The following is a 54,810-nucleotide window of genomic DNA, read 5'->3' on the forward strand; positions in this document are numbered from 1 at the left end:
GAGCCAGCCGCCGACCGGCCCCATCGCCTGGGCGAGACCCAGGATGGCCTGCGGGAAGTTCGTGAACCGCTTGCCGTACGGGTACACCACCATCGGGATCACCGCGATGGGCGCGAGCGCCAGGCACAGGGGGTTCAGCAGCGCGGCCGCGCCGAGGAACACCACGAGGGCGATCAGGGCGCCGGTCCAGGCGTGCCGCACGGACATCGCGCCGGTGACCAGTTCGCGGTGCGCGGTGCGCGGGTTACGGGCGTCGATCTCCCGGTCGATGATCCGGTTGACGGCCATGGCGAAGGTCCTGAGGCCCACCATGCAGACGGTGACCAGCAGCAGCCGCCCCCAGTGGATGTTCTTGTCCCACTGGAACATGGCGGTGAGCGCGGCGATGTAGGCGAAGGGCAGCGCGAACACGGAGTGCTCGATCATCACCAGACGCAGGAACGCCGGTACACCTCCGCGTGTGCGGAGAGGGTTCGCGCCGCCCTCTCCAAGAATGGCCTCGCCACTCACAGTCCGTACTCCTTCCAGCGCCGCGTCACCCGTTCGGCCGTATCCGGGTCGGACAGGACCATGTCCGGCCAGCCGCCGTCCCGCGTGTAGCCCTCCTCGGGCCACTTGCGGGTCGCGTCGATCCCCGCCTTGCCGCCCCAGAACTGCTGGTAGGAGGCGTGGTCGAGGTGGTCGACGGGGCCTTCGACGACGGTGAGGTCGCGGGCGTAGTCCGTGTTCCCGAGGGCCCGCCACGCAACCTCGTGCAGGTCGTGGACGTCGCAGTCGGCGTCGACGACCACGATCAGCTTCGTCAGGGACATCATGTGCGCCCCCCAGACGGCGTGCATCACCTTCTGGGCGTGCTTCGGGTACTTCTTGTCGATCGAGACGATCGCGCAGTTGTGGAAGCCGCCGGCCTCGGGCAGGTGGTAGTCCACGATGTCCGGCACGATGATCTTCAGCAGCGGCAGGAAGAAGCGTTCCGTGGCGCGGCCGAGCGGTCCGTCCTCGGTCGGCGGGCGGCCGACCACGATGGACTGGAGCAGCGGCCGCTTGCGCATGGTCACGCAGTCGATGGTCAGGGCCGGGAAGGGTTCCTGCGGCGTGTAGAAGCCGGTGTGGTCGCCGAAGGGCCCCTCGGGGAGCATCTCGCCGGGCTCCAGCCAGCCCTCCAGGACGACCTCGGCCTGCGCGGGCACCTGGAGGGGGACCGTCTTGCAGTCGACCATCTCGATCCGCTTGCCGGCGATGAACCCGGCGAACAGGTACTCGTCGATGTCCCCGGGCAGCGGGGCCGTGGAGGCGTACGTCACGGCGGGCGGGCAGCCGAAGGCGATCGCGACCGGCAGCCGCTCGCCGCGCCTGGCGGCGACCTGGTAGTGGTTGCGGCTGTCCTTGTGGATCTGCCAGTGCATGCCGATGGTGCGCCGGTCGTGCCGCTGGAGCCGGTACAGGCCCAGGTTGCGGATGCCGCTCTCCGGGTCCTTCGTGTGGGTGAGGCCCAGGTTGAAGAAGGAGCCGCCGTCCTTCGGCCAGGTGAACAGGGCGGGCAGCGCGTCCAGGTCGACGTCGTCGCCGCGCAGCACGACCTCCTGAACGGGCGCCTCCTTGACCTTGCGGGGCGGCACGTGCGCCATCGCGCCGAGCTTCCCGAACGCCTCGCGCACGCCCACGAACCCGTGCGGCAGTTCGGGCCGCAGCAGCCCGCCGATCTTCTCGGAGATCTCGCCGTACGACTTCAGGCCGAGCGACTTCAGCAGCCTGCGGTCGGTGCCGAAGACGTTCATCACGAGCGGCATGCCGGAGCCGCGCACGTTCTCGAAGAGGAGCGCGGGGCCGCCGGACTTCTGCACCCGGTCGACGATCTCCCCGACCTCCAGATACGGGTCGACCTCGGCCTTGATGCGCTTGAGGTCGCCCTCGCGCTCCAGCGCCCGCAGCAGGGAGCGAAGATCGTCGTAAGCCATGCGTACCAGTATCGGCCACGGGCCCCCACGGCCCGGCCACCGGGGGCCGCCGGTGGCCGTCAGGGGTTGCCCCGCGCCGTCCGCCGTCCCCGCGCCCCGGCCGGTAGCCTGTCCCCGTCACCGGGCCGTCTCATCCGTCGGGAGTGCGCGCGACCATGCTCAGGTATTTGCCGTTCCTGCTGGTCCTGGCGCTGTGGATCTACGCCTTCGTGGACTGCCTGAACACTCCGGAGGACGAAGTCCGCCATCTGCCGAAGGTGGTGTGGGTGATCGTCATCCTGCTCTTCGGCGAGGTGCTGGTGGGACCGGTCGCCTGGCTGCTCACCGGCCGGGTCCGGCGGACGGCAGCCGCCGGGGGTGCTGCGGCCGACGGCCACGCCGGTCCGGGGAGCGGCTGGGTCGCGCCGGACGACAACCCGGAGTTCCTCAAGTCGCTGGAGCGGGACGACCCGAAGACGGACTGAGCACCGGGCGGGTCCGTCGCGGGCTCAGTCCGTATCGCCCTGGAGCACCAGGGCCAGCAGCCCGGGGAACCGGGCCTCGAACTCGGCCCGCCGCAGCCGGTTGACCCGCTTGGGTCCCTCGTCGCGCTGCTCGACCAGGCCTGCCCCGCGCAGCACCGCGAAGTGGTGGCTGAGGGCCGCCTTGCCGACGGGCACGTCGAAGCTGCCGCAGCTGCGCGACCAGTCGGCGCTGTCGGCCAGGTCACGGACGAGGGCGAGCCGTACGGGGTCGGCGAGGGCGGCGAGGGCGGTCTGGACCGGCACGTCCTCGGGATGGGTGTGCTCCGGGGCGGAGCGGTGGCTGGGGGCCATGCCGTCCTCCTCGCTTCCTGGATGGCGGGTTCCTGGATGGCGGCTTGCTGGTCAACCGCCTGCTGGTCAACCGCTCGCTGGAATGCCACTTGCAGAGTGTTCGATGAAAACCATACACTCGCGAGTGTTCGCTTCTCGTTGAACACTAGCCGGAGGTACGGCATGCGCGCGGTCCAGTTCCAGGAGTACGGCGGTCCCGAGGTGCTGCGGGCGGTGACGGCCGAGGTGCCCGAGCCGGGCCCCGGCCAGGTCGCCGTCGACGTGGCCTACACCGGGGTCAACTTCGCCGACGTCAAGGCCCGCGCGGAGGGGTACCGGGTGGAGCGGCTGCCGTACGTCCCCGGCCTGGAGGTCTCCGGCCGGGTACGGGCGCTCGGCGCGGGCGTCACGGGGCTCACCGTCGGCCAGGAGGTGGCCGCCCTGACGCGGGGCGGCGCCTACGCGGAGGTGGTCCTCGCCGACGCCACGACCGTCTTCCCGGTCCCCGCCGGCGTGGACCTGCGCACGGCCGCCACGCTGCCGACGGTCCTGCCCACCGCCCACGCCCTGCTCCACTCCGTCGGCCGTCTCCGGGCCGGCGAGTCGGTCCTCGTGCACGGCGCGGCGGGCGGAGTCGGCACGGTCGCGGGCCAGTTGGCCCGCGCGGCGGGCGCCGGGGCGGTGTTCGGCGTGGTGTCCTCGGCGGCGAAGGCGGCCTACGCCAAGGAGTACGGCTACGACGACGTGTTCGTCGGCGCCTTCGAGGAACCGGTACGGCGGGCGACCGGCGGCCGGGGCGTCGACCTGGTCCTCGACCCCGTCGGCGGCGACACCCTGCGCGCGGGCCTGGCCTCGCTGGCGGCCTTCGGCCGGCTGGTGTCGTTCGGCAACGCCAGTTCCGCCGAGCCGTGGGCGGTGGGCCAGCCCGAGCTGTACCCACTCGACATCACGGTCTCCGGCTTCTCCATCCTCAACCTGGCCCAGACCGCGCCGGACGCCCTGCGCCGGCTCACCGAGGAGGCCTTCGCGAAGGCGGCCGACGGCACGGTGTCGCTGCCCGTGACCGCCGAGTTCCCCCTGGAGGAGGCCGCCGAGGCACACCGGCTGCTGGGCGGCCGGACCAGCACGGGCAAGCTGCTGCTGCGGGTCGGCGGCGAGTAGTCAGACCCTGCTCCAGCGCTGCGAGGCGGCGCCGGACGTGCAGGTCTGGGTGGAGACGCCGCCGCCGAAGTCCCCGCTGGAGGAGTGGGTGCGCGGGTACGTGGCGTCCGGCGAACTGGCCGCGCTGCCCCTGCCGTTGATCGAAGCGCTGGTCCTCGGGCCGGTCATCGCCGTGGCCCGGCGCTGGCTGTCGGCGGGGGACGCGGTGAACCTCGACGAGGTGGCGCTGGTCCTGCCGGACCGGATCTGGCGGGCTGTCGCCGCGCACCCGGACTGAGGGGCCCGCGCGCCAGCGCGACGGCACGGGCGACGGGGCGATGGCACGGGGCCAGGACGGTGGCCGGCGCGGCACGGGCGACGGCCGGGACGGTGGCCGGCGCGGCGCGGGGGCGGCAGAGTGGCGGCATGGATCCGCGACAGGCCCGCACATGGCTCGGTACCGCGCTAGCCGAGGCCCGCACCGGCCGCGCCGAGGGCGGCGTCCCGGTCGGCGCCGCGCTCTACGGCCCCGACGGCGCCCTGCTCGGCCGGGGCCGCAACCGCCGCGTGCAGGACGGGGACCCGTCGCTGCACGCGGAGACGGCCGCCTTCCGTGCGGCGGGACGGCAGCGGTCGTACCGCGGGACCACGATGGTCACGACCCTGTCCCCCTGCTGGTACTGCAGCGGGCTGGTCCGCCAGTTCGGCATCTCCCGGGTGGTCATCGGGGAGGCCACCACCTTCCACGGCGGGCACGACTGGCTGGCCCGGCACGGCGTGGAGATCGTCCTGCTGGACGACGGCGAGTGCGTCGAGCTGATGCGGGGCTTCGTCGCCGAGCACCCCGATCTGTGGCGGGAGGACATCGGCGAGTAGGGCCCGGTGGCGCCGGTCAGGTGAGCTGGCCCGGCAGGGGTTCTACGGGGCCTTCGGGCGCCGGCGGTGAGGTTCCGGACGCGGACGCCCCCAGAGTATCGAGCAGACGTTCGAATCTCGTCCGCCATCGCTCCTCCGCGCCGTCCTCGCCCCGGAACTCCTGGGTGAAGCGCAGCACGCACGCGGTGGCGCCGTCCCGTTCCAGGTGGAACCGGATCCGGCCGGCGCCGTCCACCGTGTACTCCGCGACCCGGTCGACGTCCCACGCGGTGACCCGGCCGGCGCCCAGCTCGCGGAGCCGGACCTCGCCGTCGAGCCGGGGTTCGAGAACGTCGACGGCGGTGCACCACCCGGAGAGCCCCTCCGCGGTGGCCACCGCCGGCCAGACGTCTTCCATGGACCTCGGGACCCGCACCAGGAAGTGGAGTATGTGCGCGTTCCCGTGGGTCCGGCTGGTGCCCTGTGCGATGGAACCGCTCATGACACCAGTGTCCCCGACGGGCGGCTCAGACGCCCGCGTACGAGTGCTTGCCGGTCACGAAGATGTTGACGCCGTAGTAGTTGAACAGCCAGCAGGCGAAGGCGAGCATCGCCAGGTAGGCGGCCTTGCGGCCCTTCCAGCCGGCCGTGGCGCGCGCGTGCAGGTAGCAGGCGTAGCCGATCCAGGTGATGAAGGACCAGGTCTCCTTGGGGTCCCAGTTCCAGTAGCGGCCCCAGGCGTCGCCCGCCCAGATCGCGCCCGCGATGATCGTGAACGTCCACAGCGGGAAGACGGCCGCGTTGACGCGGTACGCGAACTTGTCGAGCGACGCGGAGGCGGGCAGGCGCTCCAGGACCGAGGTGGCGAAGGCGCCGGGCTTGCCGCCGGTCTGCAGCTTGTTCTCGTACGAGTCCTTGAACAGGTACAGGATGGTGGCGACCGCGCCGACGTAGAACACGGCGCCGCAGAAGATCGCGGTCGAGACGTGGATGTAGAGCCAGTACGAGTGCAGGGCCGGGACCAGCTGGTCGCTCGCGGTGTACAGCACGGTGACGGCGAGGCCGAGGTCCAGCAGGACCGTGGTGACCAGGAACAGGCCGAGCCAGCGCACGTTCTTCCTCAGGGCCAGCAGCCCCAGGTAGACGGCGACGGCGACCGTGGAGAACGTGATGTTGAACTCGTACATGTTGCCCCACGGCGCCCGCTGCACGGAGGCCGCGCGGGCGACGACGCCCGACAGCTCCACGAGGAAGGCGAGCACGGTGAGGGAGATCGCGATCCGGCCGTACAGGTCGCCCTGCTCGTCGCCGCCGTGCGCGCCGGGGCCGTCCGGCACGTCCCGCGCGCCGGACTGGGACCGCACGACGACCTTCGGCCGCTCCAGTACGGCGGTCCCGCCGGCCTTCCGCGCGGTGACCGCGGGCCCGGCCGCCTTGCGCTCCTCCTCGCCGGCGGTCAGCGCGGCGGCCGTACGGCCCACCTTGCTGCGGCTGCCGAACAGCCACTCGGCGATGTAGGCGAAGAAGGCCAGCGTGTAGACGGCCATGGACGAGTAGATCAGCGTGTTGCTGATGCTCGCCAGGTGTTCGTTGGTGGCAACGGCGAGTGTCACCTCAGCACTCCTTCGGGTGAATATCCCGGCGACTGACGGTCGGGCGGTGAGGTCTGCGGGAAGCTTGCGTTCGTGTTACCGGGCTGGTTTCAACCCGGCTGGTGTTGATCGTGGAAGACCTGGAGGGCCAATGGTCCGCCGGGCGGCGAGAGCCAGGAATCTCCCTGAGTCCGCGAGGGAGAGGATTCAATGCTCAGCCCCTTCGGCAACAACTGCTGCGGCGTCGGTATCGGAGTCGGATACAGCATCCGGCTCCGCCTCCGGCTCATCGGGTGCCAGTTCCGGGTCGTACAGGGTGCCGGCGAGGTCGCCCAGTTCCTCGGGGACCTTCGCGGACTCGCTGCGGCCGAGGCCGGCCATCTCGACGACCGTGACGCCGTCGGCACCGCGCACGGCCCGCACCCAGACGCGGCGGCGCTGGATGAACAGCGACCCGGCGAGACCGAAGATCGCGGCCAGCGCGCCGCCGAGGGCCCAGCCGCTGCCGGGCTCCTGGACGATCTCGAACCCGGCCCACTCCTTGATCTCCTTGTCGAAGGTCAGGGAGCCGGCGCCGTTCGGGAGCTTCATGGTGTCGCCGGGCTGGAGCAGCTTCTTCAGCAGCTTGCCCTTGCTGTCCTTGAACTCCTTCATGTCCGTCTTGTCGAGCTGGTACACGCTCTGCGGGACACCGGCGTTCACGCTGCCCAGGTCACCGTGGTACGCGTTCACCGCGAGCAGCGGGTTCAGCAGCGAGGGGAACGCCGAGAGCATCGTGCCGCTCTTGGGGTCGAAGGTCGGCACGAAGAACGCCTGGAAGCCGAGCTGCTCCTTCTTCCCCTGCGGGTTGCGGTAGCCGTCCAGCACCTTGATGACGCCGTTGGAGGTGACGTTGCCGTCGAGCGGCAGCAGCGGTACGGCGTCGTGGTAGACGACCTTGCCCTTGCCGTCCCGGACGGTGATCACGGGCGCGTAGCCGTGGCTGACGAGGTAGACCTTGGAGTCGTCGATGTGCAGCGGCTGGTTGACCTTGACGGTCGTCGACTGCTCCTTGCCGTCCGCGCCCTTGCTGTAGGTGATCCTCGCCTCGTAGGTGCGCGGGGTGCCGCGGTTGGGGCCGGTCAGCTCGTAGGTGCCCTTGAAGTCCTTCAGGTCGAAGCTGAACGGCACCAGGTCGTCGCCCTTGAACAGGCTGCCGGAGCGGAAGTCGTCGTACATCGGGATCGCGTTGGCGAAGCCGTCGCCCTCGACGACCAGCTTGGTGCCGTCCGACTTGTACAGCTGGCCGGAGGCGAAGGCGACCAGCAGCACGATCAGCGCGATGTGGAAGATCAGGTTGCCCAGCTCACGCACGTAGCCCTTCTCGGCGGCCACCGCGTCGCCGGTGACGTGGGCCCGGAAGCGGCGCCGCTTGAGCAGGGCGAGCGCGGCCTCGCGCACCTGCTCGGGGTCGGCGGTGGTGCGCCAGGTGGTGTAGGCGGGCAGCCGGTTCAGCCGCTTGGGCGCGGCCGGCGGGCGACCGCGGAGCTGGCCGACGAACTGCCAGGTGCGCGGGATGATGCAGCCGATGAGGGAGACGAACAGCAGGATGTAGACGGCGGAGAACCACACCGAGCTGTAGACGTGGAACAGGCCGAGCTTGTCGTAGACCGGCGAGAGCGTCTTGTGCGCCTTGCGGAAGTCGTCGACCTTGTTGATGTCGGCGCCGGTCTGCGGGATCAGGGAGCCGGGGATCGCGCCGAGGGAGAGCAGCAGGAGCAGCAGCAGCGCGACCCGCATGGAGGTCAGCTGCCGCCAGAACCAGCGGGCCCAGCCGAGGACGCCAAGACCGACCGTGCCGGGGGCGTCCTCCCGCGGGGCGGTGGACAGCTGGGAGCCGGCCGCGCCGAGGTCCTCGCCGTCCTGGCCGGTGTCGGGGCCCTTGCCGGCGCCGGTGTCCGTGTCGGTGGTGCTCATCGTGTCAGATCCCCACAGTGAAGCCGTCGGACCACGTCTGCATCTCATGTACCAGGCGGTCCCAGGCCCCGGTCAGCAGCAGCACACCGGTCACGATCATCATCGTGCCGCCGATGCGCATCACCCAGACATAGTGGCGCTTGACCCAGGCGAAGGCGCCCAGGGCCTTGCGGAAGGCGACGGCCGCGAGCACGAACGGCAGGCCGAGCCCCAGGCAGTACGCGATCATCAGCACGGCGCCGCGCCCGGCGCTGGACTGGTTCATGGCCAGGAAGTTCACCGAGCCGAGGGTGGGGCCGATGCAGGGCGTCCAGCCGATGCCGAACAGGGCGCCCAGTATCGGCGCGCCGGCCAGGCCGGCGGCGGGCCGCTTGTGGAAGCGGAACTCGCGCTGGGTGAACCAGGGCATCAGGCCCATGAAGAAGACGCCCATGGCGATCATGAGCACGCCGAGCACCTTCGACAGGGTGTCCTTGTGCTCCTGGAGGTTCGCGCCGAAGTAGCCGAACAGGGCTCCGCCGGAGATGAACACGGCGCTGAAGCCCAGCACGAACAGGGCGGCACCGGTGACCATCCGGCCGCGCCGGGCCTCGCCCAGGTCGCTGCCGGCGACCCCGGTGACGTAGGAGAGGTAGCCGGGGACGAGGGGCAGGACGCAGGGGGAGAAGAAGGAGACGAGCCCGCCGAGCAGGGCGACCGGCAGGGCGATCAGCAGGGCGCCGTGCAGCACGGTCTCGTTCTGCGCGGCCACCGTCACGAGTGCGCTCACGTCACTTCTCCGCCAGGACCGGTTTGATCATCTCGGTCAGGGAGGTCTCGTCGAGCTGCTCCAGCGCCCGCGCGGCGACCTTCCCGTGCCGGTCGAGGATGAGGGTGGAGGGGATCAGCTGCGGGTTGAGCGTGCCCTTCCTGAACCGGAGCATCAGCTTGCCGGTCGGGTCGTACAGGCTCGGGTAGGTGATCCCGGCGTCCTTCTCGAAGGAGACGGCCGAGGTGACGTTGGTGTCGCGGGTGTTGACGCCGACGAACTGCACGCCCTTGTCCGCGTATTCCTTGGAGACCTTGGCGAAGTACTTGGCCTCGGCCCGGCAGGGGCCGCACCAGGAACCCCAGAAGTTGAGGACGACGACCTTGCCCCGGTAGTCGCCGACGGCGAGGGTCTTGCCGTCGATGGTCTTGCCGGACAGGTCCGGAGCCGCGCCCCGCTTGCCCTGCGGGACGGTGGAGACGCCGTGGTCGCCGGTGACGAAGTTGGTGTCGCCCCCGCCGCCCGAGATACCGCCCGAGCCGCACGCGGACAGGGTCAGGGCCGCGACGGCGGCCACGGCACCGATCAGGGAGGCACGGCTACGGGTACTCATGTGAAAAGTTTCGCATGCCTGTTCCGGGGATCTTTCGCGCCCCCCTGCCGGGAGGAAACCCGCATTTCAGGGCGTATTTACACCGGACATTTCAGGCGCCCGTCAGGAAGGACTTCCAGCCCCCGGCCGGCGCCTGGCCCACAGGCAGGGTACGCAGCTTGGCGAGGATCTCCGGCTTCTGCACGTCCATCCAGTCCACGAACTGCCGGAAGGAGACCAGCCGTACGTCCGCGCCCTTCCCCTTCTCGCGCGCGATGTGCTTGAAGGCCTCCTCGACGGAGTCCATGTAGATCCCGCCGTTCCACTGCTCGAAGTGGTTGCCGATGAAGAAGGGTGCCCGGTTTGTCGTATATGCACGCTCGAAGCCCGCGATGTACGACTGCGCCGACTGCTTGCGCCAGGCCGGGTAGTTGGCGGGCGGGGCCTTGGTCGAGTTGACCGACTGGTTGGCGAGCATGTTGTAGTCCATGGACAGCACCTCGAAGGAGTGTCCGGGGAAAGGAATCTGCTGCAACGGCAGGTTCCAGAGCCCCGTCTTCCTCGCCGGCCACACCTGGAGGCCGCCCGGCGAGGAGGCGTCGTAGCGCCAGCCCAGCTCACGCGCGGTGGGCAGCAGGTTGTCCTGGCCGAGCAGACAGGGCGTACGGCCGCCGACCAGCTCCTTGTCGTAGTCGAACGGCAGGGACGGCAGATCGGTCCAGCCGGTGTTGGTCCGCCACTGCTTGACGAAGCCCTTGGCCTGCTCGATCTCGCTCTTCCACTGCTGCGGGGTCCAGTTGCCGACGGTGCCGTGACCGGAGCAGAAGTGCCCGTTGAAGTGGGTGCCGATCTCGTGCCCCTCCAGCCAGGCCCGGTGCACGTTGGCCAGCGTGGCCTTGATGTGCGCGTCGGTGAGGTAGCCGATGTCGGAGGCACCGCGCGGGTTGTTCGGCGGGTTGTAGAGCCGCTTCTTCGACTCGGGCAGCAGATACAGCCCCGAGAGGAAGAAGGTCATGCTGGCCCCGTGCTGCTTGGCCAGGTCCAAAAAGCGCGGGAAGAGGCCGTTGCCGACCTCGCCGGCCCCGTCCCAGGAGAAGATCACGAACTGCGGCGGAGTCTGCCCCGGCTCCAGCGGCTCGGGCTTGGCCGGCTGGTGCGGCTGCTTGCCGGTGAAGGAGGTCGAGCCGTCGCCGATGGGCTTGGCGGGCCGCTCGCCGCCGTCCTTCCCGCCGCCCTTGCCGTCCGCTCCCCCGGAGCCGTGGCCGGAACCGGCGGCGCCCCCACCGCCGTCCGAAGAGGTGGACGACCCGCAGCCGGTGAGTGAGGCGGCGGCCGCCGCCCCCGCGCCGAGGGCGAGCGCGCCCCTGCGGGAGTAGGTCCGGGACGTTGTGCGCATGGAGATCCCCGATTCGTCACGCCTGCTTGGTGGTCACCCACTGAGAGGGCGTGACGATCGGGGAGGTTCCGCATACTTGTATGAATTTAGTGATGGATCCGGCGGATCCGGCGAAACTGATCCAACTGCTCCGGCTGCTCCAACTGCTCCGACTGCTCCGACTGATCTGACAGGTCCCAGAAGACCGTCAGGCCCCGAACGCCTTCCCCTGGGCCGTCCCCTTCCCCTTCTGCGGCTTGGCGCCGGCCCGGAGATGGACGGGTACGAGGTCGATGGCCGGCTCGGCGTAGCCGACGGAGACGATCCTGTCCCCCTGATATGTGAAAGTCGTCAGGGAGGCGAGCGTGCACTGCCGCTTGCGCGGGTCGTGCCACAGCCGCCGCTTCTCGACGTAGCTCCGCACGATCCAGATCGGCAGCTGGTGGCTGACCACCACCGCCTCGTGCCCGCGCGCCTTGTCCTTGGCCGCGTCCAGCGCGCCCATCATCCGCACGACCTGGTCGACGTACGGCTCGCCCCAGGACGGCTTGAACGGGTTGACCAGGTGCTTCCAGTTGTCCGGATTGCGCAGCGCGCCGTCGCCGACGCCGAAGGTCTTGCCCTGGAAGACGTTGTCGGCCTCGATGAGCCGCGCGTCGGTGTCCAGGTCCAGGCCGTGCGCCTTGGCGATCGGGGTGGCCGTCTCCTGCGCCCGCTCCAGCGGGGAGGCGACGACGTACGTCACGTCGCGCGGGGCGAGGTGCTCGGCGACCCGGTCGGCCATCTCCCGGCCCAGCTCGGACAGGTGGTAGCCGGGCAGCCGCCCGTACAGGATCCCGTCCGGGTTGGCGACCTCACCGTGCCGCATGAGATGGACGACGGTGACGTCCTTGCTGGTGTCCTTGTCGCTCACGCGGTGGCCTCCGCGGCCGCTCGGGCCGCCGCCGGGAGGGCGTCGGCGATGGTCTGGAGGGCCCGCTCGTCGTGGGCCGTGGACACGAACCAGGACTCGAAGGAGGACGGCGGCAGGTACACGCCGCCCGCCAGGAGGGCGTGGAAGAACGCGGTGAAGCGGAACGACTCCTGCTTCTTGGCGTCCTCGTAGGTGCGCACCTGCCGGTCGGTGAAGAAGACGGAGAACATGTTGGAGGCCGTCTGCAGCCGGTGCGCGACGCCCTCCTTGGTGAGCGCCTCGGTGACGAGGTCCTGGATCTGCGTCGAGACGGCGTTCACGGTGTCGTACGCGGCGTCGTCCAGCAGCCGCAGCTGGGCGAGGCCCGCAGCGGTGGCAACCGGGTTCCCGGAGAGGGTGCCGGCCTGGTAGACGGGCCCGGCGGGCGCGAGGTGCGCCATGACGTCGGCCCGCCCGCCGAACGCGGCCGCGGGGAATCCGCCGCCCATGACCTTGCCGAAGGTCATCAGGTCGGGCCGGACGCCGTCGATGCCGTACCACCCGGCGCGGCTGGTCCGGAAGCCGGTCATCACCTCGTCGGAGATGAACAGCGCGCCGTTCTTCTGGCAGGCGTCCTTCAGTCCCTGGTTGAACCCCGGGTCCGGCGGTACGACGCCCATGTTGCCCGGCGAGGCCTCGGTGATGACGCAGGCGATCTCACCGGGGTGCCGGTGGAAGGCCTCCTGGACCGCTTCGAGGTCGTTGTACGGCAGCACGATCGTGTCGCCGGCCTGCGCTCCGGTGACTCCGGGGGTGTCGGGCAGCGCGAACGTGGCCACCCCGGACCCGGCGGAGGCGAGCAGGCTGTCGACGTGCCCGTGGTAGCACCCGGCGAACTTGATCACCTTGGCGCGCCGGGTGAAGCCGCGGGCGAGCCGGATGGCGGACATCGTCGCCTCGGTGCCGCTGCTGACGAGCCGCACCTGCTCGACGGGCTCCACGCGCGCGACGATCTCCTCGGCGAGCGCGACCTCGCCCTCACCGGGCGTCCCGAAGGACGTGCCGCGGACGACGGCCTCCTGGACGGCGGCGATCACCTCGGGGTGCGCGTGCCCGAGGATCATCGGCCCCCAGGAGCACACCAGGTCGACGTACTCCCGGCCATCGGCGTCGGTGAGGTACGGGCCCGTGCCGGACACCATGAAGCGGGGGGTGCCGCCCACGGCGCGGAAGGCGCGCACCGGGGAGTTCACCCCGCCGGGCGTGACGGCGGCCGCACGGTCGAAGAGCGCCTGCGAGACGGGCGCGTCGTAGGGATAGGGCGTTTCGCTCATGGCACTCATGACGTGCGACTTCTCCGACTTCTCGGACTCCGGTTGCTCAGTGACCTCCTCAGGGTAGGCCGCGTGGCGGGGAACCGGCGTCCGGCCTCGGTGTCCCCGGGGCGGGGGCCCGCCATCTGCGAGACTGAGACCTGACACCGGCCCGCTGATACATACGGCCCTCCCGGCACGTACTGATCAGTGACCGGATCAGTGACCGGCCCGGCGGCCGGGCCCGTTGCCCGCACGGGGGGAGTGGATGTTTCACCGCACGTTTCGGCGGGCGGCCGTGGGGGAGGTCACTGACACGATGATCGGGTTGCGCGGCGGGGCCCGCGCGTCCTAGAAAAGCAGTCGGGTGGAGATATGCATCGCGGTGGCGGACTGGGCGAGGGGACCGATGACCTGGGTCCTCGACGTGCCCGGCGGGGAAGGCACCGGCGCGACGTGGAGGAATCGAGCGAGGCACGTCAGACTGGCCCACGTCAGACACAGGGTGGACCGAGCGAGCGGACCGACCGTCCGCGGCCGGCGAGCGGGAATGGTGGTCGGGTGGGGGTGACGTACAAATACTTCGGCGCTCCGGACGGTGCGACCGCGGCCCGCGTCCCCATCTCCATGCGACCCGAGGAACTCGGCGGCGACGAGCTGGGCATGAACGGCATGTTCACCAAGATCAAGCCGGAGACGATGGCCGCGATGGTCCTGACGGGCATCGAGGGCGTCCCCCTGCACAAGGTCCCACCCCTGGAACTGGTCGTCCTCCACCCCGACTACGCGGTGGTCAAACTCCCCATGACGGTCGTGGACCCTCTGCGCGGCATAGGCGAGGAAGCGGTGGGCGCGGCGGCCTTCATCTGGTCCACGGTCCCGGACCGCGGCGGCCCCCGCGACGCGTTCAACGTGTACCAGCTGCTGCACGAGTGGCAGGACTTCAGCCATCGGTTGCATGAGGCGGGGCATCAGCCTTATTGCCTTGTGTGGCCCTGAGCTGGGGTTTCAGGGGTTTCGGGCGGGGTTACTGACCCCGCCCTCGTCATGTGCGGAGAGAGGCCGTCAGGCGGCCAGGGCACATTGAGGGCACATGGGTTTCGTTGGGGGCACTGATGTGCCCTGAGTGCCGGGCCGGTCGTCCTCGTCTTCTACGTCGGCTTCTGCCTCGGCTTCTGTGAAGACGTCGTCGATCGCCTTGCGCGTCCGGGTCTCGCTGGACGGCAGCAGATGCGTGTACGTCCGCAGCGTGAAGCCCGGGTCCGAGTGGCCGAGGTACTCGGAGAGCGCCTTGATGCTCTCCCCCGCGTCCAGGAGGACGGAGGCGTACGCGTGCCGGAGGGCGTGCATGCCGTCTTCCGGAGCCGCCTGGAGGTAGCGCGCCCCACGCTCTCGGGGAGGGATCACGCCGGCGGCGGCCAGGGCTCGCTTCCAGTCGCCCATGTTGAAGACGCTGCGGTTGTAGGCCCGCCCCTTCTTGTCGACGAAGAGGAGGCGGAAGGTCTTCGGCTCGCCGTCCGGCTTGCCCCACGGCAGGGTGACCTCGACCGGCGGGAACTCCTTCATGTGCGCCTTGAGGGCTGCGGCGAGCTGAGCCGACAGGGGCACTGACCGGCAGGCCGCGTACGCGCAGATCGCCGAACCGGTCCTGGTCGGCCTCGCCAGCCGAGCACCCAGCCCGCAGACCAAACGCCGCTACGCCCACCACCTCCAGCAGGCAGTCCCCGAACACGCCGAGCACATCCTCAACGACCCCGCCTGGGACTCACTCACCACGGTGCTCGCCGAGGCAGAAGCAGCAGGACACAACGCAGCCACCGTGATCGACCAGGCCCTCGGCCAGCGCACCCTGGACGACGCCCACAGCCCCGCCCGCGCACTGACCTGGCGCATCCGCCGCCTCGGCGAACGCCACGCACCCAGTCCACGAGCCGAGGCAGCCCGGGCTACTCCCGTCCAGCCTGCGGCAACAGCTCCTCCCCCACAGCCCCAGTCGGCACGGCGGTGATGATTACGGCCGCGCGGACACCTTGGGAGTGAGCAGTTCCAGCGCCTCCTCCCAGCGGTAGCGGTCAGCCCCGCCGCCGGCCTTCGGCCGATGCGGCACATACGAACCGACCAGGACGCCCATCTCCCGCAATCGCTCCAGGCTCTGCCGGTACGCGGGATGGGCGGCCTGAGCCGAGTTCACGTACGGCAGGACGGCCGTGGGGATGCCCATGCCGTACGCCTCGCACAGGATGCCCAGTGCCAGGGTGTCGGAGATCCCTGCCGCCCACTTGTTCACCGTGTTGAATGTGGCCGGCGCGACCGCGATGGCATCGGCGGGCGGCAACGGACGAGGATCGCCGGGTGAGCGCCAGGCCGATCGGATCGGGTAGCCGGTCTGGGCCTCGACCGCGTCCGTGTCGATGAAGCCCATGCCCTGCGGGGTGGCCACCACGCCCACGTCCCAGTTCGCCTCCTGAGCAGACCTGATCAGCTTGCCGACGCTGTCGGCGACTCCGGCCGCGCACACGACGACGTACAGGAACGGCTTCTTTTCCGGTGCTTGCGGCTCGGTCACGTGAAGACCCCCAGAGGCAGCTCGCGTCGATGGGCCGCCAGCATGGCAGCCAGGGCTTCCGGGCCGATCTGGCTCAGCGCCCAGAGGCTGCTGATCTCTCGGGACCGCCGCCAGAGTGGGCCTTCCGTATCCACAGGGGTGTGGAAAGCCAGCACAGGGATGCCATGGACATCGAACGGAGCCAGGTCGAGGTAGCGCCAGCCACCCGTGCCGCAGAGATAGTGGGTGCTGCCGGTGGCCGCGGCTAGGTCGGCAAGTCGCTCCGAGCGGCCTCCTCGGGTCGAAATCGCGCTGCTGTCCAATACCTCGCCGCTCCAGCCCAACGCGGTCAGCAGGGCGACCGTCGATGCCCTGGCAACGTCGGAGACACGGTCGGTCACCTCGAGCTCATCGAGAACCGCCTCCAGGACCTCACGCACCGCGGGCCAGTGGTGGCTGCGGCCGTAGTACTGCCGAATCAAAAGACTCACGGTGCGACGGGAGTGGCCGGGGTCGGCGAGCCGTGTCTGACTGATCAGCGTCGGGCGCCCGTCGGGCAGATGCGTAGGAAGCGTGAGCCACTGCTGATGTGCGGGCTCGTCCAGTGCCGCAAGGCGGGCCCGGTGCTGATAGTCGCGCCGGGCAAACTGGACGTCGCCGAGAACGATCCACCGGTCGGCGGCGTACAGCTTGGCCAACGTGGACAGCCGCGGAAACAGGTTCGGCTGGTGGATCGCGCACACCCCGCCCGGCGGCCCGACGCGCGGTGACTCAGGTACTGATGAGGCGGCTGTCGAATCCGCCATGTAGAAGGCGCTCGTAAGCGTCATGCACATCCCCCGGTACGTCCTGCTCGACGGCGAACCCGAGCTTCGGGTACTCGATCACCCGTTGCAGGTCACCGACGAGCATGTCGACAACGAGCTTCTCGTCGCCGATCGACTTGATGTAGTCGTCCAGCTCCAGCGGCTCGGACGCACACACGACCTCGACCTCCGGCCACAACTTGCGGCACGTCGCGTACGAGCGACGCTCCATGTAGGGCTTGGAGATCAGCAGCAGCGACTCGACCCCGATACCGGCTCCGGCCAGCAGCTCACGGGAGAAGGTGATGTTCTGGCCGGTGTTCGCCGCCTTCGCCTCGACCAGGATCGCCTCGTCCGGCACGCCCAGACCCAGAGCGTGCTCGCGGTAATGGACCGCTTCGCCGCGCGGGAAGCGGGCCCGGGTGGTGGGGCTGTTGCCGCCGCTGAAGACCACGACCGGGAAGAGGCCGGCGCGGTAGAGGTCGGCGGCCGCCGTGGCGACACCGAGGTCGTGGCTGCCCAGGCCGATCGCCGCCGAGCAGGGCCGCTGCTCGTGGCCCATCTGGTGGTAGTTCCAGATCAGCGTCGCATCGTGGAACTGCTCGTCGGTGATCTGGCGCTGCTCGTGCTCCGGCACTGGCACTCCCTGGCTCATCCCTGCTGGTCCTTCCGGATGCCCTCGATGCTGCGCAGCTGGTGGCTCAGCCCGTACTGGCGAGCCACCTGTGCCGCCTGATCGAGGACGGACAGCCCATCATTCCGGGTCGCCGCATCCGACAGAAGGATGTGCCCGTACGCGGTGTCCAACCGCACCCGCTGCATCGGGGAGTCGACCGTGCCGGTGGTCCGCGCGATGCCGATGTAATGCAGGGCCTGCTTCAGGTCGCCGGCGCCCCGGTGGGCCAGGGCCAGCTTCTGGTGGGCGACCGACCAGTCCTCCGGCTCGCCCAGGTCCTCGAAGGAGCGAGTGGCCTCGACCATGACGCCGGTCGCGTACTCGTTGTCGCCCTCCTTGCTCAGCGCCGTACCCACCCACAGCCGCGCCCTGGCACGGTCACGCGGGCTCAGGCGCTGGTCCCTAGCGAGGAGTTCGTAATGGCGAGCGGAGGATTCCAACTGGCCCGACATCTCCTGGACAACGGCCAGGGACAGCTCGATCTGAGCCACCCGGCGCGGGATGTCGAGTTCGGTGAACATACCGCGAGCGGTCACGTAGGAGTGCCGGGCTGAGAGTGGGCCGAGGATCGCGCCCTGATCGCGCTGGAGGTCGCCAAGGAGCACGAGGGAACGGCCGTACAAATAGAGGCCCTTGTCGTCCAGCTGATGCGGTACACGGCTGCCCAACCAGCGGTTCAACAAGGTCGAGGCGAACGGGAAGTCCTGGCGGCTGATGCAGATAACAGCGCGCTCGATGTCCTCGGTCCAAGTCTCGTAGTCCGCCGGCCGCGCGCTCTTCCGCTCAGGGAACAGCACTGCCTCGAAGCGGGCTTGGGCGGCGGAATCCGCCCGTGCGAGTGCGGTATCGAGGATGGCCTGGGTGTCCGGTCGGGGCTGCGTCTCCGCGCCGAGGCTCTCCCACTTCGCAACCGTGCGCAGCGCGACACCGAGGTGCTCGGCGAAAGCGCGCGTACTCATACGCAACGCGGCGCGCAGGGCGCTCGCCTCCCGACCTGTCCACTGCTGCACGCTGACCACGGATGACCTCCCTCCGTCACGTATGGAAGCACTGTCGGTGACGACGTGGGGTGGGAAGTGCAACGGAAGTGCAACAGCAGGTCATTTCGAGGCCGTTCACGACGGCCGACGCTGTGGGCATGGACGACGACCTCATCACCGAACGCCGCCCCGTCGCCTTCCCTCAGGTCTTTGGCTACCTACGCCACGTCACCGGCGGGCTGCCCCGCCACGCGGCGCTCGTCGACTGCCTCACCGAGTACTGCGACCGGCACGAACTGGCCCTGTGCGGCGTCTTCACCGAACGCGACTCCGCGGTGATCATCCGCTCCCCCGCCTTCGTCGGTCTGCTCGACGTGCTCGAACTCCCCGATGCCTACGGTGCCGTGGTTCCGGCTCTCAGCCACCTCGGCCCGAAGGACCTCGGCAGCGAGCGCAAGCGGCAGATAACAGCAATTGGCGCTCGTCTGATCGTGGTCCGCCCCCTCACGCCGACCACGGGATCCCCCTCTTCGCTCGGCGCGAGCCACAACTTCCGGCCGCAGGGAGATGCGTGATGTCCGTGCGTGACGCGTTGCGAAGCGCGCCCATGGTGAACGACGTGCCGGGGCTGCGGCTGCTGAAGGTCGGCGATGGCTGGGACGTCGTGCGCACCTCCGCCGAGATCGGCCTCCTGGCCCTGGCCTACCTGCGCTGCATCGGTACGTCCGTGGGCCCCGTGCTCTACGACAGGCCCAACGGGCGTCTCTACTACGCCGTCCCGACCGGCTCCGCAGCCAGTTGGGTCGATTTGCCGGTACGGCACCTCTCCACCAACTCCTGGCTCGTCGCCCCCGGCCTGGAGCTGCTCGACGACTGGTTCGGCGGATGGTGCGAACTACCCGACGACGACACCCTCACCGACACGGACGTCCTCCGCGCTGCTCTCCAGCACCCCTACGTCGCCACAACTCTGGAGGCGGTTCGATGACCAGCCGCACGATCATGTGCCACCAGGAATGGACCCTCCAGCCCGACCGGGAGCCCGACGCCGAGCCCACCACGTACGCCATGCAGTGCGCGGTCTGTGGCGAGACCTCGCCGCCCGGCACCGACTTCGCCGATCCGCAGAGCTGGGTGTTCACGCACGGTGGCCGCAACCCCTCGCACCATACCTACCGGGAGATCATCACCCGCTCGTGGAGGGCCTGGTGGAAGCCGTGAACGGCCGTGTTGCCGCCCGGGCCGCCCGCTACACCGGACCACTGCTGATCGTGCTCGTATCCGCCGCGTGCGGCTTCGTGATCGGCGTGGCCGCCTCGACCGCACGCCTCACGCCATGACCCGCGCTTGGCGAAGGGATCCGCCGGCCGAGCTGGCGGCCAGCCTGATCACCGCCCACCACCAGGTCCGACCAACCCCTCCTACCCAACCCAGTGGAGGTCCCATGACCGGGATGAACATCAGCGCCGAGAGGCTAACGACCAAAACAACTCCTCGGCTCGTGGCCAGCCCGTTTCTCGCCCAGTACCTCCTTGTCCAGCCCGGCCTGGCGGCAGGCGTGCGCATCCCGGAGGTCCGCTACGAGGAGCTGCGGACTTCGGGGGCGGAAAGACGATCCGTCCCGGACTGGCTGGCCGACGCGGCGAGGGAGGCATGGGGGACCGAACTGCCCTCGTCGCCAGTCGGCGACATCGTCCTCGTCCGCGAGCGGTCCCAGTACGGGTACGGCAAGGCGTCGTGGGAGATCAACCTCGGCTGCGACTACGACTGCGAGTTCTGCTACCTCGGCGAGAAGCGGTTCGAGGGCCTTGACTGGGCAGGCAAGCGGACGTTGCTCCAGACACTGAGGGACGCCGGTGTCCTGTGGTTGCAGATCACAGGCGGTGAGGCGCTGATCGACCGCGAGTTCGGCGCGGCGTACGAGTACGCCCACCAGCTCGGGATGATGGTCCAGGTCTCGTCCAACGGCTCCAGCTTGCGGAAGCAACCGATCCGGGACCTGTTCGCCCGCCACCGGCCGTACCGGCTGACCCTGAGCGTGTACGGCGCGACCGCCGAGACGTACGACAAGGTCACGCGGAATCGCGGGGCGTTCAGCCGGTTCCTGATGGGCCTGGACGCCGCCCGCGAGGACCGGCTACCGGTCCGGCTAAACGTGATCGTCTCGGACGACAACGCGCATGAGACAGACGCAATGGTGCGCCTCGCGAAGTCGTACGGCTTCCCGCACCAGGTCTTCACGAACATGTCGCCCACGATCGACGGCGAGGCTAACCCGCTGGCGACGCAGGCACTGGGCCACCTCAAGGCCCGGAGCATCTTCACTGGCTGCAACGCCGGCCACACGTTCTTCCACGTCAACCCGCACGGCATCGCGTCAATCTGCAAGGTCGGCCGCGACCCGAGCGTGAACCTCATCACCGAGGGCGTCGAAGCCCTCCCCCGACTCGGCGTGATCGCCGAGTCCCTACAGCTCCGCACCGGTGGATGCTCCGGCTGTACGAAGGTCGGCACGTGCCGCACGTGCCGACCTCTGGCCAGGCTCTACCAGGAGGCGGGGGACCGACGAGAGCTCTACTGCCAGCATGGAGGTTACGGATCATGACTCCGCCCACCGCAACCCTGACCCCGCCCCGCGAACCGGTCATGCTCACCATCGGCCGACGTCCGATGGAAACGCCGACCAGTGCCCCACCGGTGCCGCTGACCGCCTTGTCGATCAAGGAGGACGAGTTCCAGATCATCGCCGACCTGGACGAGGCTGCCGAGGGCGCCGAGTGCAGTTGCTCGGCCGGTGACGACCAGCCGTACTAGATCCACCACGGGTGGCGCGCGTGCCGCCCGCTCGTTCCACTCCCTCAGTGCCGTCCCGGCCGTACCCTGGCCGGGGCGGCACTCCCTTGTACCCGAGCACCCCTGAGGAACCGCGCGTGTCCATGTCCCGCATCCCCTTCGAGCAACTCCCCGCCGGCATCCGACGGGCCATCGCCGACAAAACCGGCGCCGTCCATCAGGCGGCCACCGCGCCGACCGGCATGAACTCCGGCATCGCCTCTGTCCTGGAGACCGAAAGCGGCAGGGTCTTCGTGAAGGGCATCCCGACCGACCACCCCCAGGTCGGTGCGCAGCGCCGCGAGGCGGCGATCTCCCCGCATCTTCCGGCGTCCTGCCCACGCCTGTACTGGCACCTGGAGCTCGATGGCTGGAGCCTTCTTGGCTACGAGGTGGTCGACGGCCGCCACGCCGACTACGCGCCCGGCTCACCCGACCTGCCGCTCGTGGAAGCCGCCCTCACCGAACTACAAGCCGTCACGGCCCCGGCCGACATCGAAATCAAGGACGCTGTCGACCGGTGGGCGGACTACGCCCCGCCGGGGACGTTGCAGTACTTCAGCGGTGACATCCTCCTGCACACCGACTTCGCCAGGGATAACGTACTGATCGTCGGCAAACAGGCCCGGCTCGTCGACTGGGCGTGGCCGACGCGAGGTGCAGCATGGATCGACCCAGGCGCCCTGACACTGAGACTCATGGACTCCGGCCACCCGGTGGCGGAGGCGGTCGCCTTCGCGGGCCGCTTCCCGTCATGGCGGGACGCCGAACCGGAAGCCCTCGCGGCGTTCGGCGCGGCCACCGCGGCACTGTGGCGGGAAATCGCCGCGGAGGACGGGACGCCGTGGAAGCGGGGGATGGCGAAACAGGCGGCGACGCTCGGGCATATCCTCGGCGAGGGGCTGTAGGTCTCCTCGTTCCCGGGTCGGCACCCAGATGGCTTGTAGCAGGAGAAGTCACCAGTCCGGAACACTGCTCTAGCGCTCGGCGTAATGCAGGAACTGCCAGCCCAGCATGCCTAAAGCAAGCGTCTGCACGATGGAGACGATCAGGAGCAAAGGGTCGACGGCGCGAGAGCTCCAGAATGCGATCAGGCAGGTCATCGGCAATGCCAAGTACGTGAATTGATCGACAGCGGTTTGCAGGCGCTTGCGCGTGGTGCGGCTCGTGTCCTCACGGTGGTAGATCTCCCAGCCGAACACAGCGCCACGGGCCCCACTGAGCTCGGCCAACCGAGGCCCGAGTTGGTCGCGGATGTAGCGGCCGATCGCCGAGATCTTCTCGTCGTTGACCACCTAGGTCCAGCCCAGGACCAGGCAGATCACGGGAACGGCGAGCAACAGTTGGGCGCGCCTGTTCTGGACGGTGATCGCCAGGACCGCGGTTGAAGCGGCGAGCGTGAAGTAGAGCAGGTTGTCGCGGAATCCAATCCGAGCCTTCTGCTCCTCCTTGATACGGTCGTACTCAGCCAGCAGCAGTTTACTCTCGGTGACGTCCTCGGGGGCGGCCACGGCACCCGCCTTTCGAAAGACCGAGCAGGGATCGAATCTACATTCAATCGCCTTGCCTCTGAGCAGAGTTGTCCGACCCTAGAGTTACGCTGTTGATTAACGCCCCATGCGTATCAGTGCAGGACTGCACGGTCGCTCGGGCTCGGGTAGGACAGCCAGTCTTCGTGAGGTGCTACGTGCGTTCGTCCAGCGGAAAGATCGTTGTCTTCACCGCGCTGCCGCTGGAGTACCGAGCCGTGCGGGCGCGGGTACCAAACCCACAGCGGATCGACCACGAGGCGGGGACAATTTTCGAGTGTGGCCGGATCCCGGGAACCAGCTGGGAGGTCTACCTCGCTCAGGTCGGCCAGGGGAACCAGGGCGCAGCCATTCTCACTGAGCGCGCCATCCGCATGATCGGACCGGATGCCGTTTTCTTCACGGGCATCGCTGGCGGCATGAAGCACGACATTGCGCTGGGCGACGTCGTCGTCGCGACCCGGGTCTTCGCCTACCACGGGGGAAAGCAGGAAGGCACATTCAAGACCCGGCCCGAGACGTGGCCAGCATCGCACCGCCTTGAACAGGCAGCTCGCTTCGCCGTGTTGGACCCGCACTGGGCACAGGCCCTACTGCCAGCGGGCAGGGAGGCCCCCGAAGTCCACTTCAAACCGATCGCCGCCGGCGAGGTGGTGGTGAACGCCCGGGCGTCTGCGCTGCAGGAGCTTCTAGACGAGCACTACAACGGCGTCGCCGCGATCGAGACGGAAGGAGCAGGATTCGCAGGCGCCGCGTCCATGGCCGACCAGGTTCCGGCTCTGGTCATCCGTGGAATCAGTGACCGGGCTGACGGCAGCAAGCAGCACACAGATATCGGCGGCTTCCAGCTCATCGCCGCCGACAACGCCGCAGCCCTGACCATCGCCGTCATCAAGGCCCTGGTCTCCCCCGGAGCAGTCGACGCCGAGCCGCCGTCTCCACACCCCGACACCGTCGACACCCCTATCATCGCCAGCGCACTCATCGGGCAGCAGCTCAAGGAACCGCTGCCGGTCTCCTGGCGCAAGAAGCTGCTACCGCTGGGGTACAGCGAGAGCGCCACGATGGAAGTACACCTGATCCCGGAGGACAGCCCTCGGCTGCCCATGCGCCAGATGAATCAGCTGAAGGACGACCTCGTGTCCCGGGGGCGGTCGGAGGCGTTCTTCACAGCCACCGAAGAAGTGTCCAGCATCCTCGAAGCCGACTTCGCCGCTGCGTATGTCCGCGATCCGAGGCACGGTCGCAGCGTCGGTCTGGTGATTACTCAGTCAGGCCAGCGAACCTGCTGGGAGTCACTGCCCCGATCCACCAGCCTGCACATGCCGGTGCTGGACCCAGAGCACACCCAAGAACGCGTTGCTGACTTGCTCCGGTTCCTGCTGCGCCTCCACGATGCCCCGCGAACCCGATTCGCCCCCGCATTGGCTATCGATCCCGCCGAGATCCTGACCGTGATGAGCTTGGACGCCGCCAGAATGTCCACCAGTGCGGTCCTGGCACGCAGCGGACGCGGCGGCCCGGTGCAGATCATGCCCGATGAGGTCTGGGACGCCGCGACTATCGGCGCCGCGGTGCCGACGATCGCCGAAGAACTCACTCTGAGGCTCATGCACCACTTCCGAAGCCCGCCCGGTCTCCGGCAGTTTTGACTCGTGCTTCCTGAATGGCGTACGGCAGTTACAGTCCAGGGTGCTTTCACCCCCTTTCTGCAACACTCCGCTACCAGCGTGACGCCGAAACCACCCGAGTCCTGGCAGCCGACAGGGCACATCCAGGGCACATGAGCCTGGGAAACGGCGTCGACCCGTGAGAACTGCCGAGACGAGTTTTCCCAGGTCAACGCACGTTCCCCTGCGAAACCCCAGGCCAGCACCCTCCCGCCCCCAATCGCTGCACGAGTGGCAGGACTTCAGCCACCGCCTGCATGAGGCGGGGCACCAGCCGTACTGCTTGGTCTGGCCCTGAGCCGGGAGCCACAAGAGGCTTCGGGAAAACCCGTTGGCCGGGTGCGGTAGGCGCTGTTAGGTTTCTCGTGGCCGTGCGAGTGAGTCAGGAGGTGGTACCCGTGGACGTATCGACGTGGGTGCTCTCCTCTGGGGTCACGGTCGGGCGGTAGGTCGTCCGGGAGCGCCGTTTGTGGGCCTTCCGAAAGGCACGACCATGCACTTCACTTCTGAGCGGCGACTCGACGACGGTGTTGTCGAGCGCGAGTTCACCCTTGGTGGGATTCCGGGCTTCCTGTGGACGCCGGCGGGTGCGTCCGCCTCCGCGCCCGTACCGCTGATCCTGCTCGGCCACCCGAACCTCGGGCTGCGCCGGATGTACCCCCGGCTGGTGGGCCGGGCCCGGCACTCCGCGGCGGAGGGTTTCGCCACGGCCACCATCGAGCTTCCCGGAAGCGGCGACCGGCCGCGTCTGCCCGAGCTGGAGGAGGCCCGCGGCGAGCTGCGCCGGGTGATGCGGGCCGGTGAGCCGGTGGGTGAGGAAATCATCGACTCCGTGGTGCTGCCGCTGGTCGAGCGGGCGGTGCCGGAATGGCGGGCCGCCCTGGACGCACTCCTCGCGCTGCCCGAGATCGGCGGCCCGGTCGCCTACTCGGGGGGCGTGATCTCCATCGGCGTCCGGCTCGCGGTGGTCGAGCCGCGCATCGTCGCCGCCGGTCTCTTCGCCGGGAGCCTCGTACCGCGCGCCACGTTCGACGAGGCGCGGCAGGTCACCATTCCGCTGCACGTGCTGCTGCAGTGGGATGACGAGGGCAACGACCGGCAGGCGGCCCTTGATCTGTTCGACGCCTTCGGCTCCGAGGAGAAGTCGCTGCACGCCAACATGGGTGGCCATACCGGCGTCCCGCCGTGGGCCGGGGACGACGCGTCCCGGTTCTTCGCCCGGCATCTGAGCTAGGACCCGGTGCGCCCACCTCGTCAGTGGTCGGCGCGGTCGAGTTCCTCGTCGAGGGCGAGGGCCGCGGTGATCAGGGCGAGGTGGGTGAACGCCTGCGGGAAGTTGCCGAGTTGCTCGCCGGTGGCGCCGATCTCCTCGGCGAAGAGGCCGACGTGGTTGGCGTAGGTCAGCATTTTGTCGAAGGCGTAGCGGGCCTGGTAGCGGCGGCCGGCGCGGGCGAGGGCGTCGACGTAGAGGAAGCTGCACAGGGAGAAGGTGCCCTCGCTGCCGCGCAGGCCGTCGGGCGAGGCGGCCGGGTCGTAGCGGTAGACGAGGCTGTCGGAGACCAGTTCGGCCTCCATGGCGTCGAGGGTGTGCAGCCAGCGCGGGTCCCGGGGCGCGATGAAGCCGACGGCCGGCATCAGGAGCAGGGAGGCGTCCAGCACGTCACTGCCGTAGTGCTGGACGAACGCCTTGCGGCGGGGGCTCCAGCCGCGGTCCATGACCTGCCGCAGGATGGTGTCGCGGGCCTCGGTCCAGGCGGGTACGTCGGCCGGACGGGCCAGTTCCCGGGCGACGCGGATGCCGCGGTCGAAGGCCGTCCAGCACATGAGGCGGCTGTAGGTGAAGTCCTGACGGCCGCCGCGGGTCTCCCAGATGCCCTCGTCGGGGCGGTCCCACGTGCCCAGAAGCCAGTCCAGCACCCGGCACAGGCCGCGCCAGCCGTCGTAGCCCATGAACTCGGCCAGGTCGCCGGTGTGGGTGAGGGCGTGGACGGCCTCGCCGTAGATGTCGAGCTGGAGCTGGTCGGCGGCGCCGTTGCCGATGCGGACGGGGGCCGAGCCGCCGTAGCCCTCGAAGTGGCCGAGGATCTCCTCGGTCAGGTGGGGGTCGCCGTCGACGCGGTACATGATCTGCAGGGGTTCACCGGTGACCGTGCCGCCGCTCAGCATCCGCTCGCCGATCCAGCGGCGGAAGGCGTGGGCCTCCTCGACGAAGCCCAGGCCGAAGAGGGCGTGCACGGAGAGGGAGGCGTCGCGGACCCAGGTGTAGCGGTAGTCCCAGTTGCGTTCGCCGCCGAGCTGCTCGGGAAGGCCCGCGGTCAGCGCGGCGACCGGGGCTCCGGTGGGCGCGTAGGTGAGCAGCTTGAGGGTGATCGCGGAGCGGTTGACCGTTCCCTGCCAGCGTCCGCGGTAGCGGCTGCGGTGGATCCAGCCGTACCAGTAGGCGCAGGTGTCGTCGAAGGCCGCGCGGATGCCGGGCTGGGTGAGGGCGGGGGGCGCGGCGCCTCCCGCGGCGCACACGGTGAGTACGGCGGCTGCCATCTGGCCCTGGTCCAGCACGGTGGCGGCCGTGACGTCCTGTCCGTCCCCAGGGCCGTCGGGGCGGAGGTCGATGGGGGCCATGCCGACGACCTGGAGGTGGGCGTCGATGCCGGGGCCGCCGAAGTGGGCCGTGCCGTCCCGCAGGTGGAGCCGGTGGGGAGCGCGGCCGTAGTCGAAGCGGGGGCGGCAGGAGAGGCTGAAGCGCACCCGGCCGCGGGTCACCCGCATGACCCGGATCAGCTGGTGCCGGTCCGTGGCCCGGTCGGCGGGGCCCGGCGGCATGAAGTCGACGACCTCGCCGACGCCGTCGGGGGTGAGGAAGCGGGTGATGAGGACGGCGGTGTCGGCGAGGTACAGCTGCCGGGTGGTGACGTCGGGGCCGTCCACGGTGATCGCGAAGTGGCCGCCGCGGTCGTGGTCGAGCAGGGCGGCGAAGAGGCTCGGTGAGTCGAAGCGGGGTGCGCAGAACCAGTCGACGACGCCCTCGGAGGAGACGAGCGCCGCCGTCTGGAGGTCGCCGACCATGCCGTGGTCGGCGATCGGCGGGTAACGGCGCATCAGCGGCCCGCGGTGCCCGGCCGGCCCGCGGTGCCCGGCCGGCTCGCGGTGCCCGGCCCGGCCGCCGTGTCCGGCCTGTCCGCCGTGTCCGGCTGGTATGCGGCGAGCGCCCAGATCACGAACACGTCGATCGCCATCATGATCACGGACCAGACCGGGGCGTACGGCAAGAAGAGGAACTGTGCGAGCAGGCTCAGCGAGGCGAGCGCGATGCCGGCCGCGCGGGCCCAGGCGGCCCCGGACAGGATGCCCCAGCCGACGACGGCGGCGATGGCGCCGAGGATCACCAGGATCCAGCCCCAGCCGGTGAGGTTGATCTTGTAGACGTAGTCGCCGAGGCGGGCGTACACGTCGTCGGCGGCGATCGCGGATATGCCCTGGAGGATGGCCAGGACGCCGTTCAGCAGCAACAGCACGCCGGCGAAGGTGGCGCCGCCGGTCGCCCAGGGACTCGACCTCCGGTCCTGGGAAGGGGCGGCCTGGCCGTAGTCACCGGCGGGTGCTCCGGAGTGGGGCTGTGCGGTCATGGGGGTGCTCCTCTCGGGCGTGTCGGGCGGTGCCCGGGCGGGCGGCGCCCGAGCGGATGGTGCCCGGGCGGGCGGCGCCCGAGCGGATGGTGCCCGGGCGGGCGGCGCCCGGGCGGACGGTGTACTGGACACGTGTCCGACGGTTTCGACCCTGAGGGCGGACCGGCGGCTCAGCCACAGGCGTTAGGCCGAACGGGTGAAGGTGGGAAGGCCTCCGGGACCGGCCACGAGCCGTTTCCCCGCAGTTCACAGGGGCTACGGCGGCGGCGTCACCAGGTCTCCGACTCCGCCGAGTCCGCGGACACGGGCCTCACCGGACCGGCTCCGGTCCGCAGCCGCGTCGCGAGCAGCGGCAGTACGAGCACCGAGAGCATGGCGGCGCCGACCAGGGCTGCCGCCTCGTCGGTGCCGAGCACCTTCTGATCCACGCCGATGGTCGTGATGGCCGCGACGAGCGGCAGACAGGTGGCGGCGAACAAGCCGAGTGCCGTGCGGTCGCCGCCGCGCAGGTCCGGCGGGGCCAGGAGGCGCACGGGGCCGCCGCGCACCAGGATGAACAGCAGCAGGAACAGCGGTACGAGCGCCAGCGCCCGGCCGTCGTGCAGCAGGGCGTCAAGGTCGAACTCGATACCGGTGACGATGTAGAACAGCGGCACCAGGAAGCCGAACCCCAGCGCCTCCACCCGCCCGACGACCTCCGCGCTGTGTTCGGGAGAGGCGCCGTACAGGACGAGGCGGGTGAGGACGCCGGCCGCGAACGCGCCGAGCAGGAAGTCGAGACCGAACACCTCCGCCAGGCCCAGCATTCCGGCCAGCAGCAGCATGACGAAGCGGACCGCGAACTGTCCGCTGCTGTGCAGAGTGGTGTCGATCAGCCGGGAGAACCAGGGCGCGCGCGGGCGCAGCGCCCAGAAGACGGCACCGGCGGTGATCGCGGCGAACGCGATCAGCAGGACCGCCGACTCGCCCGGCCTGCGGCCGCTCAGCAGCAGGGCCGTCGCCACGATCGGGCCGAACTCGCCGACGGCCCCGAAGGCCCCCATCACCGTGCCGAAGCGACCGTGCAGGTCTCCGCTGTCACGCAGGAGCGGCAGCACCGTACCGAGCGACGTGCTCGTCAGCGCCGTACCGATGACGAAGGCCTTGAACACCGTCCCGCCGCTGACGGCGAAGCCGAGACCGATGCCCGCGGCCAGGGAGAGCAGCCACGCCCACAGGGCGCGGCGCAGCGTGCCGCCCCTGATCGCCGGAAAGTCGATCTCGTAGCCGGCGAGGAAGATCAGCATGGCGAGTCCCAGATGGGACAGCGTGTCGACGACCTGGCCCGGGTGGGCCCAGCCGAGCGCGTCCGGGCCGACGGCGATACCGAGGGCCATCTCGAAGATGACCAGGGGGATTCTGATCCGGCGTGCCGCGATCTCGGCGAGCAGCGGCGCCAGGACGGCGACCGCCATGATCAGAACCAGCGTGCCGGGATGGGTCATGGGCCGCCCGTCAGGGAGCGACGGCGGCCCGCTCCGCAGGCTCGTCCTCGGTGTGCTGGGGCATCGGGGCTCCTCGCTGACGTCGCTTCCTGCGGCCGGCACCGCGGCGTACGCGGCAAGTGACCGGCCTGGGCAGCCAGTGCCAGCCTCGCGCAGCACGCCCGGGCGCACGAGCGGGTCTGCGCCGCCCGGGTGACCCATTGGCCGCTCCGTGACCCACCGGGTCCGCCCACCAGGGCATGATCCGAGCAAGCGGCGCTAAGCACTGACGAGAGGGCTACGTGTCGACGACCCCCGCGTCGTGCGCGATCAGCCCCGCCTGGGTGCGGTTGACGCAGCCCAGTTTGTCCAGGGTGCGGGAGACGTAGCCCTTGATCGTGGCCTCGGTGAGGTACAGGCGGGCGCCGATCTGGGCGTTGGAGAGGCCCTCGCCGAGGCCGGCCAGCACCTGGACCTCGCGTTCGGTGAGGGAGCCGACGAGTTCGCGGGCCCGGTCGCGGGCGGAGAGGCTGTCGGTGGAGGCGGCGATGAGGCGGCGGGCGGCCGAGGGCGACAGGACGGTGTGGCCCTGGGCGGCGGTGCGCACGAGGCCGATCAGCTCGTCCGGCGGGGTGGACTTCACCAGGAAGCCGGTCGCGCCGGCCCGCAGCGCGCGCAGGACGTACTGGTCGGCGTCGAACGTGGTCAGCACGACGATGTGCGGCGGGTCGGGGAGCGCGTTGACGCGTTCGATCGCGGTCAGCCCGTCCATGCCCGGCATCCGCAGGTCCATCAGCACGACGTCCGGGCGGCTGCGCCGGATCGCCTCGACGCCGGCCGCGCCGTCATGCGCCTCGTCGACGACCTCGATGTCCGGGGCCGAGCCGAGGATGGTGCGCAGGAAGCCGCACACCATCGGCTCGTCGTCCACGACCACGACCCGTGCCACGCTCACACCTCCGGTCCGGCGGTCGGGACGAACGCGGGCAGGGTCGCCTCGACGCTGAAACCGCCGTCGGCACAGGGTTCCGCACGCAGGGTGCCGTGCACCAGCTCGATGCGCTGCCGCAGGTGCGCGAGCCCGAGCCCGGAGCCGGTCCCGGCGAGGGCGGAGCGGGGTGCGCCGGCCGGCGGGGTGTTGCGGACGGTCAGCCGTACCCGCGCCTGCCCGTACTCCACCCGGACCCGCACCCGGGCGCCGGGAGCGTGCTTGCGTACGTTGGTCAGCGCCTCGCGCAGCACCCGGTAGGCGGTGCGGCCCACCACCGGCGAGGCCAGCGCCGGGTCGCCCTCCTCGACCAGCTCCGTCGGTGTCCCGACCGCCACCGACTCGGCGACCAGGTCGGCGAACCCCGCCACCGACGGCGTCTGGTCGCCGTCCGGCGCCGTGCGCAGAATGCCGACCAGGTCCCGAAGCTCCTCCAGCGCCTGGCAGCCGGCGGCGCGCAGGTCCTCCGCCGCCCGCCGGGTCGCCTCGTCCGCCGCCGTCACCTTCAGGGCGCCGGCCTGGAGCACCATGAGGCTCACCCGGTGCGTGACCACGTCGTGCATCTCGCCGGCGAGCCGGGCGCGTTCCTCCGCGCAGGCCTGCTCGGCCAGCAGGTACCGCTCCCGTTCGGCCCGTTCGGCCCGCCCGACCAGGGCCCGCACCAGTTTGCGCCGGGTGTCGAAGTACAGCGCCAGCAGCGGCCCGACGGCCGTGCGCAGCAGCCCGATCGTCATGGTCGTGGCCGACGGTTCCCAGGGCCGCATGACGACGAGGGTGAGCGCGGCGAGCACGGCGTACGCGAGCCGGCGGTCGCGCTGGTAGAAGAGGGGGCCGTAGGCGGCGAGCACAGTGGAGAACGGGGCCCAGACGCCGCCCTCGTGCGCCGGGGTCAGCAGGCCCGCCGGCTCGACGAGCAGCGACACCGCGAGCGTGAACGAGCCGAGCACGCCGACGACGGCCAGCGGTGCCCTGCGCCGCACGGCGAGCGAGGCGCAGGCCAGCGCCTGCACGCCCAGCATGGCCCAGGCGAGCGGCCCGGGGTGCTCGGGCCACCATGTGGCGCCGATGAGCGTCAGCCCGGTGTCGAGCAGCACGAACGCGACCGCGATCGCCACGTCCACGGCGACCCGGTACCGGCGGAACCACGGCCCGCCGCACGCCTCCCGCTGTCCGGTCGTACCACTCATACGGCTCACCGTAGGACACCCGTCCCCGGGCCGGGCCGCTTCGTCCCGTACGGGATACGTCCGTCACGCGCGGACCCTACGAAAGTCGTAGGCGAGGCCCCGACCGTCGTACGCGGGGCCCCGGCGACCCGACCGTCGTCGGCCCGGGAACCGACGGTTCCCCCTGCCGCGGCGCGGGCCCACGGCCGTGGAATGGGGCCATGGACGCGACAGGCGACAACCACACCACCGCCCCTACGACTCCCCGGCCCGGCCGTTACGCGGTCGACCCGGCCCGCTCCTCCCTCTCCTTCCGCACCCGGCACCTCTTCGGCCTGCTGCCGGTGCACGGCACGTTCGCGGTCCGTGGCGGCACCGTCGTGGTGGCCGAGCCGTTCACCGCGTCGAGCGTGCGCGCGGAGGTCGACGCGGACAGCTTCCGCACCGGCCACACCGGGCGGGACACGGCCGTACGGTCGCCGAGGTTCCTGGACACCGGCCGGCACCCGCTGATCACGTTCACCGCCGAGAACATCGGCACGGCCGCGCCGGCCGGCACAGTCACCGCCGACGAGGGCCGCCCTGCCACCATCGCCGGCACCCTCACCGCCTGCGGCGTCAGCCAGCCCCTCACCCTCGCGATCGGGCACGCCGAAGTACTCGCGGACGCCTTCACCGTCCGCGCCCGCACCCGGATCGACCGCACCGCGTTCGGTGTGACGGCGTCCCGGGGCCTGGCCGGCCGCCACCTCGACGTGACCCTGGAGATCCGGTGCGTGCGGGCATGACGGCGGGTGACGCGGTCGTGGTGGAGGACCTGCACAAGCGGTACGGCGCGGTACGGGCTGTGCGCGGGGTCGGCTTCACCGTCGGACACGGGGAGATCTTCGCGCTGCTCGGCCGCAACGGCGCCGGCAAGACCACCACGATGGAGATCCTGGAGGGCTTCCGGGACCGGGACGGCGGACGGGTCCGCGTGCTCGGCCTCGACCCTGCGGACCGGTCGACCGGGCGGGCCCTGCGCGAGCGGGTCGGCATCGTCCTCCAGGACATCGCCGTGGAGCCGTATCTCACCGTCCGCGAGACGCTCGCCCGCAACGCGGGCTACTACCCCGCGCCCCGCGACACCGACGAGGTGATCGCCCTGACCGGCCTCACCGGGCTGGAGAAGCAGAAGGTCCGGGCCCTCTCCGGGGGCCAGAAGCGCCGCCTGGACCTCGCGCTCGGCCTGATCGGCGACCCGGACGTGCTGTTCCTGGACGAGCCGACGACCGGCTTCGACCCCAGCGCCCGCCGGGCCGCCTGGCAGTCGGTGCGGGACCTGCGCGACGCGGGCACCACCATCCTCCTGACCACCCACTCCATGGCGGAGGCCCAGGAGCTGGCCGACCGGGTGGCGGTGATCGCGGACGGCCGGATCGTGGCCGAGGGCACGCCCGCGACCCTGGGCGGCCGGGACACCGCGCGGGCCCGCATCCGCTTCACCCTGCCACCCGGCACGACGGCCGCCTGCCTGCCCGTCCCGGCCATCCCGGACGAGGACGGCCGCCTCGTCACCGTCGAGTCCACGGACCCCACCCGCACCCTCCACCGGCTCACCGACTGGGCGCTGAGCCGGGGCACCGAACTCGCCGGCCTCACGGTCGACAGGCCGAGCCTGGAGGACGTCTACCTGCGCCTCACCGACGATGTCCCCCCGCACCGCACCGACGATGTCTCCCCCCACCTCACCGACGAACACGACGGCACGCCCCGGAGGACGTCATGACCACCATCGGCGCCACCGCGCCCAAGCGGCGCCTGGCCCTGCTCACGCACCAAGTCCGTTACGAGCAGCTGTCCTTCTGGCGCAACCCGCAGAGCGCGTTCTTCACGTTCGCGTTCCCGGTCGTGGTCGTGGCGGTGTTCGGCGGGCTGTTCGGCGGCATCGGCCGGAGCGAGTTCTACTACGGCCGCTCCGCCCTCCAGTACTACGTGCCCACGATCGCCGCGCTGTCCGTACTCGGCTCCTGCTTCAGCCAGTTGGCGATCGTGCTCGCGAACCGCCGCCAGAACGGCATCCTGAAACGGGCCCGCGCCACCCCGCTGCCCGCCTCCGTCCACTTCGCGGGACTGCTGGCGCACTGCGTCCTGGTCAGCGTCGTCGACGTCCTGCTCATCGCCGCGGTCGGCCGCCTCTACGGCGTCCCGCTCCCCTCCCCCGCCCAGTGGCCCGCCCTCACCCTGACCCTGCTCCTCGGCGCGTCCGCGTTCTGCGCCCTCGGAGTGGCGGTGGCCGCCGTCATCCGCAACGCGGAGGCAGCCCCGTCCGTCGTCCAACTGGTGCTGTTCCCGCTGGTGTTCATCTCCGGTACCTACATGCCGATCCACTCGGCGGCCCTGAACACCGTCGCCGCCGCCCTCCCGGTCGAGCCCTTCAACGACGCCCTGCTGCACGCCTTCACCACCGGGCACACGGGAATCCCCTGGCGGGACTACGGCGTCCTGCTGCTGTGGGGTACGGCGGGCGCGGCGGTGGCGGTCCGGCGGTTCCGGTGGGAGACGGGGGCGCGGACAAGGTGAGCGAGCACCCGTCGGCTCAGCGCTCCTGCCCCCGGATCCGCTGGGCGACCTCGCTGTTCTCGGTCTCCCACCAGGGTCGTACGAGGTCGGGGGCCGGTGCCGTTCCTCCGGGCGCCGGTGCCGCTTCCACGCCTCCCCCGGCGGCCGGTGCCACGCGTGCCGCCGGGACCAGTTCGGCGTCCAGGCGGCGGTCCAGGGCCGCCGTCGACGCGCGCTCGCCGCGGGCCCACTGGGCGAGGATCGCGAGGACGAAGGGCAGGGCCACCAGCTCCGCGATGCCGACCATGGCACCGCCGCCGAGCTGCTGGTCGTGCTGGACGTCGCCCGCCCAGGCGGGGTGGTGGTGCAGGTACCAGGCACCGGCGATCAGTGTGCCGTGGGTCATCACCACGACGCCGGGCACGGCGTCGACGATGCCGTCGAGGAACACCAGCGCCGCCCGCACGGGGTGGGTGCACCAGGACGGCAGCGTCTCCTCACGGGTGAGGACCGGTACGACGAAGAGGCAGCCGGCGAGCAGCAGGTGCAGGTACATCAGCTGGTGCAGGGGGCCGTAGCGGAGGGCGGTCGCGAAGTACGGGGTGAAGTAGATCGTCAGCTCGGTGACGAGGACGAGGGCCGTGGTCACCATGGGGAAGGTGAGGGCGCGCACCAGCCGGCCGGTCATCGCCCCCCGCACGCGCCGCGCGGCCCGCTCGGGCAGGGCGCGGGCGGCGAGCCGCAGGGGGTCGCCGAGCGCGAGGCCGAGGGGCGCGAGCAGGTCCAGGAAGATGTTCTGCACGGCGGCAGGCCAGAACAGCACCCGGTCGTAGACGGCCAGCGCGGACATCGTGGCCACGACGAGCGTGCCGAGGCCGAGCACGGCGAACGCGGCCACGCGGGCCGCCGGCCAGCGCTCGCCCCGGCCCCTGAGCCGCAGCACGCCCCAGCCGTACAGGGCGCCGAGCACGGTGACGAGCAGCAGTGCCGGGAGATCCAGTTGCCAGGTGGAGAGCAGCCGCCCCGTGGTGAGCACCGGCAGACTCTCCATGATCGAACTCCCTCCGCGGCCCGCCGGCCACCCGGCCGGCCCGTCGAGGCAGGCTACGCCCGCTTTCTGCCGGTTCTCGCCGGGCGGTGAGCCGGGCGGCCACGTCTCACCGATCTCATACCGAACCCATACCGGGGGGGAGGAGGTCTGGAATAGGAACTGGAGTTCGATCCAGGGCCCGCGGGCGGACGCGGGCGACCCCGCCCCCGACTCGACGCGTATGGTCGGAGGACGAAAGGGGCAACGCGCACCGACCCGCCGCCGCCGAGCGGCCGGACGGTGAGCCGGGAGCCCGCCCGGGAACGGAGGCGCGCGGCCGCGTGCCCAACCCTACGTACTGTAGGTTCCCAACCGACCACAGCCATACGTCAGTTCAACGGGGGACACATGCAGGACACGGACACGGAGACTACGCCGGGGCCGGTCGACGCACGCGACCTGGCCCCCACCCTCACCGTGCTGATCGTCAGCCTCGTCATCGCCGCCATCGGCGTCTACCAGCTGTGCGGGTTCGGCCTGCACAGCCTCGACCGGCGCCCGCACCTGTTCAGCGACGGCCTCGCGACCGGCGGCGTGATCGTCGCCGTGGTGACGGCCGGAGCAGCGGTGGGCAACCTCGCCTGGCACCTCGCAGCCGCCCGCCGCGACACCGGCGGCCCGGCGCCGAGCCCGGACGAGGCGGGGTGACTCCGGGACGGGCCGAGTAGCTCGGGAGCGGCCCGGGCGACTGCGCACGGGCCCGGGCGACTCCGGGCGGGCCCGGGTGACTCCGGGCGGGCCCGGGTGGCTCCGGGCGGGCCCGGGTGGCTCCTGACCGGGTCAGGTGACTCCGGACCGGGCCCGATCGACTCCGGGCCGGGCCCCGGCGGCCCTCGACCAGGCCGAGTACCCCCACGCAGGCCGGGTGGCAGCCGACCGGGCCGGGTGACTTCGAAGGGGCCGGCGCGGCTCCCGGCCGGGTCAGGTGACTCCTGACCGGGCCCGATCGACTCCGGACGGACCCGAGTGACTCCTGACACGGCCGGCCGACCCCCTGGACCGGCCGCCAGGACGCCACCCCGGCCGGTCGCACCCCCCGCACCTGGTAGGAACTCGGTGTGAGGCGGACGTACCCCTGATCCGGGCACTCCCGAATCCGCGCTACCCTACGGCCTGTAGGGTCAGCGTCTCACCCCGTCCTCCCCGTCCTCCGTCCCCTCCCTCAAGGTGACCGGTCACCATGCCCGCTCGACAGTCGACCCTGATCTCCCCTCAGGTTCCCGCCCAGCGCACCCCCCGCTCCCCCCGCCGCGCACCCGACCCCACGGCCGTCGTCCCGGCCGGCACCGGCACACTCCGGGCCCGGGCCGCCGCGGCCACCGTCTGGTACCTGCGCCTGCAGGCGGTGCTGAACATCGTCGCGGTGCTGTCCCTCCCGTTCCGCGAGGAGGTGCACGAGCACAACGCGGGCGAGTTCTTCACCCCCTACCTGGCCACCGCCGGCCTGGTCTCCGCCGCGCTCGCCCTGTTCCTCGCGGTCGTCATGCACCGCCGCAAACGCGCCGCGTGGGTCTTCAACCTGCTCCTCGCCGGACCGCTCTTCGGCCTCTACGTCATCGCGCTGACCCGCGGCTCCTACCGCGAGCACCCGTTCAACTGGCTCTCCGCGGCCCTCACCGGCCTGTTCGTCGCCGCCCTGCTGCTCGGCCGGCGCGAGTTCGACGCCCTCGGCGACCGCTCCAACCCGCGCCTGGCCCTCGCCGTCGGCGCCGGCGGCCTCCTCGTCGGCGGCACCCTCGGCACGCTGCTGGTCCGCGCCACCAACACGGTCCCCGGCGCCGGCCTCAAGGACGAGATCTCCTACACCCTGCTGCGCGGCATCAGCGTCGGACCGCTCGCCGACCGCGTCGACGCCGTCGACGCGCCCCGCTGGGTGGACGTCATCGTCAACCTCCTGACGGCCGCCGTCTTCGTCCTCGTCCTGCACGCCTGCTTCCGCGCCCCGCGCGGTGCCCGCCTGCTCGCCGCCGAGGACGAGGAGAGGCTGCGCGCCCTGCTGGACCGGCACGGCGAGCGCGACTCCCTCGGCTACTTCGCGCTGCGCCGCGACAAGTCGGTCATGTTCTCCCCGAGCGGCAAGGCCGCCGTCACCTACCGCGTCGTGGGCGGCGTCAGCCTCGCCTCCGGCGATCCCATCGGCGACCCCGAGGCGTGGCCCGGCGCCATCGACGCCTGGCTGGCCGAGGCCCGCCGGCACGCCTGGACCCCGGCCGTGATGGGCGCGAGCGAGGAGGCCGGCACGATCTACGGCCGGCACGGTCTCGACGCGCTGGAACTCGGCGACGAGGCCATCGTCGACCTCGCCGACTTCACCCTGGACGGCCGCGCCATGCGCGGCGTCCGCCAGGCCCACAACCGGGTCCGCCGCGCCGGATACACCGTCCGGATCCGCCGCCACGAGGACATCCCCGACGACGAGACGACCCTCCTCGTCGACCGTGCCGACCGCTGGCGCGACGGCACCACCGAACGCGGCTTCTCCATGGCGCTGGGCCGCCTCGGCGACACCTCCGACGGCCGCTGCGTGATGCTGGAGTGCCGCGACGCCGACGGCGAACCCCGCGCCCTGCTGTCCTTCGTCCCCTGGGGCGAGCACGGCCTGTCGCTGGACCTCATGCGGCGCGACCGGGCCTGCGAGAACGGCCTCATGGAGTACATGGTGGTCGAACTGCTTTTGCAGGCAGAGGAGTTGGGGATCCGCCGGGTCTCCCTCAACTTCGCGATGTTCCGCTCGGTCTTCGAACGCGGCTCCCGCCTCGGCGCCGGCCCGGTGCTGCGCCTGTGGCGCTCGACGCTCACCTTCTTCTCCCGCTGGTGGCAGATCGAGTCCCTCTACCGCGCCAACGCCAAGTACCGCCCGGTGTGGGAGCCCCGGTTCCTGCTGTTCGCCAAGACCGCCGACATCCCCCGCATCGGCCTGGCCAGCGCCCGCGCCGAGGGCTTCCTCACCCTCCCGGGACTGGGCGGACGGCCGTCACGGTCGTAGGCGCGCGCCAGAGTGCTACTTCGCGTGGCGCACGGCGTAGATCATCACGAACGCCACGATGTGGATGCCGAACAGGAAGTACCCCAGGAAGTACCAGACCCTGCGTTCGTCCTTGGTCTCCTGCGCGAGGCGCCTCTGCTCGAGCGAGTCCGGATCGACTGTCATCACGACTCCCGGTGGATCTTGGTGTTGGACGCCTGCGCGCGGGGGCGCAGGACCAGCAGGTCGACGTTGACGTGGCTGGGGCGGGTGACCGCCCAGGTGATCGTCTCGGCCACGTCGTCCGCGCTGAGCGGCTCCGCGACCCCCTGGTAGACCTTCTCCGCGCGCTCCGAGTCGCCGCCGAACCGGGTCAGCGCGAACTCGTCGGTCTTGACCATGCCGGGCGCGATCTCCACGACCCGGACCGGCTGCCCGACGATCTCCAGGCGCAGCGTCTCCGCGAGCACGTGCGAGCCGTGCTTGGCGGCGACGTAGCCGGCGCCGCCCTCGTAGGTGCCGTGGCCCGCCGTGGACGACACGACGACCACGACCCCGTCGCCGCTCGCCACCAGCTTCGGCAGCAGGGCCTGGGTGAGGTTGAGGGTGCCGATGACGTTCGTCTCGTACATCGTGCGCCAGTCCGCCGGGTCGCCGGTGGCCACCGGGTCGGCGCCGAGCGCGCCGCCCGCGTTGTTGACCAGGACGCCGATCGTCTTGAACGCGGTGGCGAACTCGTCCACCGCCGCGCGGTCCGTGACGTCCAGCTGGTATGCCGTCGCCGCGTGCCCCGCCGCGGTGATCTCCTCGGCCAGCGCCTCGATACGGTCCTTGCGGCGGGCGGTGAGGACGACCCGGTAGCCGGCCGCGGCGAGCTGCCGGGCCGTGGCGGCGCCGATGCCGCTGCTCGCGCCCGTGACGACGGCGATGCGGGACGGGGCGGCGGGGGCCATGTGCACTCCTGGGTTCGGGGCGGCGCCGGGGCGACGCGGGCTGGGCTGGACGGGGCCGCCCTCCAGCGTAAGCGAGCCTCAACCGCCACTCCTCGGCGCCCACATGATCACGGCCATGCCGGCCAGGCAGACCAGCGCTCCGGTGATGTCCCACCGGTCGGGCCGGTAGCCGTCGGCGACGACACCCCACAGGAGCGAGCCCGCCACGAAGACGCCGCCGTACGCGGCGAGGACGCGGCCGAAGTGGGCGTCCGGCTGGAACGTGGCGACGAAGCCGTACGCGCCGAGGGCAAGCACCCCGCCGGCCGCCCACAGCCAGCCCCGGTGCTCGCGTACGCCCTGCCAGACCAGCCAGGCCCCGCCGATCTCGAAGACGGCGGCGACGACGAACAGGGCGGCGGAGCGGAGGACCAGCGACATGGCGGCAGCTTCGCACGCGGGCGCCTGCGGCGGGCGGGCGCGTAGGAGGCGGGTTGCAGCCGGCACCCGGCAGCCCGAGGGGCAGGAGGCGGCGGGGGCACGGCAGGCGGCAAGCGGGCACCGCAAGCGGCAGGCGGGCGCGGCAGGCGGGCAGCAGCCCCAAGGCAGAGGGCGGCAGGCGGCACGGCCGGTCCACCGCCCCTCACCGGGCGCTGTCACCTGTTGGACGGCGCCTGCCGTGCCGTCCACGTGGCATACATCGGTACGGCACACGGATCAGGGACGTGCGGATGCGGAGGCGTGCAGTGGTGAGTGGCGTATCGATGCGGGCGCGGATCGGGATGGCGATGACCGGGGTGTGCGGAGCCGCGCTGGTGCTGGGCGGCATGGCCGCGGGACCCGCCACCGGAGCCGCCGGAGACACCGGCGCGGCCGGGCCCACCCCGTCCGCCACCCCGTCGGCCTCGGCCACCCCCGCGCCCCCCTCCGCCGACCTGGCCTTCCACGGCACCGCTGTGATGAAGGACGACCAGGTCGACGTGAAGGTCACCCCGAGCAACCTCGGACCCGCCGCCGTACCGGACGCGAGCGTGCGGCTGCGCTGGTCGGTGCCGCTGACCACCGACGCGCTGAAGCTGCCGGCCGGCTGTGCGCGGACCGACGAGCGGACGGTGGTCTGCGACACCGGGGCGATGGCCTCGGGCGGGGTCGAGGCGCAGATCCAGGTGTCGGTGCGGCTGAAGGACAAGGCGTCCCAGGTGACCCTGGAGGTCGGCACCGCCTGGAACGGCGGGGCGACCGACAAGGACCACACCAACGACCAGCTGAAGGTGCTCGTCCTGGCCACCGGCGACGCGTACGCCTTCTGACACCGGCCGGGCCCTTCTGACACCGGCCGGCCCCGCGCCGCCGTTTCCGCCGTCCCGTCGGGCCCCCGGCCCCGCAGGCCGCACCGTTCCCGTCGGACGCGTACGATCTCTGCACCACGCAGACGAAGGGGAGTACGGCATGCCCGGGAACGAGTCGGGGGCCGCGCGGTCCCGGCTGCTGGAGCGGCTCGGCACGGTGTCCCGGCGGTACATGGCGTCGTACGCCCTGTTCAACCAGGCCGTCGCCGACCGGATCGGCCTGCATCCGACCGACCTGCAGTGCCTGAACCTGCTGACGCTGGAGCGCGAGCCGGTCACCACGGGCCGGGTGGCCGAGCTGACGGGCCTGACCACGGGGTCGGCGACCCGGCTGGTGGACCGGCTGGAGCGGGCCGGGTACGTCGTACGGCGGCGGGACGAGGTGGACCGGCGGCGGGTGCTGGTGGCGACCGTGCCCGAGCGGATCGCCGAGTTCGGGCGGATGTGGGAGTCGCTGTCGGGCGACTGGTCCGCCCTGTTCGACGACCTCGACGACACCGAGCTGGCCACGATCGTCCGGCACATGGAGCGGACGGTGGACTTCAGCGGAACGCAGATCGCGCGACTGCGGGCCGGGGAGTAGCGCGCGCGGCTACGGACCGGGGAGTAGCACGGGCGACCGCGGGCCGGGAGTAGCGCGCGCGGCTACGGGCCGGGGCGGAGCACGGGCGACTGCGGGCCGGGAGTAGCGCGCGCGGCTACGGGCCGGGGCGGAGCACGGGCGACCGCGGGCCGGGAGTAGCGCGGGCGGACAGCCACCGGGAATAGCGCCGGGACGGGGTCGGTTCCCCAGGTGTAGTTGAAGAATCAACAACCTGGAGGATGAGCCGCCATGCAGTTCGGGATCTTCACGGTCGGCGACGTCACGCCGGACCCCACCACGGGCCGTACCCCGACCGAACACGAGCGGATCAAGGCCATGGTCGCCATCGCGCTCAAGGCCGAGGAGGTCGGCCTCGACGTCTTCGCCACCGGCGAGCACCACAACCCGCCGTTCGTGCCGTCGTCCCCGACCACCATGCTCGGCTACATAGCCGCCCGCACCGAGCGGCTGGTCCTCTCCACCTCCACCACCCTGATCACCACGAACGACCCGGTGAAGATCGCCGAGGACTTCGCGATGCTCCAGCACCTCGCCGACGGCCGGGTCGACCTCATGATGGGCCGCGGCAACACCGGCCCGGTCTACCCCTGGTTCGGCAAGGACATCCGCCAGGGCATCGACCTCGCCATCGAGAACTACGCCCTGCTGCACCGCCTGTGGCGCGAGGACGTCGTCACCTGGGAGGGCAAGTTCCGCACCCCGCTGCAGAGCTTCACCGCCACGCCCCGCCCGCTGGACGGCGTACCGCCGTTCGTCTGGCACGGCTCCATCCGCTCCCCCGAGATCGCCGAACAGGCCGCCTACTACGGCGACGGCTTCTTCCACAACAACATCTTCTGGCCCGCCGACCACACCAAGCGCATGGTCGAGCTGTACCGCACCCGCTACGCCCACTACGGGCACGGCACCCCCGAGCAGGCGATCGTCGGCCTCGGCGGCCAGGTGTTCATGCGGAAGAACTCCCAGGACGCGGTCCGCGAGTTCCGCCCCTACTTCGACGTCGCCCCGGTCTACGGCCACGGCCCCTCCCTGGAGGACTTCACCGAGCAGACCCCGCTCACCGTCGGCTCCCCGCAGCAGGTGATCGAGAAGACCCTGTCCTTCCGCAGTTACGCCGGCGACTACCAGCGCCAGCTGTTCCTGATGGACCACGCCGGACTGCCCCTGAAGACCGTGCTGGAGCAGCTCGACCTGCTCGGCGAGGAGGTCGTCCCGGTCCTGCGCGAGGAGTTCGCCGCCGGCCGCCCCGCCGGTGTCCCGGACGCCCCCACCCACGCCGCCCGCACCGCTTCCGCCGCCCAGGAGGTGAGCACCGTATGAACCTCGTCGTCGTCTCCGCGGGGCTGAGCGTGCCGTCCTCCACCCGGCTGCTGGCCGACCGGCTGGCCGCCGCCGTGGACCGGCACGTCCCGGCCCCCGCCCGGGTCCAGGTGATCGAGCTGCGCGACCTCGCCGTGGAGATCGCGCACGCCTTCACCAACGGCTTCCCCGGCCCGGCCCTGACCGCCGCGCAGGAAGCGGTGACGGCGGCCGACGGGCTGATCGTCGTCACCCCCGTCTTCACCGCCTCCTACAGCGGCCTGTTCAAGTCGTTCTTCGACGTCCTCGACCCGGACGCCCTCGCGGGCAAGCCGGTCCTCGTCGCCGCGACCGGCGGCACCGCCCGGCACTCCCTCGTCCTCGAACACGCCCTGCGCCCGCTCTTCGCCTACCTCAAGGCCGTCGTCGTGCCCACGGCCGTGTACGCCGCCTCGGAGGACTGGGGCGCTGAGGGCCTCGCCGACCGGATCGAACGGGCGGCCGGCGAGCTGGCCACGCTGATGGCGGGCCTGTCGGCGGCGGGGCCGGAGCCGGAGGGCGCTCCCGCACCCGATGAGCCCGGCCTGGTCCCCTTCGCCGAACACCTGGCCCGGCTCAGCGCCGCCTGAGCCGACGGCGGGAGGACGGTAGGCGGGCGCCCGGGGTTGCCCCTGTGACGGTGAGAGCCAGGTAAAAAGGGTGATCGTAGACCCGCCCGGCCCGGCCGAAGCACCGTCGGCCTTGGCAGACTGGGGACGTGCCCCAGAATGTGCTGCTCGCCGAAGACGACCGCGCCATCCGACATGCCCTGGAACGTGCCCTGACGCTGGAAGGCTACGAGGTCACCGCGGTCGCCGACGGCGTCGAGGCGCTGGCGCAGGCCCACCGCACCCCGCCCGACGTCCTCGTCCTGGACGTCATGATGCCCGGCATCGACGGCCTCCAGGTCTGCCGGGTGCTGCGCGCCGAGGGCAACCGCACCCCCATCCTCATGCTCACCGCCCTCGTCGAGACCGCCGACCGCATCGCCGGGCTCGACGCGGGCGCCGACGACTACGTCCTCAAGCCCTTCGACGTCGAAGAGGTCTTCGCCCGGCTGCGCGCCCTGCTGCGCCGCACCTCCCCCGTCACCGCGGGCAGCGGCGCCGCCCCCGGACCGGGCACGGACCCGGCCCGCGACGCCACCGCCCCCGCCTCCGCCCCCGACCGGCAGATCGAGGCCGCCGGCATCCGCATGGACCTCCAGGCCCGCCGCGCCTGGCGCCGCACCCGCGAACTGGAGCTGACCCGCACCGAGTTCGAGCTGCTGGAACTGCTCGTCCGCAACGCCGAGATCGTCCTCGACCACTCCACCATCTACGACCGCATCTGGGGCTACGACTTCGGCCCCGGCTCCAAGAACCTCGCCGTGTACGTCGGCTACCTGCGCCGCAAGCTCGACGAACCCGGCGCCCCGCAGCTGATCCACACCGTGCGAGGCGTGGGTTACGTGCTGCGGGAGGACTGAGTGCGCGGGCTGCGCGGGCTGCGCCGGCCGCTGGCCCGACGCCGGCCCGAGCTGGTCTCGCTGCGCACCACCTTCGCCGTGTCCTTCGCGGCCGTCACCGCCGCCGTCACGATCCTCGTCGGCATCCTGTCGTACAGCTCGGCCGCCCGGCTCGTCCGCGTCGACCAGCAGTCCGTGTTCACCCAGGTCGTGCAGGACGTGCAGGACGAGGTGCGGCAGCAGGAGATGTCCCCGGCGGACTTCTCCTCCTCCAGCCCCGGCCACGACGTCGTACGGCCCGCCCGCACCGACGTCCAGGTGCTCGGCGCGCGCGGCGAGGTCGCCGACCACGGCAGCCCCGTACTGCCCGTCACCGCCCACGACCGATCCGTGGCCCGCGCCGGAGCGGCCGGGAAACTCGCCGAGCACAAGGACGTGCGGGTCGGCGACGACCTCTTCCGCATCGCCACCGTCTCCCTCGGCGACGGACGCGGGGCGGTCCAGGTCGCGCAGGAGTTCAGCGACACCGAGGACCTGCTGCGGGCGCTGCAGCAGCGGACCCTCATCCTCATGTCGGCGGTGGTCGTCGCCGCCGGGCTGTTCGGCTGGTGGCTGGCCCGGCGCATCACCCGCCGCCTGCGCGTCCTCACCTCGGCCGCCGAGGACGTCGCCCGCACCCGGCAACTGGGCATCGAGGTGCCCGTCGCCGGACTCGACGAGGTCGGCCGCCTCGGCCGCGCCTTCGACCGCATGCTCGGCCGGCTCGCCCAGTCCGAGGAGGACCAGCGGCGCCTGGTGCAGGACGCCGGCCACGAACTCCGTACGCCGCTCACCTCCCTGCGCACCAACATCTCGCTGCTGCGCCGCATCGACGAACTGCCCCCGGCGACCCGCGAGGACCTGGTCGCCGACCTCAGCCAGGAGGCCCGCGAACTCACCGACCTGGTCAACGAGCTCGTCGACCTCGCCGCCGGGCAGTCCGACGCGGAGCCGCCGCAGCGGGTGGACGTGGCCGACATCGCCGAGGACGTCGTGGGCCTCGCCAAACGCCGTACCGGACGCGACATCGTCCTGCGCACCAGCGGCGACACGAGCGCCGACGGCCGCCCCGGCATGCTGCAGCGGGCCATCTCCAACCTCGTCGAGAACGCGGCCAAGTTCGACCGCGACGGGCAGGCGCCCATCGAGGTCGTCGTCACCGGCCTCGCCCGCCCGGGCATGGTCCGCGTCGAGGTCCTCGACCGCGGCCCCGGCATCGCCGAACCCGACCTGATCCGCATCTTCGACCGCTTCTACCGGGCCACCGACGCCCGCTCCCTCCCCGGCTCCGGCCTCGGCCTCTCCATCGTCCGCGAGGTGGCCCTGGCCCACGCCGGCGCCCCCTTCGCCTCCGCCCGCCCCGGCGGCGGCGCCATCATCGGCTTCACCCTGGGCGGCTTCCACGGAGCGACCCGGGGCAGGGACGCAGCCCTGCCCCGGGCCTGACCGGCAAGGAAGCGGAGGCTTCCCCACGGCTGAACGCGAGGCGACCGGGGGACTCTCACGTCAGCCCTTGACGCACACCACCTGCTTGAGCTTGGCCACCACCTCGACCAGATCCCGCTGTTGGTCCATGACCTGCTCGATCGGCTTGTAGGCGCCCGGGATCTCGTCCACGACGCCCGAGTCCTTGCGGCACTCCACGCCCTGGGTCTGCTCCGCCAGGTCCTTCGCCGAGAAGCGCCGCTTGGCCGCGCCGCGGCTCATGCGCCGGCCGGCACCGTGGGAGGCCGAGTTGAATGCCTTCTCGTTGCCAAGGCCCTTCACGATGTACGTCGCCGTGCCCATCGACCCCGGGATGATGCCGAGGTCACCTGCACCCGCCCTGATCGCGCCCTTTCGGGTCACCAGCAGGTCCATTCCCTCGTAGCGCTCCTCAGCGACGTAGTTGTGGTGACAACTGACCTCCGCCTCGAAGGTCGGCCTGGCCTTCTTGAACTCCTTGCGGATCACGTCCTTGTAGAGCGCCATCATGAGCGTGCGGTTGTACTTGGCGTACTCCTGCGCCCAGTAGAGGTCATTCCGGTACGCGGCCATCTGTGGAGTGTCCGAGACGAAGACGGCGAGATCGCGATCGACCAGCCCCTGGTTGTGCGGAAGCTTCTGGGCCACACCGATGTGGAATTCCGCCAGTTCCTTGCCGATGTTCCGGGACCCGGAGTGCAGCGTGAGCCAGATCGCACCCTCTTCATCGAACGACAGTTCGATGTAGTGATTTCCCGCGCCAAGTGTCCCCATTTGCCGGATCGCACGCCCCTGACGGAACTTCACCGCGTCCGCGACCCCGTCGAACCGCCCCCAGAAGTCGTCCCAGCCCGCCGTGGGCAGGGCGTGGAAGTCGCCCGGGTCGACCGGGTCGTCGTGCATGCCGCGGCCCACCGGGATCGCCTGCTCGATCTTCGAGCGCAGTCGGGACAGGTCGCCGGGGAGGTCGTTGGCGGTCAGGGAGGTGCGCACCGCCGACATGCCGCAGCCGATGTCCACGCCGACCGCGGCCGGACACACCGCGCCGCGCATGGCGATGACCGAGCCGACCGTCGCCCCCTTGCCGTAGTGGACGTCCGGCATGACGGCCAGGCCCTTGATCCAGGGCAGGGTGGCGACGTTCTGGAGCTGGCGCAGGGCGCCGTCCTCGACCGACGCCGGATCGGTCCACATACGGATCGGAACCCGCGCGCCCGGCATCTCCACGTACGACATGACGTCCTCTTCTCCCCCGGTGACATGACAACAGCACAACAAACAAGACAAGTTCAGCAAATGGATGGAAAGCAGCAAAACGCAAAAGGTGCGACAAAGCCGGGCAGACAGGACAAGGGACCGGCGTTCACAGCGGTGCGTGCGGTACACATTGTGTCCAGGGGGCGCCCCGCCACGGCAAGCGAATAACCTGCGGGGACACTGGAGTACCGAGCAGAGCGACACCGTCGAGAGGGAGCCAGAACCGTGCAGCGGAAGGCGTACGTAACCGGCACCGCCGCCCTCCTCGCGGCCCTGCTGGCCGGCTGCACCAGCGGTTCCGGTGGCGGCAGTCCGACGGACGACGCCAACCCCGGCGACGCCGGTACGGCGACGACCGCGGCCCAGCCCGGCAAGTACAGCACGCTCCCCGAACCCTGCCGTGCCGTCGACCACGACACCCTCGACTCCCTGCTCCCCGGCATCCAGCAGATCACCGACCCGGACCAGCGGGACAAGGCCTACCAGGGCGAGGCCACGCTCACCTACGACACCGACCGCCAGGTGGGCTGCCGCTGGAAGGTCGACTCCGCCGATGCCACGGACCGGCTGTCCGTCGACATGGAGCGCGTGGTGTCGTACGACAACACGGTCAGCGACGACGACGAGGCGCAGAAGCTGTTCACGCAGAAGGAGACGGCCGCCGACCTCCCGGAGCCGAGCGCGTCGTCCACGGCCGGCGCCACCAGTGCGACCACCGGTGCGACCACCGGTGCCGCCAGCGGCACGGCCTCCACGTCCGGCAAGCCGAGCGGCGGCCCCTCGGGCCCCTCTGGAACCTCCTCGCCGTCCGGCTCCCCGTCGGGCACTCCGGCCGACCTCCAGCCGCGCACGCTCTCCGGTCTCGGTGACGAGGCGTATCTGGACGACCAGCTCGGCGGCTCCGGTTCGACGGCCGAACAGCGGACGGTGACTGTGGTGTTCCGCACGTCGAACGTCATCGTCACCATCCAGTACGAGGAGCAGCCGACGGCCACGGGAACGGTCCCGGACAGCAAGGAAATGCAGGACAGGGCCGGTAATCTGGCCTCTCAACTGGCGGACGCACTGGGCGGCTGACCGCCCCGCGGGCCCCTCCCGCGCCCTCTCCCAAAGCTCGGGAACAGAAAACGCACGGCCCTCTCACCGCGTACGGTGGCCCCGCAGGAACCCGCACGAACACCGAGCGTCACGAGTGAAGGAACCATGCAGCGAGCAGCCCAGCGAGCCGACCGTCCGCATGCACAGCGAGCCAGGCGTCTTCGCCGCGCCCTTGTCTGCGCGGTCGCCGTCCCCGCCGTCCTGATCACCGCCGCGTGCTCCTCCGACTCCGGCGACGGCAAGGCGAAGGGGGACTCCGCGAGCTCGCAGAGCAGCACGGGCGGCAGCGGTTCGAAGCAGCCCTCGGCCTCGCCGTCCGTGCGGGCGGCCGCGTACAAGACGCTTCCCGAGGCGTGCTCGGTGCTGTCGAAGAAGTCCCTCACCGATCTGGTGCCCAAGGGTGTGAAGTCGGGCAAGGAGGGCGCGACGGACGATGTCGCCACGCGCGCCTCGTGCCACTGGAGCAGCCTGGACAACAACGGCGTCAAGGGCTCCCAGTTCCGCTGGCTGAACGTCTCCCTCCTCCGCTTCGACTCCGACACGGCCCGCGGTTCCGGCGAGAACCAGGCGCACGCCTACTACAGCCGGCAGGTCAAGGACGCCCAGAGCGTCGACGGGGCGAAGGGCGCCAAGTCGGAGCCGGTCTCCGGTGCGGGTGACGAGGCGACGGCGGTGCGCTACGACCTGAAGAAGAAGGAAGGCAAATTCAAGCAGCAGACGGTCGTGGCCCGGGTCGAGAACGTCGTCGTGACCCTGGACTACAACGGCGCCGGTCTCGCGGGCGAGAAGACCCCCGACGCGGACGACCTGACGAAGGCCGCCGAGAAGGCCGTCAAGGAGGTCGTGGAGTCGGTGAAGTCCGCCAACGGGCAGGGGGCGAAGCCGAGTTCGCCGGCCAAGTCCAGCGCGTCGCCCTCCAAGCCGGCGTCGAAGTCACCGTCCCCGAAGACGTCCGCGAAGGCCTCCGCCAAGGCATCGGCCAAGGCGACCCCTTCCAAGTCCGCCGCCAAGAAGAGCTGACCCAAGCTCCGGCCGACACCACGTTCGCCGCACACGTGTGCCACTCTGTTGCGCGCAACAACACGCAAGGGGAGGGGAGTACGAGTGGCCGGGCCACTGCAGCTGACCCGCTTGCACCGCGTTCTCATCGGCGTGGTGGTGAGCGGGGCCATGATCATCGCCGGTATCGGCTTCGCCGGCTCGTACGCGGCCGTCCGTGAGCTGGCCATCCAGAAGGGCTTCGGGAACTTCTCCTACGTGTTCCCGGTCGGCATCGACGCGGGCATCTGCGTCCTGCTCGCCCTCGACCTGCTCCTGACCTGGATCCGCATCCCCTTCCCGCTCCTGCGGCAGACGGCCTGGCTCCTCACGGCGGCGACGATCGCCTTCAACGGCGCCGCCGCCTGGCCCGACCCCCTCGGCGTCGGCATGCACGCCGTCATCCCCATCCTCTTCGTCGTCTCCGTCGAAGCGGCCCGCCACGCCATCGGCCGCATCGCCGACATCACCGCCGACAAACACATGGAAGGAGTCCGCCTCACCCGCTGGCTCCTCTCCCCCGTCCCCACCTTCCTGCTCTGGCGCCGCATGAAGCTCTGGGAACTGCGCTCCTACGACCAGGTCATCAAGCTGGAGCAGGAACGTCTCGTCTACCAGGCCCGCCTCCGCTCCCGCTTCGGCCGCGCCTGGCGCCGCAAAGCCCCCGTCGAATCCCTCATGCCCCTCCGCCTGGCCCGCTACGGCGTCCCCCTGGCGGAAACAGCCCCGGCTGGCCTGGCAGCGGCAGGCATCGAACCGCAAGTGATCCCGGCGATCGACGCCGCAGCCGCGGGCAATCGTGCCGCTGGGGCGGCACGGGTGGGCGCGGCAGCACCTCTCAGCGAGCAGCGCCCCCAACTCCCCGGCCAGCAGAACACCGGGCATCCCGTGAACCCCGGCCACCCGAACCCGGATGCCCCCGACGAGCAGAGCCCCTGGTTCCAGACCCCCCGCGAGATCGACTACCACGGCGGCTACGACCCCACCTTCGACCCGGCCCCCGAACCCCAGTACGCCCCCGAAGAGGAGTACGGCGACTGGTACGAGGGCTACGAGGACCAGGCACCCCCTCCGGAGGAGACCGGCAGCTTCCCCATCCCGGTCGGCCCCAACCGCACCCGCGAACTCGGCGAGGGCGGCGGCGTCCCGGAGCCGGACATGGACAGCTACTACCAGGTCTTCCGCCAGTCGATCACCGACAGCGGCGTGCCGACGCCGGGCCAGTTCCTCGACAACATAGAGGCCGAGTTCGGCATCTCCCTGCCCGAGCCCGAGGCCAAGCGCATGGTCCTGGACTTCACGGCCCGCCTGAACGCGGAGCTGGAGGAAGACCACATCGCCTGAGCGCGCGGACACGAAAAGGGGGCCCTCCGCCACGGAAGGCCCCCTTTCCCCGTGCCTGGGGGGTGTCGCGCCCTACTCCCCGAGCAGGGCCCGCACCCTCTCCTGCCCCACCGCGAGCAGCAGCGTGGGCAGGCGCGGGCCGGTGTCGCGGCCGACGAGCAGGTGGTACAGCAGGGCGAAGAACGTCCGCTGGGCCGTCTTGATCTCGGGCGGGAGCTCCTTGGGCGTGGCGTCGGCCGGGAAGCCGGCCTGGACCTTCGGGACGCCGTACACGAGGTGGGTCAGGCCGTCGAGCGACCAGTGCTCGGCGAGGCCGTCGAGCAGCAGCCGTACCGACTGCTGGGAGGGCTCGTCGAGGGACTTCAGCAGGTCGGTGTCGGGCTCGTCCCGCACGATGGTCCGCTGGTCGGCGGGTACGTGGTGGTTGATCCACGCCTCGGCCTTGTCGTAGCGGGGCCGGACCTCGGCGAGGGAGGCGAGCGGCTGCTCCGGGTCCAGCTCGGAGAGGATCCGCAGCGCCTGGTCCTCGTGGCCGGCGGTGATGTCGGCGACGGAGGCGAGCGTGCGGTACGGCATCGGGCGGGGCGTCTTCGGCAGCTCGCCGGCGGCCGTGCCGACGGCACGCGTGTACGCGGCGACGTCACCCGGCAGGGCGGAGCCTCCCCCAGTGCTTGATGCCTGGGAGGTGCCCCCAGCGACCTTCCCCACCAGCTTGTCCCACTCGTCGTAGAGCCGCTGGATCTCCTGGTCGAAGGCGATCTTGAAGGACTGGTTGGGCCGGCGGCGGGCGTACAGCCAGCGCAGGATCTGCGGCTCCATGATCTTTAGCGCGTCCCCGGGGGTGGGGACGCCGCCGCGCGACGACGACATCTTGGCCATGCCGCTGATGCCCACGAACGCGTACATCGGGCCGATGGGCTGCTTGCCGTCGAAGATCCCGACGATCTGCCCGCCGACCTGGAAGGAGGAGCCGGGCGAGGAGTGGTCGACACCGGAGGGCTCGAAGATCACACCCTCGTAGGCCCAGCGCATCGGCCAGTCGACCTTCCAGACCAGCTTGCCGCGGTTGAACTCGGTCAGCCGGACGGTCTCGGTGAAGCCGCAGGCGGTGCAGGTGTACGACAGCTCGGTGGTGTCGTCGTCGTACGAGGTGACGGTGGTCAGGTCCTTCTCGCAGTTGCCGCAGTACGGCTTGTACGGGAAGTACCCGGCCGTGGAGCTGCCGTCGTCCTCGGACGCGGCGCCCGAACCCTCGGCGGCCTCCAGCTCGGCCTCGTCGACCGGCTTCTGCTGCTGCTTCTTCGCCGGTGCCTTCTTGGTGCGGTACTGGGCGAGGATCGCGTCGATGTCACCGCGGTGCTTCATCGCGTGCAGGACCTGCTCGCGGTAGGCGCCCGAGGTGTACTGCGCGGTCTGGCTGATGCCGTCGAACTCCACGCCCAGCTCGGCCAGCGACTCGGTCATCGCGGCCTTGAAGTGCTCGGCCCAGTTCGGGTACGCCGAGCCCTTGGGGGCGGGCACGGAGGTCAGCGGCTTGCCGATGTGCTCGGCCCAGGACTCGTCGACGCCGGGGACGCCCGCGGGGACCTTGCGGTAGCGGTCGTAGTCGTCCCAGGAGATCAGGTGGCGGACCTGGTGTCCGCGGCGGCGGACCTCGTCGGCGACCAGGTGCGGGGTCATCACCTCGCGCAGGTTGCCCAGGTGGATCGGTCCGGACGGGGACAGCCCGGACGCCACGACGACGGGTTTGCCCGGGGCTCGGCGCTCCGACTCCTCGATGACGTCATCCGCGAAACGGGAGACCCAGTCGGCGGTCTCGGTGCTCTGAGCCACGATCGGCACGTCCTTCTTTCTGAACGCTGAACGCTTCGGAAACTGGTGACGGTCCCATTCTCCCAGACCACCCCGTGACCGGGAAAACCGCTTTGCCCCCCGTGGGATACTGGCCGGGTCTATCCATCCCCACGAGGAGAACGGCACCCCTTCCTATGGCCTCGGTCACGTCCCTCAGCGATTCCGTCCAGCAGCGCCTCGCGTCCGCCCTCTCGGCCACCCTGCCGGAGGCCGCCGACGCCGACCCGCTGCTGCGACGTAGCGACCGGGCGGACTTCCAGGCCAACGGGATCCTGGCGCTCGCCAAGAAGGCCAAGGCGAACCCGCGGGAACTGGCGGCCCAGGTCGTGGCGCGGGTGGAGTCGGGTGACGTGATCCGGGAGATCGAGGTCTCCGGCCCGGGCTTCCTCAACCTGACGATCGCCGACCGGGCGATCACGGCGAACCTGGCCGCGCGGTACGCGGACGACACCGGCCGGCTCGGTGTGCCGTTCGCGGCGGACCCGGGCACGACGGTGATCGACTACGCGCAGCCGAACGTGGCGAAGGAGATGCACGTCGGTCACCTCCGCTCGGCGGTGATCGGTGACGCGGTCGTACAGCTGCTGGAGTTCACCGGCGAGACGGTCGTGCGCCGGCACCACATCGGCGACTGGGGCACCCAGTTCGGCATGCTCATCCAGTACCTGGACGAGCACCCGCACGAGCTGGACCACAAGGCGTCCGGCGCGGTGAGCGGCGAGGAGGCGATGTCGAACCTCGACCGCCTCTACAAGGCCGCGCGCCGCCTGTTCGACTCCGACGAGGAGTTCAAGACGCGGGCCAGGCGCCGGGTGGTCGACCTCCAGGCGGGTGAGCCGAAGACCCTCGCGATGTGGCAGAAGTTCGTCGACGAGTCGAAGATCTACTTCTTCTCCGTCTTCGAGAAGCTGGACATGGAGATCCGGGACCCCGACATCGTCGGCGAGTCCGGCTACAACGACATGCTGGCCGAGACGTGCCGCCTGCTGGAGGAGTCCGGTGTCGCGGTCCGCTCCGAGGGCGCGCTGTGCGTCTTCTTCGACGACATCAAGGGCCCGGAGGGCAACCCGGTCCCGCTGATCGTCCAGAAGTCCGACGGCGGCTACGGCTACGCGGCCACCGACCTCTCCGCGATCCGCGACCGCGTCTTCAACCTGAAGGCCAACACGCTGCTCTACGTCGTGGACGCCCGCCAGGCCCTGCACTTCCGGATGGTCTTCGAGACCGCCCGCCGGGCCGGCTGGCTGAACGACGACGTGACGGCGTTCCAGCTGGCGTTCGGCACGGTCCTCGGCAAGGACGGCAAGCCGTTCAAGACGCGTGAGGGCGAGACGGTCAAGCTGGTCGACCTCCTCGACGAGGCGATCGACCGCGCGTCGGCCGTCGTCCGGGAGAAGGCACAGGACCTGTCGGAGGCGGAGATCGCCGAGCGGGGCACCCAGGTGGGCATCGGCGCGGTGAAGTACGCGGACCTGTCGACGTCCGCGAACCGCGACTACAAGTTCGACCTGGACCAGATGGTCTCCCTCCACGGCGACACGTCCGTGTACCTCCAGTACGCGTACGCCCGCATCCAGTCCATCCTGCGCAAGGCCGGTGAGGTACGGCCCGCCGCGCACCCGGAGCTGGAACTGCACGAGGCGGAGCGCGCGCTCGGCCTGCACGCTGACTCCTTCGCGGAGACGGTCGCGGAGGCGGCGACGGACTACGCCCCGCACAAGCTGGCGGCCTACCTCTACCAACTGGCGTCCCTGTACACGTCGTTCTACGACAAGTGCCCGGTCCTCAAGGCCGAGACGCCGGCCCAGGTGGAGAACCGCCTCTTCCTGTGCGACGTAACGGCCCGCACGCTGCAGCGGGGGATGGCCCTGCTGGGCATCCGGACGCCGGAGAAGCTGTAGCTTCCCGTCGACGGGGCTCGCCCTGAACGTCGCTCCCTACCGGGGGGCGGCGTGGGCTGCGTCCACGGCCGGGCGTCGTCAAGTGACCGTGGGGCCACTCGCTTCTTCGGCCAGTGTCGGGCTGCCCCACGGCCACCATTCAGTTCGGGTCGGCCCGGCCAACGGCGTTGTCAGTGGCTGCCCTTACAGTCGGCGGCATGGCGACTCTTCCCAATCCGCTGCCCAGGCTGGCCACTGACCCCAGTGGTCGTTCCGTCGGGCTCCAGCTTCCGCCCGGCAGGCTGGTCGGGGTGCCCGGCCGCGAACCCGTGCTGTGGCACGCGGAGAAGCAGGCGGCGCCCGGGACCTGGCGGGCCCTGGGCATACCGGCCGGCCGTGCGGGGCTGCTTCCGCTCCTGGTGGACCTCGACGGGCCCCAGGGCGGCCCCGCCTTCTGGGAGTTGGCGCCCGACGAGATGTCGTACCCGGGGGACCACGACGCCGAGGAGGTCCTCGCCGAGTACTGGGAGGACGAGGCCGGTGCGGGCCCAGCGGAGACGGTCGAGCCGTTCCGCGCCGACTGGCCCGGCCTCGCGCCCTCCCCCGCCCTCGCCGCCGACCCGGACGTCCGCGCCGCCCAGGCCGCCGACGCGCTGTCGGACGGCACGTCCTCCTGGTTCACCGAGCCGCACCTGGCCCTGGTCCCGGCCCGCCGCTCCGCCGACATACCGGCGGCGATCGGCTGGACGGGACCCGTCAACTACGACGACGACGTGGCCCGGCTCTGCGCCGTACTGCGCTCCTGGGAGGACCGCTTCGGTATACGCGTGGTGGGCCTCGGCCTCGACACCCTCACGCTCTCCGTCGCCGCCCCGCCGACCACGCTCACCGAGGCGGAGGCGGTGGCGGCCGAGCACTTCGCGTTCTGCCCGGACAACATCACCCAGACCGCCCCGGGCAATCTGGGCAGTTACGCGAAGGACCTGATCGCCGCCCCCACCTGGTCCTTCTGGTGGGACTGACCCCTCACCAGTCGATGGCGTCGTCCATCGACTGCTGCCAGTACGTCACCTTGAG

Annotated in this window: 57 protein-coding genes and 3 pseudogenes (2 of these 60 cut by a window edge); 31 read left to right on the plus strand and 29 right to left on the minus strand. The window is 70.9% G+C overall.

Features of this window, described 5'->3' with window-relative positions; all coding sequences use genetic code 11:
- Positions 1-495 carry the 5' portion of a menaquinone biosynthesis prenyltransferase MqnP gene (gene mqnP, locus DBP14_RS13965; protein ID WP_129311846.1) on the minus strand. 414 nt of this gene lie to the left of the window's left edge, so the window shows 495 of its 909 coding nt (coding positions 1-495); it begins with the start codon at positions 493-495; its stop codon lies off the left edge, out of view.
- An 11-nt stretch (positions 496-506) separates the two neighbouring features.
- A complete protein-coding gene (locus DBP14_RS13970) occupies positions 507-1,958 on the minus strand; it encodes a menaquinone biosynthesis decarboxylase (RefSeq protein ID WP_129307547.1) in 1,452 nt (483 codons plus the stop codon).
- A 155-nt stretch (positions 1,959-2,113) separates the two neighbouring features.
- Between DBP14_RS13970 and DBP14_RS13975 the strand changes: the two genes are divergently transcribed.
- Complete coding sequence (locus DBP14_RS13975; protein WP_129307548.1) at positions 2,114-2,422, plus strand: PLD nuclease N-terminal domain-containing protein; 309 nt, start codon at positions 2,114-2,116, stop codon at positions 2,420-2,422.
- A 24-nt stretch (positions 2,423-2,446) separates the two neighbouring features.
- Here the strand turns inward: DBP14_RS13975 and DBP14_RS13980 are convergent, their stop codons facing one another.
- Positions 2,447-2,773: a helix-turn-helix transcriptional regulator gene (locus DBP14_RS13980; RefSeq protein ID WP_129307549.1), complete on the minus strand. Its 327-nt coding sequence runs from the start codon at positions 2,771-2,773 to the stop codon at positions 2,447-2,449.
- 162 nt (positions 2,774-2,935) lie between these two features.
- Between DBP14_RS13980 and DBP14_RS13985 the strand changes: the two genes are divergently transcribed.
- The 3 genes from DBP14_RS13985 (at position 2,936) to DBP14_RS13995 (ending at position 4,768) form a co-directional block, all read left to right on the plus strand.
- On the plus strand, positions 2,936-3,913 hold the full coding sequence (locus DBP14_RS13985; RefSeq protein ID WP_129307550.1) for a zinc-binding dehydrogenase: 978 nt from the start codon (positions 2,936-2,938) through the stop codon (positions 3,911-3,913).
- Between the two features lie 37 nt (positions 3,914-3,950).
- Positions 3,951-4,190 (plus strand): hypothetical protein, encoded by a 240-nt coding sequence (locus DBP14_RS13990; RefSeq protein ID WP_129307551.1) that lies wholly within the window; start codon positions 3,951-3,953, stop codon positions 4,188-4,190.
- A 128-nt stretch (positions 4,191-4,318) separates the two neighbouring features.
- Entirely contained in the window at positions 4,319-4,768 is a 450-nt protein-coding gene (locus DBP14_RS13995; RefSeq protein ID WP_129307552.1) for a nucleoside deaminase, read from the plus strand.
- Between the two features lie 16 nt (positions 4,769-4,784).
- Here the strand turns inward: DBP14_RS13995 and DBP14_RS14000 are convergent, their stop codons facing one another.
- The 8 genes from DBP14_RS14000 to hemL all read right to left on the minus strand — a co-directional run bounded on the left by DBP14_RS14000 (position 4,785) and on the right by hemL (position 13,236).
- Entirely contained in the window at positions 4,785-5,249 is a 465-nt protein-coding gene (locus DBP14_RS14000) for an SRPBCC family protein (protein WP_129307553.1), read from the minus strand.
- 25 nt (positions 5,250-5,274) lie between these two features.
- Positions 5,275-6,360, minus strand: a complete 1,086-nt coding sequence (gene ccsB, locus DBP14_RS14005) for a c-type cytochrome biogenesis protein CcsB (protein WP_129307554.1) — start codon at positions 6,358-6,360, stop codon at positions 5,275-5,277.
- Positions 6,361-6,546: 186 nt separating this feature from the next.
- Entirely contained in the window at positions 6,547-8,295 is a 1,749-nt protein-coding gene (locus DBP14_RS14010) for a cytochrome c biogenesis protein ResB (protein ID WP_129307555.1), read from the minus strand.
- A 4-nt stretch (positions 8,296-8,299) separates the two neighbouring features.
- On the minus strand, positions 8,300-9,064 hold the full coding sequence (locus DBP14_RS14015; RefSeq protein WP_129307556.1) for a cytochrome c biogenesis protein CcdA: 765 nt from the start codon (positions 9,062-9,064) through the stop codon (positions 8,300-8,302).
- 1 nt (position 9,065) lies between these two features.
- Positions 9,066-9,656 carry a TlpA disulfide reductase family protein gene (locus DBP14_RS14020; RefSeq protein WP_206739265.1) on the minus strand — a complete coding sequence of 197 codons (591 nt, stop codon included), beginning with the start codon at positions 9,654-9,656 and terminating at the stop codon, positions 9,066-9,068.
- Between the two features lie 91 nt (positions 9,657-9,747).
- Complete coding sequence (locus tag DBP14_RS14025; RefSeq protein WP_129307557.1) at positions 9,748-11,031, minus strand: hypothetical protein; 1,284 nt, start codon at positions 11,029-11,031, stop codon at positions 9,748-9,750.
- Positions 11,032-11,218: 187 nt separating this feature from the next.
- On the minus strand, positions 11,219-11,878 hold the full coding sequence (locus DBP14_RS14030; protein WP_129311848.1) for a histidine phosphatase family protein: 660 nt from the start codon (positions 11,876-11,878) through the stop codon (positions 11,219-11,221).
- Positions 11,879-11,919: 41 nt separating this feature from the next.
- A complete protein-coding gene (hemL, locus tag DBP14_RS14035) occupies positions 11,920-13,236 on the minus strand; it encodes a glutamate-1-semialdehyde 2,1-aminomutase (RefSeq protein WP_129307558.1) in 1,317 nt (438 codons plus the stop codon).
- A 354-nt stretch (positions 13,237-13,590) separates the two neighbouring features.
- Here hemL and DBP14_RS14045 point away from each other — a divergent pair, with 354 nt between their 5' ends.
- Positions 13,591-14,214 (plus strand): hypothetical protein, encoded by a 624-nt coding sequence (locus DBP14_RS14045; protein ID WP_206739266.1) that lies wholly within the window; start codon positions 13,591-13,593, stop codon positions 14,212-14,214.
- A gap of 66 nt (positions 14,215-14,280) precedes the next feature.
- On the opposite strand, the pseudogene DBP14_RS14050 reads toward DBP14_RS14045, so the two are convergent.
- A pseudogene (locus tag DBP14_RS14050) lies at positions 14,281-14,829 on the minus strand (site-specific integrase); the annotation flags it as partial.
- A gap of 1 nt (position 14,830) precedes the next feature.
- On the opposite strand from DBP14_RS14050, the pseudogene DBP14_RS36850 reads away from it, so the two are divergent.
- Positions 14,831-15,223, plus strand: a pseudogene (locus DBP14_RS36850) (mobilization protein); the annotation flags it as partial.
- Between the two features lie 3 nt (positions 15,224-15,226).
- On the opposite strand, the gene DBP14_RS14060 reads toward DBP14_RS36850, so the two are convergent.
- Genes DBP14_RS14060 through DBP14_RS14075 form a run of 4 tightly spaced genes read right to left on the minus strand, consistent with a single transcriptional unit; the run spans position 15,227 to position 18,261 of the window.
- Positions 15,227-15,781 carry a flavoprotein gene (locus DBP14_RS14060; RefSeq protein WP_129307559.1) on the minus strand — a complete coding sequence of 185 codons (555 nt, stop codon included), beginning with the start codon at positions 15,779-15,781 and terminating at the stop codon, positions 15,227-15,229.
- Positions 15,778-16,590, minus strand: a complete 813-nt coding sequence (locus tag DBP14_RS14065; RefSeq protein WP_347239649.1) for a WbqC family protein — start codon at positions 16,588-16,590, stop codon at positions 15,778-15,780. Before DBP14_RS14065 ends, DBP14_RS14060 begins: the two co-directional genes overlap by 4 nt.
- Positions 16,532-17,221, minus strand: coding sequence for a YdcF family protein (locus DBP14_RS14070; protein ID WP_129307561.1), 690 nt, complete (start codon positions 17,219-17,221; stop codon positions 16,532-16,534). Before DBP14_RS14070 ends, DBP14_RS14065 begins: the two co-directional genes overlap by 59 nt.
- Positions 17,218-18,261, minus strand: a complete 1,044-nt coding sequence (locus DBP14_RS14075) for a hypothetical protein (protein ID WP_129307562.1) — start codon at positions 18,259-18,261, stop codon at positions 17,218-17,220. Before DBP14_RS14075 ends, DBP14_RS14070 begins: the two co-directional genes overlap by 4 nt.
- A 119-nt stretch (positions 18,262-18,380) precedes the next feature.
- On the opposite strand from DBP14_RS14075, the gene DBP14_RS14080 reads away from it, so the two are divergent.
- The 7 genes from DBP14_RS14080 to DBP14_RS14105 all read left to right on the plus strand — a co-directional run bounded on the left by DBP14_RS14080 (position 18,381) and on the right by DBP14_RS14105 (position 21,962).
- Positions 18,381-18,797 carry a hypothetical protein gene (locus tag DBP14_RS14080; protein ID WP_241740904.1) on the plus strand — a complete coding sequence of 139 codons (417 nt, stop codon included), beginning with the start codon at positions 18,381-18,383 and terminating at the stop codon, positions 18,795-18,797.
- Positions 18,797-19,210, plus strand: a complete 414-nt coding sequence (locus DBP14_RS14085; protein WP_129307563.1) for a hypothetical protein — start codon at positions 18,797-18,799, stop codon at positions 19,208-19,210. The genes DBP14_RS14080 and DBP14_RS14085 overlap by 1 nt, the downstream gene beginning before the upstream one ends.
- Complete coding sequence (locus DBP14_RS14090; RefSeq protein ID WP_129307564.1) at positions 19,207-19,443, plus strand: hypothetical protein; 237 nt, start codon at positions 19,207-19,209, stop codon at positions 19,441-19,443. The genes DBP14_RS14085 and DBP14_RS14090 overlap by 4 nt, the downstream gene beginning before the upstream one ends.
- Positions 19,431-19,562: a hypothetical protein gene (locus tag DBP14_RS37295; protein ID WP_277752701.1), complete on the plus strand. Its 132-nt coding sequence runs from the start codon at positions 19,431-19,433 to the stop codon at positions 19,560-19,562. Before DBP14_RS14090 ends, DBP14_RS37295 begins: the two co-directional genes overlap by 13 nt.
- A 104-nt stretch (positions 19,563-19,666) precedes the next feature.
- Entirely contained in the window at positions 19,667-20,827 is a 1,161-nt protein-coding gene (locus tag DBP14_RS14095; protein ID WP_241740905.1) for a radical SAM protein, read from the plus strand.
- The gene (locus DBP14_RS14100) at positions 20,824-21,036 is read left to right on the plus strand and encodes a hypothetical protein (protein ID WP_129307565.1); all 213 of its coding nucleotides are present in this window, start codon (positions 20,824-20,826) and stop codon (positions 21,034-21,036) included. Before DBP14_RS14095 ends, DBP14_RS14100 begins: the two co-directional genes overlap by 4 nt.
- A 122-nt stretch (positions 21,037-21,158) precedes the next feature.
- Entirely contained in the window at positions 21,159-21,962 is an 804-nt protein-coding gene (locus tag DBP14_RS14105) for an aminoglycoside phosphotransferase (RefSeq protein WP_241740906.1), read from the plus strand.
- A 69-nt stretch (positions 21,963-22,031) separates the two neighbouring features.
- Here DBP14_RS14105 and DBP14_RS14110 read toward each other — a convergent pair.
- Positions 22,032-22,565, minus strand: a pseudogene (locus DBP14_RS14110) (hypothetical protein).
- Between the two features lie 176 nt (positions 22,566-22,741).
- On the opposite strand from DBP14_RS14110, the gene DBP14_RS14115 reads away from it, so the two are divergent.
- Together DBP14_RS14115 and DBP14_RS14125 are read left to right on the plus strand one after the other, a co-directional pair.
- Complete coding sequence (locus DBP14_RS14115) at positions 22,742-24,235, plus strand: 5'-methylthioadenosine/S-adenosylhomocysteine nucleosidase (RefSeq protein WP_164992328.1); 1,494 nt, start codon at positions 22,742-22,744, stop codon at positions 24,233-24,235.
- A gap of 511 nt (positions 24,236-24,746) precedes the next feature.
- A complete protein-coding gene (locus tag DBP14_RS14125; protein ID WP_129307569.1) occupies positions 24,747-25,487 on the plus strand; it encodes an alpha/beta hydrolase in 741 nt (246 codons plus the stop codon).
- Between the two features lie 20 nt (positions 25,488-25,507).
- Here DBP14_RS14125 and DBP14_RS14130 read toward each other — a convergent pair whose 3' ends face one another.
- From DBP14_RS14130 to DBP14_RS14155, 5 genes are all read right to left on the minus strand, one after another.
- Positions 25,508-27,349: a glycoside hydrolase family 15 protein gene (locus DBP14_RS14130; protein ID WP_129307570.1), complete on the minus strand. Its 1,842-nt coding sequence runs from the start codon at positions 27,347-27,349 to the stop codon at positions 25,508-25,510.
- Positions 27,349-27,876 (minus strand): hypothetical protein, encoded by a 528-nt coding sequence (locus tag DBP14_RS14135; protein WP_241740907.1) that lies wholly within the window; start codon positions 27,874-27,876, stop codon positions 27,349-27,351. The genes DBP14_RS14130 and DBP14_RS14135 overlap by 1 nt, the downstream gene beginning before the upstream one ends.
- A gap of 269 nt (positions 27,877-28,145) precedes the next feature.
- Positions 28,146-29,360 (minus strand): cation:proton antiporter, encoded by a 1,215-nt coding sequence (locus DBP14_RS14145; RefSeq protein ID WP_129307572.1) that lies wholly within the window; start codon positions 29,358-29,360, stop codon positions 28,146-28,148.
- A 277-nt stretch (positions 29,361-29,637) separates the two neighbouring features.
- Complete coding sequence (locus tag DBP14_RS14150) at positions 29,638-30,288, minus strand: response regulator transcription factor (RefSeq protein ID WP_129307573.1); 651 nt, start codon at positions 30,286-30,288, stop codon at positions 29,638-29,640.
- A gap of 2 nt (positions 30,289-30,290) precedes the next feature.
- On the minus strand, positions 30,291-31,514 hold the full coding sequence (locus DBP14_RS14155) for a histidine kinase (protein WP_129307574.1): 1,224 nt from the start codon (positions 31,512-31,514) through the stop codon (positions 30,291-30,293).
- A 200-nt stretch (positions 31,515-31,714) separates the two neighbouring features.
- Here DBP14_RS14155 and DBP14_RS14160 point away from each other — a divergent pair, with 200 nt between their 5' ends.
- Genes DBP14_RS14160 through DBP14_RS14170 form a run of 3 tightly spaced genes read left to right on the plus strand, consistent with a single transcriptional unit; the run spans position 31,715 to position 34,055 of the window.
- Positions 31,715-32,281, plus strand: coding sequence for a YceI family protein (locus tag DBP14_RS14160; protein WP_129307575.1), 567 nt, complete (start codon positions 31,715-31,717; stop codon positions 32,279-32,281).
- Entirely contained in the window at positions 32,278-33,261 is a 984-nt protein-coding gene (locus DBP14_RS14165; RefSeq protein ID WP_129307576.1) for an ABC transporter ATP-binding protein, read from the plus strand. Before DBP14_RS14160 ends, DBP14_RS14165 begins: the two co-directional genes overlap by 4 nt.
- Positions 33,258-34,055, plus strand: coding sequence for an ABC transporter permease (locus DBP14_RS14170; RefSeq protein WP_129307577.1), 798 nt, complete (start codon positions 33,258-33,260; stop codon positions 34,053-34,055). The genes DBP14_RS14165 and DBP14_RS14170 overlap by 4 nt, the downstream gene beginning before the upstream one ends.
- Before the next feature lie 16 nt (positions 34,056-34,071).
- Here the strand turns inward: DBP14_RS14170 and DBP14_RS14175 are convergent, their stop codons facing one another.
- Positions 34,072-35,085 (minus strand): cytochrome c oxidase assembly protein, encoded by a 1,014-nt coding sequence (locus tag DBP14_RS14175; protein ID WP_129307578.1) that lies wholly within the window; start codon positions 35,083-35,085, stop codon positions 34,072-34,074.
- 387 nt (positions 35,086-35,472) lie between these two features.
- On the opposite strand from DBP14_RS14175, the gene DBP14_RS14180 reads away from it, so the two are divergent.
- On the plus strand, positions 35,473-35,772 hold the full coding sequence (locus tag DBP14_RS14180) for a hypothetical protein (RefSeq protein WP_129307579.1): 300 nt from the start codon (positions 35,473-35,475) through the stop codon (positions 35,770-35,772).
- A gap of 532 nt (positions 35,773-36,304) precedes the next feature.
- Positions 36,305-38,110 carry a phosphatidylglycerol lysyltransferase domain-containing protein gene (locus tag DBP14_RS14185; protein WP_129307580.1) on the plus strand — a complete coding sequence of 602 codons (1,806 nt, stop codon included), beginning with the start codon at positions 36,305-36,307 and terminating at the stop codon, positions 38,108-38,110.
- A gap of 15 nt (positions 38,111-38,125) precedes the next feature.
- Here the strand turns inward: DBP14_RS14185 and DBP14_RS36040 are convergent, their stop codons facing one another.
- The 3 genes from DBP14_RS36040 to DBP14_RS14195 form a co-directional block, all read right to left on the minus strand.
- Positions 38,126-38,275, minus strand: a complete 150-nt coding sequence (locus DBP14_RS36040; protein ID WP_164992329.1) for a hypothetical protein — start codon at positions 38,273-38,275, stop codon at positions 38,126-38,128.
- Complete coding sequence (locus tag DBP14_RS14190; RefSeq protein WP_129307581.1) at positions 38,275-39,042, minus strand: SDR family NAD(P)-dependent oxidoreductase; 768 nt, start codon at positions 39,040-39,042, stop codon at positions 38,275-38,277. Before DBP14_RS14190 ends, DBP14_RS36040 begins: the two co-directional genes overlap by 1 nt.
- A 78-nt stretch (positions 39,043-39,120) precedes the next feature.
- Positions 39,121-39,462, minus strand: coding sequence for a YnfA family protein (locus DBP14_RS14195; RefSeq protein ID WP_129307582.1), 342 nt, complete (start codon positions 39,460-39,462; stop codon positions 39,121-39,123).
- Between the two features lie 308 nt (positions 39,463-39,770).
- On the opposite strand from DBP14_RS14195, the gene DBP14_RS14200 reads away from it, so the two are divergent.
- From DBP14_RS14200 to DBP14_RS14225, 6 genes are all read left to right on the plus strand, one after another.
- Positions 39,771-40,331: a hypothetical protein gene (locus DBP14_RS14200; RefSeq protein WP_241740908.1), complete on the plus strand. Its 561-nt coding sequence runs from the start codon at positions 39,771-39,773 to the stop codon at positions 40,329-40,331.
- 139 nt (positions 40,332-40,470) lie between these two features.
- Positions 40,471-40,953 carry a MarR family winged helix-turn-helix transcriptional regulator gene (locus DBP14_RS14205; protein ID WP_129307583.1) on the plus strand — a complete coding sequence of 161 codons (483 nt, stop codon included), beginning with the start codon at positions 40,471-40,473 and terminating at the stop codon, positions 40,951-40,953.
- Between the two features lie 249 nt (positions 40,954-41,202).
- Entirely contained in the window at positions 41,203-42,294 is a 1,092-nt protein-coding gene (locus tag DBP14_RS14210; protein ID WP_129307584.1) for an LLM class flavin-dependent oxidoreductase, read from the plus strand.
- Positions 42,291-42,902 carry an FMN reductase gene (locus DBP14_RS14215; protein WP_129307585.1) on the plus strand — a complete coding sequence of 204 codons (612 nt, stop codon included), beginning with the start codon at positions 42,291-42,293 and terminating at the stop codon, positions 42,900-42,902. The genes DBP14_RS14210 and DBP14_RS14215 overlap by 4 nt, the downstream gene beginning before the upstream one ends.
- Before the next feature lie 128 nt (positions 42,903-43,030).
- Positions 43,031-43,780 (plus strand): response regulator transcription factor, encoded by a 750-nt coding sequence (locus tag DBP14_RS14220; RefSeq protein ID WP_129307586.1) that lies wholly within the window; start codon positions 43,031-43,033, stop codon positions 43,778-43,780.
- 9 nt (positions 43,781-43,789) lie between these two features.
- The gene (locus DBP14_RS14225; RefSeq protein WP_129311853.1) at positions 43,790-45,244 is read left to right on the plus strand and encodes an ATP-binding protein; all 1,455 of its coding nucleotides are present in this window, start codon (positions 43,790-43,792) and stop codon (positions 45,242-45,244) included.
- Between the two features lie 60 nt (positions 45,245-45,304).
- Here DBP14_RS14225 and DBP14_RS14230 read toward each other — a convergent pair whose 3' ends face one another.
- Positions 45,305-46,498, minus strand: coding sequence for an RtcB family protein (locus DBP14_RS14230; protein WP_129307587.1), 1,194 nt, complete (start codon positions 46,496-46,498; stop codon positions 45,305-45,307).
- Positions 46,499-46,744: 246 nt separating this feature from the next.
- On the opposite strand from DBP14_RS14230, the gene DBP14_RS14235 reads away from it, so the two are divergent.
- From DBP14_RS14235 to DBP14_RS14245, 3 genes are all read left to right on the plus strand, one after another.
- A complete protein-coding gene (locus DBP14_RS14235; RefSeq protein WP_129307588.1) occupies positions 46,745-47,596 on the plus strand; it encodes a DUF3558 domain-containing protein in 852 nt (283 codons plus the stop codon).
- 126 nt (positions 47,597-47,722) lie between these two features.
- On the plus strand, positions 47,723-48,637 hold the full coding sequence (locus DBP14_RS14240) for a DUF3558 family protein (RefSeq protein ID WP_129307589.1): 915 nt from the start codon (positions 47,723-47,725) through the stop codon (positions 48,635-48,637).
- A gap of 84 nt (positions 48,638-48,721) precedes the next feature.
- Positions 48,722-49,999 carry a DUF2637 domain-containing protein gene (locus tag DBP14_RS14245; RefSeq protein ID WP_241740909.1) on the plus strand — a complete coding sequence of 426 codons (1,278 nt, stop codon included), beginning with the start codon at positions 48,722-48,724 and terminating at the stop codon, positions 49,997-49,999.
- Positions 50,000-50,071: 72 nt separating this feature from the next.
- Here the strand turns inward: DBP14_RS14245 and lysS are convergent, their stop codons facing one another.
- Positions 50,072-51,841 (minus strand): lysine--tRNA ligase, encoded by a 1,770-nt coding sequence (gene lysS / locus DBP14_RS14250; RefSeq protein WP_129307590.1) that lies wholly within the window; start codon positions 51,839-51,841, stop codon positions 50,072-50,074.
- 146 nt (positions 51,842-51,987) lie between these two features.
- On the opposite strand from lysS, the gene argS reads away from it, so the two are divergent.
- A complete protein-coding gene (gene argS, locus DBP14_RS14255) occupies positions 51,988-53,754 on the plus strand; it encodes an arginine--tRNA ligase (protein ID WP_129307591.1) in 1,767 nt (588 codons plus the stop codon).
- Positions 53,755-53,951: 197 nt separating this feature from the next.
- The gene (locus DBP14_RS14260) at positions 53,952-54,755 is read left to right on the plus strand and encodes a DUF4253 domain-containing protein (RefSeq protein ID WP_129307592.1); all 804 of its coding nucleotides are present in this window, start codon (positions 53,952-53,954) and stop codon (positions 54,753-54,755) included.
- A 4-nt stretch (positions 54,756-54,759) separates the two neighbouring features.
- Here DBP14_RS14260 and DBP14_RS14265 read toward each other — a convergent pair whose 3' ends face one another.
- Positions 54,760-54,810: the 3' portion of a DUF4232 domain-containing protein gene (locus DBP14_RS14265; protein ID WP_129307593.1), read on the minus strand. It continues 735 nt past the right edge of the window; only the last 51 of its 786 coding nucleotides appear in the window; its start codon lies beyond the right edge, outside the window; its stop codon occupies positions 54,760-54,762.

This window comes from Streptomyces sp. L2 (assembly GCF_004124325.1).
GTDB lineage: Bacteria > Actinomycetota > Actinomycetes > Streptomycetales > Streptomycetaceae > Streptomyces.

What these genes read in the sequence shown, in the direction of transcription:
- DBP14_RS14085 (WP_129307563.1), top strand. Translation starts at nt 18,797, where the DNA reads ATGTCCGTGCGTGACGCGTTGCGAAGCGCGCCCATGGTGAACGACGTG.
- DBP14_RS14260 (WP_129307592.1), top strand. Translation starts at nt 53,952, where the DNA reads ATGGCGACTCTTCCCAATCCGCTGCCCAGGCTGGCCACTGACCCCAGT.
- DBP14_RS14080 (WP_241740904.1), top strand. Translation starts at nt 18,381, where the DNA reads ATGGACGACGACCTCATCACCGAACGCCGCCCCGTCGCCTTCCCTCAG.
- DBP14_RS14165 (WP_129307576.1), top strand. Translation starts at nt 32,278, where the DNA reads ATGACGGCGGGTGACGCGGTCGTGGTGGAGGACCTGCACAAGCGGTAC.
- DBP14_RS14045 (WP_206739266.1), top strand. Translation starts at nt 13,591, where the DNA reads ATGCATCGCGGTGGCGGACTGGGCGAGGGGACCGATGACCTGGGTCCT.
- DBP14_RS14000 (WP_129307553.1), bottom strand. Translation starts at nt 5,249, where the DNA reads ATGAGCGGTTCCATCGCACAGGGCACCAGCCGGACCCACGGGAACGCG.
- DBP14_RS14090 (WP_129307564.1), top strand. Translation starts at nt 19,207, where the DNA reads ATGACCAGCCGCACGATCATGTGCCACCAGGAATGGACCCTCCAGCCC.
- DBP14_RS13975 (WP_129307548.1), top strand. Translation starts at nt 2,114, where the DNA reads ATGCTCAGGTATTTGCCGTTCCTGCTGGTCCTGGCGCTGTGGATCTAC.
- DBP14_RS14240 (WP_129307589.1), top strand. Translation starts at nt 47,723, where the DNA reads ATGCAGCGAGCAGCCCAGCGAGCCGACCGTCCGCATGCACAGCGAGCC.
- DBP14_RS14170 (WP_129307577.1), top strand. Translation starts at nt 33,258, where the DNA reads ATGACCACCATCGGCGCCACCGCGCCCAAGCGGCGCCTGGCCCTGCTC.
- DBP14_RS14210 (WP_129307584.1), top strand. Translation starts at nt 41,203, where the DNA reads ATGCAGTTCGGGATCTTCACGGTCGGCGACGTCACGCCGGACCCCACC.
- DBP14_RS14190 (WP_129307581.1), bottom strand. Translation starts at nt 39,042, where the DNA reads ATGGCCCCCGCCGCCCCGTCCCGCATCGCCGTCGTCACGGGCGCGAGC.
- DBP14_RS14230 (WP_129307587.1), bottom strand. Translation starts at nt 46,498, where the DNA reads ATGTCGTACGTGGAGATGCCGGGCGCGCGGGTTCCGATCCGTATGTGG.
- DBP14_RS14105 (WP_241740906.1), top strand. Translation starts at nt 21,159, where the DNA reads ATGTCCCGCATCCCCTTCGAGCAACTCCCCGCCGGCATCCGACGGGCC.
- DBP14_RS14185 (WP_129307580.1), top strand. Translation starts at nt 36,305, where the DNA reads ATGCCCGCTCGACAGTCGACCCTGATCTCCCCTCAGGTTCCCGCCCAG.
- DBP14_RS13980 (WP_129307549.1), bottom strand. Translation starts at nt 2,773, where the DNA reads ATGGCCCCCAGCCACCGCTCCGCCCCGGAGCACACCCATCCCGAGGAC.
- DBP14_RS14155 (WP_129307574.1), bottom strand. Translation starts at nt 31,514, where the DNA reads ATGAGTGGTACGACCGGACAGCGGGAGGCGTGCGGCGGGCCGTGGTTC.
- DBP14_RS14195 (WP_129307582.1), bottom strand. Translation starts at nt 39,462, where the DNA reads ATGTCGCTGGTCCTCCGCTCCGCCGCCCTGTTCGTCGTCGCCGCCGTC.
- DBP14_RS14125 (WP_129307569.1), top strand. Translation starts at nt 24,747, where the DNA reads ATGCACTTCACTTCTGAGCGGCGACTCGACGACGGTGTTGTCGAGCGC.
- DBP14_RS14160 (WP_129307575.1), top strand. Translation starts at nt 31,715, where the DNA reads ATGGACGCGACAGGCGACAACCACACCACCGCCCCTACGACTCCCCGG.
- DBP14_RS36040 (WP_164992329.1), bottom strand. Translation starts at nt 38,275, where the DNA reads ATGACAGTCGATCCGGACTCGCTCGAGCAGAGGCGCCTCGCGCAGGAG.
- DBP14_RS14145 (WP_129307572.1), bottom strand. Translation starts at nt 29,360, where the DNA reads ATGACCCATCCCGGCACGCTGGTTCTGATCATGGCGGTCGCCGTCCTG.
- DBP14_RS14070 (WP_129307561.1), bottom strand. Translation starts at nt 17,221, where the DNA reads ATGAGCCAGGGAGTGCCAGTGCCGGAGCACGAGCAGCGCCAGATCACC.
- DBP14_RS14135 (WP_241740907.1), bottom strand. Translation starts at nt 27,876, where the DNA reads ATGACCGCACAGCCCCACTCCGGAGCACCCGCCGGTGACTACGGCCAG.
- DBP14_RS14010 (WP_129307555.1), bottom strand. Translation starts at nt 8,295, where the DNA reads ATGAGCACCACCGACACGGACACCGGCGCCGGCAAGGGCCCCGACACC.
- DBP14_RS14215 (WP_129307585.1), top strand. Translation starts at nt 42,291, where the DNA reads ATGAACCTCGTCGTCGTCTCCGCGGGGCTGAGCGTGCCGTCCTCCACC.
- DBP14_RS14065 (WP_347239649.1), bottom strand. Translation starts at nt 16,590, where the DNA reads ATGACGCTTACGAGCGCCTTCTACATGGCGGATTCGACAGCCGCCTCA.
- argS (WP_129307591.1), top strand. Translation starts at nt 51,988, where the DNA reads ATGGCCTCGGTCACGTCCCTCAGCGATTCCGTCCAGCAGCGCCTCGCG.
- DBP14_RS14175 (WP_129307578.1), bottom strand. Translation starts at nt 35,085, where the DNA reads ATGGAGAGTCTGCCGGTGCTCACCACGGGGCGGCTGCTCTCCACCTGG.
- DBP14_RS14130 (WP_129307570.1), bottom strand. Translation starts at nt 27,349, where the DNA reads ATGCGCCGTTACCCGCCGATCGCCGACCACGGCATGGTCGGCGACCTC.
- DBP14_RS13985 (WP_129307550.1), top strand. Translation starts at nt 2,936, where the DNA reads ATGCGCGCGGTCCAGTTCCAGGAGTACGGCGGTCCCGAGGTGCTGCGG.
- DBP14_RS14180 (WP_129307579.1), top strand. Translation starts at nt 35,473, where the DNA reads ATGCAGGACACGGACACGGAGACTACGCCGGGGCCGGTCGACGCACGC.
- DBP14_RS14095 (WP_241740905.1), top strand. Translation starts at nt 19,667, where the DNA reads ATGACCGGGATGAACATCAGCGCCGAGAGGCTAACGACCAAAACAACT.
- DBP14_RS13995 (WP_129307552.1), top strand. Translation starts at nt 4,319, where the DNA reads ATGGATCCGCGACAGGCCCGCACATGGCTCGGTACCGCGCTAGCCGAG.
- DBP14_RS14030 (WP_129311848.1), bottom strand. Translation starts at nt 11,878, where the DNA reads ATGCGGCACGGTGAGGTCGCCAACCCGGACGGGATCCTGTACGGGCGG.
- DBP14_RS14025 (WP_129307557.1), bottom strand. Translation starts at nt 11,031, where the DNA reads ATGCGCACAACGTCCCGGACCTACTCCCGCAGGGGCGCGCTCGCCCTC.
- DBP14_RS14100 (WP_129307565.1), top strand. Translation starts at nt 20,824, where the DNA reads ATGACTCCGCCCACCGCAACCCTGACCCCGCCCCGCGAACCGGTCATG.
- hemL (WP_129307558.1), bottom strand. Translation starts at nt 13,236, where the DNA reads ATGAGCGAAACGCCCTATCCCTACGACGCGCCCGTCTCGCAGGCGCTC.
- DBP14_RS13970 (WP_129307547.1), bottom strand. Translation starts at nt 1,958, where the DNA reads ATGGCTTACGACGATCTTCGCTCCCTGCTGCGGGCGCTGGAGCGCGAG.
- DBP14_RS14020 (WP_206739265.1), bottom strand. Translation starts at nt 9,656, where the DNA reads ATGAGTACCCGTAGCCGTGCCTCCCTGATCGGTGCCGTGGCCGCCGTC.
- DBP14_RS14205 (WP_129307583.1), top strand. Translation starts at nt 40,471, where the DNA reads ATGCCCGGGAACGAGTCGGGGGCCGCGCGGTCCCGGCTGCTGGAGCGG.